The organism is Paenibacillus thalictri (assembly GCF_004307995.1).
GTDB lineage: Bacteria > Bacillota > Bacilli > Paenibacillales > NBRC-103111 > Paenibacillus_AF > Paenibacillus_AF thalictri.
Genome location: NZ_SIRE01000024.1, coordinates 1 through 57,671, shown reverse-complemented (window position 1 = coordinate 57,671; position 57,671 = coordinate 1). Strand labels below are relative to the sequence as shown.

General features: G+C 51.8%; 48 protein-coding genes (1 of these 48 running past the window's edge). 13 read left to right on the top strand and 35 right to left on the bottom strand.

Annotation, left to right across the window (positions count from 1 at the left end):
* From EYB31_RS29010 to EYB31_RS29000, 3 genes are all read right to left on the bottom strand, one after another.
* Positions 1-514 carry the 5' portion of an ABC transporter permease gene (locus EYB31_RS29010; RefSeq protein WP_131017062.1) on the bottom strand. 344 nt of this gene lie to the left of the window's left edge, so only the first 514 of its 858 coding nucleotides appear in the window; it begins with the start codon at positions 512-514; its stop codon lies off the left edge, out of view.
* Between the two features lie 496 nt (positions 515-1,010).
* Positions 1,011-2,129 carry a Gfo/Idh/MocA family protein gene (locus tag EYB31_RS29005; RefSeq protein ID WP_131016981.1) on the bottom strand — a complete coding sequence of 373 codons (1,119 nt, stop codon included), beginning with the start codon at positions 2,127-2,129 and terminating at the stop codon, positions 1,011-1,013.
* A gap of 107 nt (positions 2,130-2,236) precedes the next feature.
* On the bottom strand, positions 2,237-3,067 hold the full coding sequence (locus tag EYB31_RS29000; protein ID WP_131016980.1) for an AraC family transcriptional regulator: 831 nt from the start codon (positions 3,065-3,067) through the stop codon (positions 2,237-2,239).
* A gap of 236 nt (positions 3,068-3,303) precedes the next feature.
* On the opposite strand from EYB31_RS29000, the gene EYB31_RS28995 reads away from it, so the two are divergent.
* Complete coding sequence (locus EYB31_RS28995) at positions 3,304-4,299, top strand: zinc-dependent alcohol dehydrogenase (protein ID WP_165452675.1); 996 nt, start codon at positions 3,304-3,306, stop codon at positions 4,297-4,299.
* 13 nt (positions 4,300-4,312) lie between these two features.
* A complete protein-coding gene (locus EYB31_RS28990) occupies positions 4,313-5,305 on the top strand; it encodes an MDR/zinc-dependent alcohol dehydrogenase-like family protein (RefSeq protein ID WP_131016978.1) in 993 nt (330 codons plus the stop codon).
* A gap of 217 nt (positions 5,306-5,522) precedes the next feature.
* Here EYB31_RS28990 and EYB31_RS28985 read toward each other — a convergent pair whose 3' ends face one another.
* The 5 genes from EYB31_RS28985 to EYB31_RS28965 all read right to left on the bottom strand — a co-directional run bounded on the left by EYB31_RS28985 (position 5,523) and on the right by EYB31_RS28965 (position 10,426).
* Positions 5,523-6,422 (bottom strand): sugar phosphate isomerase/epimerase family protein, encoded by a 900-nt coding sequence (locus EYB31_RS28985; protein WP_131016977.1) that lies wholly within the window; start codon positions 6,420-6,422, stop codon positions 5,523-5,525.
* Positions 6,423-6,426: 4 nt separating this feature from the next.
* A complete protein-coding gene (locus EYB31_RS28980; RefSeq protein ID WP_131016976.1) occupies positions 6,427-7,116 on the bottom strand; it encodes an orotidine 5'-phosphate decarboxylase / HUMPS family protein in 690 nt (229 codons plus the stop codon).
* Positions 7,117-7,164: 48 nt separating this feature from the next.
* Positions 7,165-7,944 carry an SDR family NAD(P)-dependent oxidoreductase gene (locus EYB31_RS28975; protein WP_131016975.1) on the bottom strand — a complete coding sequence of 260 codons (780 nt, stop codon included), beginning with the start codon at positions 7,942-7,944 and terminating at the stop codon, positions 7,165-7,167.
* A gap of 140 nt (positions 7,945-8,084) precedes the next feature.
* Positions 8,085-9,101: a LacI family DNA-binding transcriptional regulator gene (locus tag EYB31_RS28970; RefSeq protein ID WP_131016974.1), complete on the bottom strand. Its 1,017-nt coding sequence runs from the start codon at positions 9,099-9,101 to the stop codon at positions 8,085-8,087.
* A gap of 413 nt (positions 9,102-9,514) precedes the next feature.
* Positions 9,515-10,426, bottom strand: a complete 912-nt coding sequence (locus EYB31_RS28965; protein ID WP_165452674.1) for a helix-turn-helix domain-containing protein — start codon at positions 10,424-10,426, stop codon at positions 9,515-9,517.
* A 334-nt stretch (positions 10,427-10,760) separates the two neighbouring features.
* Between EYB31_RS28965 and EYB31_RS28960 the strand changes: the two genes are divergently transcribed.
* On the top strand, positions 10,761-12,032 hold the full coding sequence (locus EYB31_RS28960) for a TolB-like translocation protein (protein WP_131016972.1): 1,272 nt from the start codon (positions 10,761-10,763) through the stop codon (positions 12,030-12,032).
* Positions 12,033-12,384: 352 nt separating this feature from the next.
* Here the strand turns inward: EYB31_RS28960 and EYB31_RS28955 are convergent, their stop codons facing one another.
* Genes EYB31_RS28955 through EYB31_RS28940 form a run of 4 tightly spaced genes read right to left on the bottom strand, consistent with a single transcriptional unit; the run spans position 12,385 to position 18,103 of the window.
* Positions 12,385-13,920, bottom strand: coding sequence for an extracellular solute-binding protein (locus EYB31_RS28955; RefSeq protein WP_131016971.1), 1,536 nt, complete (start codon positions 13,918-13,920; stop codon positions 12,385-12,387).
* A gap of 42 nt (positions 13,921-13,962) precedes the next feature.
* Positions 13,963-14,835 (bottom strand): carbohydrate ABC transporter permease, encoded by an 873-nt coding sequence (locus EYB31_RS28950; RefSeq protein WP_131016970.1) that lies wholly within the window; start codon positions 14,833-14,835, stop codon positions 13,963-13,965.
* Positions 14,835-15,761, bottom strand: coding sequence for an ABC transporter permease (locus tag EYB31_RS28945; protein WP_420819484.1), 927 nt, complete (start codon positions 15,759-15,761; stop codon positions 14,835-14,837). The genes EYB31_RS28950 and EYB31_RS28945 overlap by 1 nt, the downstream gene beginning before the upstream one ends.
* Positions 15,758-18,103 carry an AraC family transcriptional regulator gene (locus tag EYB31_RS28940; protein WP_131016968.1) on the bottom strand — a complete coding sequence of 782 codons (2,346 nt, stop codon included), beginning with the start codon at positions 18,101-18,103 and terminating at the stop codon, positions 15,758-15,760. The genes EYB31_RS28945 and EYB31_RS28940 overlap by 4 nt, the downstream gene beginning before the upstream one ends.
* Here EYB31_RS28940 and EYB31_RS28935 point away from each other — a divergent pair.
* A complete protein-coding gene (locus EYB31_RS28935) occupies positions 18,102-18,359 on the top strand; it encodes a hypothetical protein (protein WP_131016967.1) in 258 nt (85 codons plus the stop codon). The genes EYB31_RS28940 and EYB31_RS28935 overlap by 2 nt on opposite strands.
* Positions 18,360-18,684: 325 nt before the next feature.
* On the opposite strand, the gene EYB31_RS28930 is transcribed toward EYB31_RS28935, so the two are convergent.
* The 3 genes from EYB31_RS28930 to EYB31_RS28920 all read right to left on the bottom strand — a co-directional run bounded on the left by EYB31_RS28930 (position 18,685) and on the right by EYB31_RS28920 (position 22,250).
* Entirely contained in the window at positions 18,685-20,223 is a 1,539-nt protein-coding gene (locus EYB31_RS28930) for an extracellular solute-binding protein (protein WP_165452673.1), read from the bottom strand.
* A 70-nt stretch (positions 20,224-20,293) separates the two neighbouring features.
* Positions 20,294-21,172 carry a carbohydrate ABC transporter permease gene (locus EYB31_RS28925; RefSeq protein WP_131016965.1) on the bottom strand — a complete coding sequence of 293 codons (879 nt, stop codon included), beginning with the start codon at positions 21,170-21,172 and terminating at the stop codon, positions 20,294-20,296.
* A gap of 124 nt (positions 21,173-21,296) precedes the next feature.
* Positions 21,297-22,250 (bottom strand): ABC transporter permease, encoded by a 954-nt coding sequence (locus EYB31_RS28920; RefSeq protein WP_420819483.1) that lies wholly within the window; start codon positions 22,248-22,250, stop codon positions 21,297-21,299.
* A 420-nt stretch (positions 22,251-22,670) separates the two neighbouring features.
* Here EYB31_RS28920 and EYB31_RS28915 point away from each other — a divergent pair, with 420 nt between their 5' ends.
* Positions 22,671-23,531 (top strand): phosphotransferase, encoded by an 861-nt coding sequence (locus EYB31_RS28915; RefSeq protein ID WP_240762977.1) that lies wholly within the window; start codon positions 22,671-22,673, stop codon positions 23,529-23,531.
* A 145-nt stretch (positions 23,532-23,676) separates the two neighbouring features.
* Here the strand turns inward: EYB31_RS28915 and EYB31_RS28910 are convergent, their stop codons facing one another.
* The 6 genes from EYB31_RS28910 to EYB31_RS28885 all read right to left on the bottom strand — a co-directional run bounded on the left by EYB31_RS28910 (position 23,677) and on the right by EYB31_RS28885 (position 31,539).
* Complete coding sequence (locus tag EYB31_RS28910) at positions 23,677-25,119, bottom strand: sulfatase family protein (protein ID WP_131016963.1); 1,443 nt, start codon at positions 25,117-25,119, stop codon at positions 23,677-23,679.
* A 105-nt stretch (positions 25,120-25,224) separates the two neighbouring features.
* Positions 25,225-26,739, bottom strand: a complete 1,515-nt coding sequence (gene arfA, locus EYB31_RS28905; protein WP_240762975.1) for an arabinosylfuranosidase ArfA — start codon at positions 26,737-26,739, stop codon at positions 25,225-25,227.
* A 42-nt stretch (positions 26,740-26,781) separates the two neighbouring features.
* On the bottom strand, positions 26,782-28,386 hold the full coding sequence (locus EYB31_RS28900) for an extracellular solute-binding protein (RefSeq protein ID WP_131016962.1): 1,605 nt from the start codon (positions 28,384-28,386) through the stop codon (positions 26,782-26,784).
* 74 nt (positions 28,387-28,460) lie between these two features.
* Positions 28,461-29,351 carry a carbohydrate ABC transporter permease gene (locus EYB31_RS28895; RefSeq protein ID WP_131016961.1) on the bottom strand — a complete coding sequence of 297 codons (891 nt, stop codon included), beginning with the start codon at positions 29,349-29,351 and terminating at the stop codon, positions 28,461-28,463.
* 10 nt (positions 29,352-29,361) lie between these two features.
* Positions 29,362-30,321: an ABC transporter permease gene (locus tag EYB31_RS28890; protein WP_131016960.1), complete on the bottom strand. Its 960-nt coding sequence runs from the start codon at positions 30,319-30,321 to the stop codon at positions 29,362-29,364.
* 660 nt (positions 30,322-30,981) lie between these two features.
* On the bottom strand, positions 30,982-31,539 hold the full coding sequence (locus tag EYB31_RS28885) for a DUF420 domain-containing protein (protein WP_131016959.1): 558 nt from the start codon (positions 31,537-31,539) through the stop codon (positions 30,982-30,984).
* A gap of 173 nt (positions 31,540-31,712) precedes the next feature.
* Here EYB31_RS28885 and EYB31_RS40690 point away from each other — a divergent pair, with 173 nt between their 5' ends.
* A complete protein-coding gene (locus EYB31_RS40690) occupies positions 31,713-32,081 on the top strand; it encodes a hypothetical protein (RefSeq protein ID WP_206105507.1) in 369 nt (122 codons plus the stop codon).
* Between the two features lie 74 nt (positions 32,082-32,155).
* Positions 32,156-32,554: a hypothetical protein gene (locus EYB31_RS41025; protein WP_240762993.1), complete on the top strand. Its 399-nt coding sequence runs from the start codon at positions 32,156-32,158 to the stop codon at positions 32,552-32,554.
* Here EYB31_RS41025 and EYB31_RS28870 read toward each other — a convergent pair.
* The 3 genes from EYB31_RS28870 to EYB31_RS28860 all read right to left on the bottom strand — a co-directional run bounded on the left by EYB31_RS28870 (position 32,530) and on the right by EYB31_RS28860 (position 37,862).
* Positions 32,530-34,785 carry a helix-turn-helix domain-containing protein gene (locus EYB31_RS28870; protein WP_131016958.1) on the bottom strand — a complete coding sequence of 752 codons (2,256 nt, stop codon included), beginning with the start codon at positions 34,783-34,785 and terminating at the stop codon, positions 32,530-32,532. The genes EYB31_RS41025 and EYB31_RS28870 overlap by 25 nt on opposite strands.
* An 83-nt stretch (positions 34,786-34,868) precedes the next feature.
* Complete coding sequence (locus EYB31_RS28865) at positions 34,869-36,299, bottom strand: sulfatase-like hydrolase/transferase (RefSeq protein ID WP_131016957.1); 1,431 nt, start codon at positions 36,297-36,299, stop codon at positions 34,869-34,871.
* A 66-nt stretch (positions 36,300-36,365) separates the two neighbouring features.
* On the bottom strand, positions 36,366-37,862 hold the full coding sequence (locus EYB31_RS28860) for a sulfatase-like hydrolase/transferase (protein ID WP_131016956.1): 1,497 nt from the start codon (positions 37,860-37,862) through the stop codon (positions 36,366-36,368).
* 115 nt (positions 37,863-37,977) lie between these two features.
* Between EYB31_RS28860 and EYB31_RS40400 the strand changes: the two genes are divergently transcribed.
* Positions 37,978-38,220 carry a hypothetical protein gene (locus EYB31_RS40400; protein WP_165452672.1) on the top strand — a complete coding sequence of 81 codons (243 nt, stop codon included), beginning with the start codon at positions 37,978-37,980 and terminating at the stop codon, positions 38,218-38,220.
* A 217-nt stretch (positions 38,221-38,437) separates the two neighbouring features.
* Here the strand turns inward: EYB31_RS40400 and EYB31_RS28855 are convergent, their stop codons facing one another.
* The 3 genes from EYB31_RS28855 to EYB31_RS28845 all read right to left on the bottom strand — a co-directional run bounded on the left by EYB31_RS28855 (position 38,438) and on the right by EYB31_RS28845 (position 44,369).
* Positions 38,438-39,910, bottom strand: coding sequence for a sulfatase family protein (locus tag EYB31_RS28855; RefSeq protein ID WP_165452671.1), 1,473 nt, complete (start codon positions 39,908-39,910; stop codon positions 38,438-38,440).
* 1,210 nt (positions 39,911-41,120) lie between these two features.
* Entirely contained in the window at positions 41,121-43,373 is a 2,253-nt protein-coding gene (locus EYB31_RS28850; RefSeq protein ID WP_165452670.1) for a helix-turn-helix domain-containing protein, read from the bottom strand.
* 171 nt (positions 43,374-43,544) lie between these two features.
* Positions 43,545-44,369 (bottom strand): sugar phosphate isomerase/epimerase family protein, encoded by an 825-nt coding sequence (locus EYB31_RS28845; protein ID WP_240762973.1) that lies wholly within the window; start codon positions 44,367-44,369, stop codon positions 43,545-43,547.
* A 182-nt stretch (positions 44,370-44,551) separates the two neighbouring features.
* Between EYB31_RS28845 and EYB31_RS28840 the strand changes: the two genes are divergently transcribed.
* On the top strand, positions 44,552-45,631 hold the full coding sequence (locus tag EYB31_RS28840) for a Gfo/Idh/MocA family protein (RefSeq protein WP_131016953.1): 1,080 nt from the start codon (positions 44,552-44,554) through the stop codon (positions 45,629-45,631).
* Between the two features lie 195 nt (positions 45,632-45,826).
* Here EYB31_RS28840 and EYB31_RS28835 read toward each other — a convergent pair whose 3' ends face one another.
* Entirely contained in the window at positions 45,827-46,897 is a 1,071-nt protein-coding gene (locus EYB31_RS28835; protein ID WP_131016952.1) for a Gfo/Idh/MocA family protein, read from the bottom strand.
* A gap of 154 nt (positions 46,898-47,051) precedes the next feature.
* Here EYB31_RS28835 and EYB31_RS28830 point away from each other — a divergent pair, with 154 nt between their 5' ends.
* On the top strand, positions 47,052-47,918 hold the full coding sequence (locus EYB31_RS28830; protein ID WP_165452669.1) for an AraC family transcriptional regulator: 867 nt from the start codon (positions 47,052-47,054) through the stop codon (positions 47,916-47,918).
* A gap of 32 nt (positions 47,919-47,950) precedes the next feature.
* Here the strand turns inward: EYB31_RS28830 and EYB31_RS28825 are convergent, their stop codons facing one another.
* Positions 47,951-48,781 (bottom strand): sugar phosphate isomerase/epimerase family protein, encoded by an 831-nt coding sequence (locus tag EYB31_RS28825; protein ID WP_131016950.1) that lies wholly within the window; start codon positions 48,779-48,781, stop codon positions 47,951-47,953.
* A 198-nt stretch (positions 48,782-48,979) separates the two neighbouring features.
* On the opposite strand from EYB31_RS28825, the gene EYB31_RS28820 reads away from it, so the two are divergent.
* Positions 48,980-49,429: a flavodoxin gene (locus EYB31_RS28820; RefSeq protein WP_131016949.1), complete on the top strand. Its 450-nt coding sequence runs from the start codon at positions 48,980-48,982 to the stop codon at positions 49,427-49,429.
* Positions 49,430-49,449: 20 nt separating this feature from the next.
* Positions 49,450-50,163 (top strand): hypothetical protein, encoded by a 714-nt coding sequence (locus EYB31_RS28815; RefSeq protein WP_131016948.1) that lies wholly within the window; start codon positions 49,450-49,452, stop codon positions 50,161-50,163.
* Between the two features lie 55 nt (positions 50,164-50,218).
* Here EYB31_RS28815 and EYB31_RS28810 read toward each other — a convergent pair whose 3' ends face one another.
* From EYB31_RS28810 to EYB31_RS28790, 5 genes are read right to left on the bottom strand one after another with little or no spacing between them, the layout of a single operon-like run.
* Positions 50,219-51,745: an extracellular solute-binding protein gene (locus tag EYB31_RS28810; protein WP_131016947.1), complete on the bottom strand. Its 1,527-nt coding sequence runs from the start codon at positions 51,743-51,745 to the stop codon at positions 50,219-50,221.
* A gap of 25 nt (positions 51,746-51,770) precedes the next feature.
* The gene (locus EYB31_RS28805; protein WP_131016946.1) at positions 51,771-52,649 is read right to left on the bottom strand and encodes a carbohydrate ABC transporter permease; all 879 of its coding nucleotides are present in this window, start codon (positions 52,647-52,649) and stop codon (positions 51,771-51,773) included.
* Between the two features lie 9 nt (positions 52,650-52,658).
* On the bottom strand, positions 52,659-53,561 hold the full coding sequence (locus EYB31_RS28800; RefSeq protein WP_240762971.1) for an ABC transporter permease: 903 nt from the start codon (positions 53,559-53,561) through the stop codon (positions 52,659-52,661).
* A 36-nt stretch (positions 53,562-53,597) separates the two neighbouring features.
* Positions 53,598-53,969: a Rieske (2Fe-2S) protein gene (locus EYB31_RS28795; RefSeq protein ID WP_131016944.1), complete on the bottom strand. Its 372-nt coding sequence runs from the start codon at positions 53,967-53,969 to the stop codon at positions 53,598-53,600.
* Complete coding sequence (locus EYB31_RS28790; RefSeq protein ID WP_165452668.1) at positions 53,966-55,069, bottom strand: amidohydrolase family protein; 1,104 nt, start codon at positions 55,067-55,069, stop codon at positions 53,966-53,968. Before EYB31_RS28790 ends, EYB31_RS28795 begins: the two co-directional genes overlap by 4 nt.
* Before the next feature lie 245 nt (positions 55,070-55,314).
* Between EYB31_RS28790 and EYB31_RS28785 the strand changes: the two genes are divergently transcribed.
* Positions 55,315-56,100, top strand: a complete 786-nt coding sequence (locus EYB31_RS28785) for a helix-turn-helix domain-containing protein (RefSeq protein WP_131016942.1) — start codon at positions 55,315-55,317, stop codon at positions 56,098-56,100.
* Between the two features lie 319 nt (positions 56,101-56,419).
* Here EYB31_RS28785 and EYB31_RS28780 read toward each other — a convergent pair whose 3' ends face one another.
* Positions 56,420-57,478, bottom strand: a complete 1,059-nt coding sequence (locus EYB31_RS28780) for an amidohydrolase family protein (RefSeq protein ID WP_131016941.1) — start codon at positions 57,476-57,478, stop codon at positions 56,420-56,422.
* Positions 57,479-57,671 lie beyond the last annotated feature (193 nt).

Here is a 57,671-nt window from a genome sequence, read left to right as displayed (position 1 = left end):
CTCCGGCAAGCGCTGCCAAAAAGATGATCGTGCCGTAACCCGTTTCCTTCCATATAACCTGCAGCGTAACCATCGGCCGGAACCAATCGGGTTCGGTCAAAAAGTTGATTTTTTCCGCGCCCAGTCCGCTGACCGCTTCGTTGACGATGCCGCCTTCGGTCGTAAACATGACGTAAGTGATCCCAACAACTACGACAATCGAGAAAAAGTGCGGGATATAGATAAACGTTTGTACGGTGCGTTTGAACCATTGCACGCGCAGTTCGTTAAGCAGCAGCGCAACGATGATCGGCAGCGGGAAAAACAGCACAATATTGTAAATCGCAAGAATCGCTGTATTGCGGAACAGCTGCCAGAACACCGGGTCCGAGAAAAACCTTTCGAAATGCTCCAGCCCGACCCAGCGGCTGCCCCAGAAGCCAAGCGCCGGCTGATAATCTTTGAACGCGATCAGCAAATCCCACATCGGCAAATATTTAAATAACACAAAAAACAGCAGCCCGGGCAACATCATCACGTACAGCCACCCGTCTTTGCCGAACGATTTTCTGAAAGTAAGACGTACTCCGCTTGCCCGCACCGATTTCGCCTGACTTTCGATATGCTTCACCTCCCTTGTGCCTGATGATGAGCCCATCATATTCCGCCGACCGTTGTTCAGTCTATAATCTTGAACCGACCAGATACTGAGTGCTGCCTGTTCGGAACGACTCCAAGCGATAATCATTAGCTGATGTGATGCTCATTAGCTGATATTCCGGTGACTACACAGAGTATCAGGGGTCAATCTGGAGAAGAAAGGGGACGAGAAACGGGAAACCTAGCTGAATCCAGCGGATCCGGTCTAGGTCCAGATCCGGTCTAGGTTCGCTCAGCCTTCAACCCGAAATACGTCTCAGCTTGCAATATCACAATGGTACGATCTCGCTAAACAAAAAAAGCGGAGGCATGGACCAGGCTTCCGCCGATCTATGCCGCCACTTGCAAATTGTTGTCGGGTTAAAACGTAATTACACATATTCGCCTTTCGTATCGTACCAAGCCGCATCCGGCTTGCTCCACGGCTCAAATGTCGTAGTTAGCTCGTACCTCTGCCCGCTTTCCGCCGAACGGTAAGCGCCAAACATGATTTCATGCACATGAAGCTGGGCCCGTCCGTGCTGCTTCGGCTGTTCTCCGGCGCGCAAGCAGTGGATGAAATGGCTCATGATATCGCGCTCCGAATCTGCCGAATCGTTCAGCTTCGGGGCATAACAGCTATCGTACCCGCGCCATAATACGGGCTCGGCGCCTTCGATCGGCACATGCGGGGAATGGATCACCAGCGGGAAACCGCTGTCATTGATCGCCACCGTTCCTTTACGGCCGTATATCAGCGTATTGTTTTGCTTAAACGAAGTGCCCCACAACGTGCGAATGACGGCATATTGCCCTCCGGCGAACTCGACGATCAGCGTAACGTTGTCGTCGACGTCGCTGTCGATGTCGATGCGTTTGCCTTCGCCGACGATCCGCTGCGGAATCAGCGTGTTCACCTCGGCCATTACGCTTTTGGCCGGACCAAGCAGCGCAATCAAGCGGCTGACCGGGTACACAAGGCAATCCAAGATGGCTCCGCCATGCGATATGTCCCGTTTGTAATACCAGTTGTCCCTTGGCGGACCGGGGATGTTCAACTGCGCTTCCGCTCCCGTGAATTTGCCGATGACCTCTTCGCGGATATATTCCATTGCCGTCATCATACCCGGGTTCAAATCGTAAGGCAGATTCATCAGGATGACGCCTTGGCGTTCGGCTAACTCAACCATTTGCTGACAGTCTTCAAAACTTGTCGCCATCGGTTTTTCGTTCAGCACATGCAGTCCCCGCTGCAAAGCGGCCAGCACCACCTCCGCATGTACCGAATGCGGCGTTGTGACGACAACTCCGTCCAACTGTTCACTTTCCATCATTTTTATGTAATCGTCGTACCAACGGGGCACCTGATATTTCATCGCTTTCGCTTCCGCGTTCGACATCCGTCTCGCGCATGTAGCCGCAAACGTCACATCTTCCAGCTTGAACGCCTGCTCGAAATATCGGTTGCTGATATTGCCGCTGCCCACCATACCTAATCTAATCGGTTTCATGATGAATCCCCCCTAAAAAAATGAAATGTCCACATAGAGCCAAGCCACGACGCAGCAACGCCTATCGATTGCACCCAAATACGCCGAGTTGAAGCCTTATGCCTCGGTTATCCTTTCGTACGCGCCGCCAATGCCGTTTTTTTCCGCCAATCGGACGGACTTACGCCAAACTTTTTTTTAAACGACTGGCTGAAATAATGAATGCTGGGGTAACCGCACTGCTCCGCCACATGGTTGATGCTCATATCCGTTGCGGCCAAAAAAGACGTTGCCGCATTCATTCGCAGCATCTGCAAATATTGAATCGGGGTGGAGCCGGTATGTTTTTTAAAATCCCGGATCAGGTATGAGGGGTTCAGATGAACAAAATCGGCCAGCGTTTTTAATGTGATCGGCTGACTGTAACGCGACTCCATAAACCGCATCAAAGCCACTGTCGTGTCGCCGCCTCCGTTTCGGTCAAACGACAGCGCAGCGGAGTCCCGTTCCAAATACGCGCGAATGAGCAGCAGCAATTTTTGGATATCCAGCAGGCACAGCCGTTTCGCGTATTCGGAGACGCTTATTTTTTCCGAGCAAATCGCCTCGGTCACCAGCTCCAGCGTCATTTCGAACACCGGATCCAAGACAGGCCGCGACTCGGGAGCGCACTGCAATTCATTCCACGTGATGTTGTGATCCATGCCTGGAAATAATTCATCGCCCTCCAAATCAAGCTCCGCGTACCAAATATCCGCTTCTTTGGACAAAGCAATCACTTGATGAGGCGTATCGGAAGGCAGCAGCAGAAGCGCCCGGGGGCCGGCGGTATAACTAACTCCCATCCAAGTGATCTGCACCTTGCCCGTTAGGACATAAAGCAGCTCGGGATACGGGTGAATGCCTCCCCTTGTCTCATCAGGCCGCAAGCGGCAGCGGCTGTAATCTCGCACCATCATGGCGACAGCTCCCCTGCATTTTAGTGAAAAAAGTCAATATATCATAAATTATATCTAAAGCATACAGATATGATCAATGCCAAAAGACGTGCCGTCTCGGCAAAAGATCAATATATATTGGAAATACAAAGCGGTAAAATGCAGGTAAGATGTTGGTAAAACCGATTCCCTTCGAAAGGAAGCTGAGCTCATTGGACCACACAAATCAATTGAATCAATCCCCCCAATCCAGTATTATGCACGAACCGCTTCAAAACCGGCAAATGAAAGCATTGCAAATAATAAGCGCAGAAAAAGCGGAAACCGTATCTTTGCCGATCCCCGAGCCGGGACCCGGCTGCGTGCTTGTCAAGGTAACGGCGGTTACTACCTGTCCCCAGTGGGATTTGCACATCTATTATGGCAGGCCGATGTTTACACATCAAACTCATGTTCCTTTTCCTTATCCCCCTGGCCAACCGGGGCATGAGATGACCGGTACGGTAGCGAAGCTTGGGGAAGGCTGCCAGGAGTTTACAGTCGGCCAGACCGTCTCGGCCTGGAAGGATCCCGGGCACATGAATCCCGGGTGTTATGCAGAATACGTCGTCTTGGAGGAAAAACATTTGATCGCCGTTCCGGCTGACCTCCATTACACCCAGCTTGCCTCGCTGGAGTTAGCGATGTGTGTGGCCTCAAGCATCCTTAAGCTAAAAGCGGTCGCGGGCATTGCCGGCAAAACGTGCGCCGTAAACGGCCTTGGCCCGGCGGGCTTGATCGCGCTGCAAATGCTGGCCGCAGAAGGCGCCGCCCAAGTCGTCGGGCTCGACCCGAATCCTCGGCGCAGAGCAACTGCGGAGCAGCTCGGCCTGTCGCGGTCGCTGCCTTCCGGCACGGATGAGCTGCCTTTAAGACGCACCGATGGAGCCATCGAAGTAGCTGTCGATTGTGTCGGTTATCCCGATGCGGTGCGGTATCTCATGGATCATACGACGGAAGCGGTGGCGCTGTTTGCCGTGCAGAGAGACGATTATACGCTGCATCATCCGGGTCTGACCGTCATCGGTTATCCCGGCCATTACCGGGAAGCCGCTGAATATGCGCTGCAGCTTATTATCGCAGGCAAGCTGCAGTTGAAGCCTCTGGTCTCTGCCGAAATGTCGTTTGAACAGTATGCGGAAGCCGTCGAACTGCTGAGAAGCCAGGAAGCGATCAAGGTATGTTTTGTTCCGGCTTTAAGCCGTCCAAACTGAGGAGGGAAACGGATTGAAAGGAAAAGCGGTCATTTTTACAAACAAACTGCAGGTGGAATGGATGGAGGTAGATATCCCCGATCCCGGCGAAACGGATGTTGTGATTGACGTCAAACATTCGTGGATCAGCATCGGTACGGAGTCGTCTTATTTGCGCGGTGAGCGTATTAAAGGCGAAGTGCCTTACAGAGAAGGTGACCCGTGGCCGTTTCCGATTGCAGCCGGTTATCAGAAGACGGGCATTGTCAGAGCTGTCGGCAGCGCCGTACGGCATATCAAAGAAGGAGATTGGGTATTCGCTTCGGCCAGCCGCGTATCGGGGATGTTTACGCCTTCGGGCGGACATATCAACCCTGCCGTTATCGACAGCAGCCAAGTATGGAAGCTGCCTGAGGGCGCGTCCGCTGTCGCTTATTCCGGCCTCGTGTTAACCCAGGTCGGCTACAACTGCGGCAGCAGGCCGGCGCTTGCGGAAGGCCAGACGGCGGTTGTCATCGGCGACGGACTTGTCGGCCAATGGGCGGCGCAAACGCTGCTGCACCGGGGGGCTAACGTTGTCGTATTGGGCAGGCATCGAACGAGGTTGAGCAGGCTTGACCCGCATATTCACGGATTTAATACACATGAACAAGCGTTGTCCGACATCTTGGATTCATGTGATCCCATCTCCGTAGTTGTCGACACTGTAGGTTCGATGGCTACGGTGAAAGCCATCGAACCGGCAATGACCCGGGACAGCCATTGGGTATCGGCGGGATTTCTCGGAACAACCGGCATCGTGGATATTCAAAAACTGCGGGATAAAGAGATGACACTCCACACTCCGTCAGGCTGGATAAAACCCCGCATGGATCAGACTCTGTTGGGCATTCATGAAGGTTGGCTGCTCACCGAACCGCTCATTTCTCACCGGTTCCCTGCAGAACAGGCGGCCGAAGCTTGGCGGACAATCTTGGAAGACAAAGGGCAATGCCTAGGCGTCGTGTTGGACTGGTGTCTTTTCTAGGCCGAAACCTTGGGAACTTTGCTCTAGGTGGGCCCTTCAGCGGAAGCTTCGGCACAGGATACACTCTAAGCAGATGCTTCAGCGGGAGCTTCGGCATGAGATACATTGCTCTAGACGGGCACTTCGGCATGGGGCACATTGCTCTAGGCGAGTACTTCTGCGGGAGCTTTGGCATACAGCCGGAGCTCCCGTATTCGGCTGCCTGCCCGGCGGGCCATCACATAAGATATTCCCGCACTTTAGCTTTCAAAAACTGGGCGGATTCGCGCAGTTCGTCAAGCCCGTTTACCCCGTCTTCAATCGAAATCCAGTTCGTGAAACGAATAGACCGCAATATGCCGAAAATCGTATCGTAATCGTTTAAGCCTTTGCCGATCACGCCATGCGCCAAAGCTTGCGAATACCCTTGCAGCGAATAATTTTCCAAATCTTTCAGCGTATAACCTTCCTTCAAATAACGGTCGCTTGCATGCATCGTGATCACCCTATGCTTCACTTCCTCAAGCAGACGGATCGGGTCTTCCCCGGCAAAAATCGCGTTGGACGGGTCATAGTTGACGCCAAACCATGGGGAAGAGATTTGACCCACGATCTCCAAATAAATATCGGACGGTTGGGCAAATTCGGGATAAATCCAAAATCCGTCCTTGTAATGGTTTTCCATGACAAGATGAACTTTTTTCTGCTCTGCGTACGGCAGCAGCCGGGAGATGCATTCCACAGTCCAGTGTATCCCGTCGGCACGCTCTAGGCCTGGCCGGTTTTGTCCCGATAGCACCCTGCAGCTGCGAAAATCTTCAGGGCCGAGGAATTGCATGACGTCGATCATTTTTTTCATCTTCTCGACCTCTTGGTCCCGATAAGCCTCATCGGGATGGGTGAAATCCGGGGAAGAACACATCATCGGAATCTGCATGCCCAACTGTTCGGCTACCTGCTTTACTTTACTTAAATAAGCTTCGCTTGTCTCTTGCAAAAAAGTCGGATACATCTCCAAGCCATCGACGCCAAGCGTTCCGGCCATCTCAATCCATTCGAATACCGTCATGCTTCCGTCTGTCAGCTGCTCCATATATCCTTTTGGAAATACGGCGATCCGTGCCGTTTGTGTGGACATGAGCTCATTCCCCCTTGCTCGCGCTGCCTTTGACTTTGGCTACCAGCTCTTGCAGAATCCTCGTCAATTCAGTGTTGTCGGCGCTTGGCTTGAACTCTTGCTTGTCGATAACCAGAGGAGCTCCTACGACAACTAGCGGAGCGCCGTGCTTCGGCATTTCCGCAGCCTGTTGAATGGAAAGTCCGCCGACCGCCTGTACAGGAATCGATACGGCATTCACGACTTTTTCCAGATGGTCAAACGGCGTGCGCTCCGGATCCTCGCCTCTTTCGTCAAAACCGGTGTGCACTATGATGTAATCGACGCCGTTTTGCTCCATCATCTTTGCACAGGCAGCCGCGTCCGCCGCACCGAGAATATCGCCCATCACCTTGATGTTGTAATCGCGCGCCGCTCTGACGACGGCACGGATTGTAGCAGGATGAGCAACTCCCATGACGACGACATGGGTTGCGCCGGCTTTGGCCATCATTTCCGCTTCCAGATATCCCCCGTCCATCGTTTTCAAATCGGCGACAATCGGATGGTGCGGAAACGCTTTGCGGAGCGCCGCTACCGCGTGCAAACCTTCTCCCAGCAGCAGCGGTGTGCCCGCCTCGATCCAATCAATACCGGCCGCTACGGCAACTTCCGCCATAGCCAGCGCATCCTCAATATTTGTTACGTCCAGCGAAATCTGCACGATAGGCTCCATTATCTTTTCTCCTCGTATAATAAATTAACAATCAGCCGCAACCACCCGCTAGTGGCAGATGACCGTTTCCCCGGTTAAATAATCGGCCAGCGGGCTGGCCAGGAACAGGACGATTTTGGCCATATCATCAGGCTGGGCGATTTGCTGCAGCCGGGAAAGACCCTCCTGGCTCTCAACCGTTCTTGTCGCCAAAAATCGGCCCGTATAGGTAGCCGCCGGCGCGATGCAGTTGACGTTTACGCTTGCGGAACGCAGCTCTTCGGCCAAGCAGCGGGTATAATGCGAAATGCCCGCTTTGGCGGCGGCATAAATAATGCCTACCGTCGCCGGCATATGTCCGGCGGCCGAACCGACGTTGACGATTTTCCCGCTGCGGCGTTCCCGCATATGGCTGCCTACGAATTTGCACATGCACATTGTGTTAAGCAGGTTCAAATTCAGCACCTTTTGAATGTCCTCGACATTAATGTCGATTGCGTTGTTCGGATCCGGTCTCGGGGTATTGGCGCCAATGTCGCCCCCTGCATTGTTGACGAGGATATCGATATGTCCGAATTGGCCGATCGCATTGCTCACGAAAGACTCGATCTGAGATGGGTCTGTCAAATCACAAGTCAAAAATGCGGACCTGCGCCCAAGCGCGCGGATTTCTTCAGCCACCGCTTCACCCGATGCGGCCTCGCCGAACTGCGCCGCCGCTGTAGCGTTTACATCATGAATAATGACATCCGCCCCCGCACGTGCAAAGGTTAATGCATAGTGCCGTCCCAATCCCCGGCTGGAGCCGGTAATCAGCGCGATCTTGCCTGTCAAATCGGTTGTAGTCATTTTTTTATCCTCCCGGGAATGAAATGTTGAACCCGCCTCGCACATGAAACGTTTCATCAGAAACGCCAGATCCATGCAGTCCTGCGGAATAGCTGCAAATCCTATGTATATGAGCAACAACTGCATTAAACAACCATTGATTATAATCCGCTTTCTAACAATCCGGCGGAAGAATCCCCCACTTTCAGCTGCGGAGTAAACAAGATATGGGATACCTCCCGAAGCTTATTGCTCAGCCGATTCAGCACAAGTTCTGCGGCTTTGTGACCGATCATCAGCGGAGATTGGCTTACGTAAGTAACCGACGGCGTGATCAAATTCCAGTTATACTCCAGCTCCCCGAACGAAACGACGGAGACGTCTTTGGGGATACCGATTCCGCTGTCGCGGCATCCCCGAATAATGCCTGCGGTCATATTGTTATTGGCCGACAGCAGCGCTGTAGGCGGCTCTTTCATGCCAAAGAAATAGCGGGTTGCCCCGATGCCTCCTTCATAAGTGAATTGTCCGGCATATTGGAGCTCTTGCGGAAGATCGATCCCGAAGTGGTCGCAAGCTTTGAGCACGCCTTCGTACCGGCTTTTGCCGTGAACGGTATTTAAATCGCCGTAGACGACACCGATCCGCCGATGCCCCAGCTCGTACAAATGGCCGACCAGCAGCTCCATGCCGTACAGGTTGTCATCCGAAACGATATCGACGGGCAATGAGAATACCGGGCGGTCCACAAGCACGATCGGAATGTGGCTGGCAAGCGCTTTAATTTCATCATTCGCTTGCCCCGTCGTACAGACGATAATGCCTTCCACCCTGTTTTCATATAACATGTTCAAGTTGCGCTTCTCGATGTCGGCATTTTCCTTGGTGGAGCTGATTAGCAGCTGGTAACCGTGCTGAACCGTCACCTCTTCGATTCCTTTGGCAAGCGTCATTTGAAACGGGTTGGTGATATCCGCCAAAAGCACAGCTATCGTCTTCGTATTGGCTGATTTGAGGCTTCTTGCCACCGCATTCGGGCGGTAATTCAACTGCTTAATCGCATTCCATACTCTCATCTGCAAATCCGGACGTACGTTACCTTCCCTGTTAAGCACTTTGGAAGCGGTTCCAATGGAAACTTCAGCTAATTTGGCAACATCTTTGATTGTCGGTTTCACTTCAGAACAACTCCCGCATGATCAATAATCAAAATGAAACGTTTCATAATCCAAATATATCCATGTCTTTCTGTGATGTCAACTGCTAATTTACGTTAATGTAAAATAACCCCTTTGCATTCTGTAATCAATTCCCGCGAAGCGAAGGATCATTACAGTCGGGGCAAGATTGTAAAAGCGGACGCTGCACTTCTTCACCCCATACTCGTCCCTTTGTTCAGCTAACCGCTAACTTCCATCTCAAAGAATTTGCCGTTAATGCATTGCTGTCTGGGGTTCGACTGTCACCATGCTATGCCGCGACAACCTGCCTCTCTCGGGACTGTTTACGATGTCCAACCGTAACCAAGCATTAGCCTACTCTTGGAAAAAATCGACCATCCTCACTTCTCCCTTAAAAGGGACTAACTGCTTCAACGATCAAACAACACGTCCTTGCGGATGCCGTCATGTTCCCGAAGCTTCCACTCGCCCGGATTGATGCCTTCGGTTTCCTTAAACACCCTGCTGAAATGGTGCACCGTTTTGAAGCCGACCTCTTCGGAAATTTGCTTGAGGCTTAAGCCCGAATAAACGATCAATTCTTTTGCCCGTTCAATCCGGATATTCCGCAAATAACGGGTGAACGTGCTGCCGTAATGCGCTTTAAAGCTGTGGCTCAAATAATTTTTGCTGTAGCTCAGCAGCTCGGCGATCGCTTCGAGCGACAGCTCTTCCGCATAGTGCTCGCGGATATACCGCTCCAGCCGGTGCACCGCTTCCAGCGGCTCGTCACGCGACGCGAGAGCCTCGCCAGAGGCAGACGGGTGTGAGGATTGACCGGAGTAACGGGACGGTGCGGGCTGCACATCCCTCTCCTTAACACCGGCTTGACTGTCGTGCCGCACAAGTGCATATAACAACTGAATTAAGGCCGCCTCGGCCAGCTCCTTATAAAACAACGGCTTGTACATGCCTTCACGGCGGATTTTTTCCAGACAAGCTTTCATTTCCGACAAATCTCCGGTTTGGTATGCCTGCACCTCGGAGGTTGCGGCCCGCAGCTCGCTATCAGCAATCTCGAACTTCAGATCCAGCGTTTTGACCTTGGTATTGCCGTATGTAATAAAGCCGTGCCTGACGCACGGACGGATGAAAAAAAGCGTGCCGGGAGCCAGAGGGTATGCAGCGCCGCCGCAGTAAAACTCCCCTTTGCCGTCGATAAAATAAATGATTTGGTAAAAATCATGCTCGTGGACATTCAGCTTCCCGCCCCGTTCGTAGTCGTATCTGGACGTCCAGCGGATGCCAACTCCGTATTTCCCTGCATGAATTGCTTGCGTCATAAGCCCACCCCGTATTTGCCTGCTTACATTGCTTGCGTCATAGACCATCGCATTTGCCGGCTTAAATGACTTGAATCTTTGACCCGCCCCGTTTGCCGGCTTTGATCGATATCAATTTCCCCGCTATGCGTGCGGTATGCCACTTTAGGTTCAACATCTCCTGCTCTCTGTAATATTACCGTAATCTGCTGATTCACGAAAGCGCAGTTATTCTGCAACGCCTGCACGGACAAAAGCGTTTACAGACAAAAACACCGTTCCCTTAGATAAACAATGAAGCATAAAGCGCAGCTACAATATATAAAAGACACCATTTCTAAAGGAGAGAACATCTGTGATTATCCATGAACAGTTTCCCCGTTACACCGAATATAACCCGCTTGTCCCCGTCTGGTGCCTGACCCCGGAAAACGGCGGCGCGATACACCGCTTTTTCGACACGTCTCCGGTGAGTCCTTCCGGGCGGTATGTCGCCGTGCTGCGCATGCCGCAGGAGGAACGTCTGCCGCAGCCAGGCGAAACCGCCGAAGTCGTGCTGATCGACCTGCATACGGCCGAAGAGCGGGTTGTCGCCGACACACGCGGCTGGGAGCCGCAGCTTGGGGCCAATATTAACTGGGGGCCGGACGATACGAAGCTTTATTTTAACGACGTGGATACAGAAGTGTGGGAGCCGATTTGCATCGAGCTGAATCCCCTTACCGGGACAAAAAGGCGGCTGGAAGGCGGCATATACCGCATATCGCCGGACGGCAAAAACATCATCTCGGCGTGCATGAAACGGATGCGCCGCACTCAATACGGTTACGGCGTTATGGTGCCGGACAAGCATGTACCGCGCAACTTCGGCTTCCGCGACGACGACGGCTTATACATCACGGACACGGAAACCGGCAAACGCAAGCTGCTTGTTTCCATCCGCGATGTGTTCGACCGCGCTCAACCTGCCATCGATAAAAAGCTGTACGAGCACGGCGAATGTTACGGCTTCCACTGCAAATTTAATCCGCAAGGGGACCGTCTGCTGTTTACGATGAGATGGTTTGATACGGGCGAAGCTCAGCCTTGGAACAAACTGACGGAATATCCGCTGAAATTTTGGGTCGTTACGATGAAACCGGACGGCAGCGATATTCATGTAGCGGTTGGCCCGGAGCAATGGGACAAAGGCGGGCACCATATCAACTGGTACCCCGACGGGCGCAAGCTGTCGATGAATTTGTGCCTGGACGGCGACAAGCAGCTGTGGCTGGTGAAAGCCAATCCGGACGGCACCGAATTGCAAAAAATTATCGAAGGCATCCCCGGTTCCGGTCATCCTACCGTGCTGCCCAACGGCCGCCACATACTGACCGACGCTTACGAAAAAGAAAAAGTCACCTTCGGTGACGGCACGGTTCCGCTGCGGCTAATCGATCTGACCACGCAAACCGAAACAACGCTGGTGCGGATCAACGTCGCCAATCCCGGCACCAAGCTCACTTCCACGCTTCGTGTGGACCCGCATCCGGCTTGGGCACCGGACAACCGCCATGTCGTCTTTAACGGTTATACGGGCGGAACGCGGCGTGTATTTATCGCCGATTTGGGCGCTTTTTTGGAATAATGAAGTAAATCATATCACGAGTAAGAACGAGACCTAGCGAAAATCGCTAGGTCTTTGCGATGCCAGTGAAAGTCCCTGGTATGAGGTGATACTCCGCGAAACGGCACGTGACAGCCCGCTGCAAAGCAAAAATAGACACCCAGGCTAGGGATGAAGCCACCGAAAAAGTGAACGCTGCATGAGCAAATCATACTTCCGATCGCCAATTGTCTCCGAGTTCCTTGAATGGTACCTGCTTACGGCAGGTGAAATTCGGGGACAAAAGCAAACGCTGGTGCTTCTCCAGCATGATTTCGCTCACTTAAGCTGCTTCTTCAGTGGCCTCTCTAAGCCTGGATGTCTGCGTGCCGTTTTATTTTTTTACCGCTTGGTAAGCCTGGTTCATCTCATCAATCGACTTCATATACGTGGCGTCCGCTTTTAACTTGGCCACCATGCTGTCCCAAGAATCGATCGGTTCCTGGCCCATGATGATTTTTGTTTTCAGGTCGTTGATTTTTTTCGTAAAATCGGGACCCGCTTTCAGCCACGTTTCGGATATCAAACCAACGCTCGGATCGGAAACCGTGTACTGCGAACGTTCATCAACGATTTTCTTGTTGCGCTCGAACAGCTCCTTCGGCATGCCCGTCCGGTACGCCCACAAATATTTGTCATAACGTTCGAAAATTTTACCAAACGAGCTTTGCGATACGCTGTCTTTAAACGCCTGGTCCGTCGCCATCTTGAAGCCGTCTTTGTCGGTCGTAAAGTGAACGTTTGGCAAACCGTAACATGCAAGCTCAAAACCTTCCTCGGAAGCGCCGTAATCCATCAGGGAAAGAATTTTCTTCATCTTGCTCTCCGGAACCGACTTCGGAATCATATAGACGCCGCTGAAGCCCGGAGTGGATGGCGCATATTTGCCTGCCGGCGAACTTACGTAGCTGAGCGGCAAAAAGTTGGCGGCCGGATTCGTTTTGATCAGCTCGGCCTGCACACGCCAGATCGCTTCGATCGTATTCGGATAAATGCCAACCGTACCGGTTTTGGCAAGATCCTCCGACTGCGTTTCCTTCATTAATGCATAATCGGCGGGCATGAATCCTTCTTTGAAAATTTTGTTCAGCCACAGCAGTGCTTCGCGTGTGCCCGGCTCAAACGTCGTATCGATCAGCTTGCCGTCCTGCTCTTTCCACTTGCCGTTGGCGTGATTGAGCACGCCTTCCACCCAACTGAGATCGTTACGCGGAAGAAGCGGAATCGTATCTTTTTTGCCGTTGCCGTCGGGGTCCTGCTCGGCGAACGCCTTCATCACATTGTACAGATCGTCCAGCGTTTCCGGCACCTTCAGGTTCAGTTTATCGAGCCAATCCTTGCGGATGATCGGCAGCCCCGGACCGCCATGCAGCGGACGTACGGACGGGATCAGGAAGTTTTTGCCGTTGATTTTCGTTTTATCCCATACTTCCTTCGGGTATTCCATCAAATGAGGGTAATCTTTTAAGTACGGCGTCAAATCCCAAAAAGCACCCTGCTGAATCATCTGCCGCATCAGCGAGTTGTTAAAATCAAGTACCTTGACCAAATCCGGCATTTCCCCGGAAGCGAGCACCAGATTGATTTTATCCCCATAGCTGTTTGGCGAGGTCCACATGATATTCAGCTTTGTATTTGTTCTTTTCTCGAATTCCTTCAGTACCGGGTTATCCGGACCCGGCGCTTCCGGCGTGTTAAACTCGGTGATGATGCTGATTGTCTCCGTTTTTTCAGCAGCCTTGCCGCCGTCCGCACTTTTCGGAGGTGCCGATGTTGTCACTCCGCCGCCTGAACAAGCGGTCAGTACGGCTGTTGCCAGCAGCGTTACCGCCGTTGTTGCTGCAATTGATTTGGATTTTTTTGTAACCATAGTTGGAATGCTCCCCTTTACTGAATGAGTTATTTTTCCTGCCTATTCCTTAATCGACCCCAGCATAACCCCTTTGGCAAAATGCTTCTGCAACAACGGATACACGAGCAAGATCGGCACGGTAGCGACAACGACCGCCGCCATCTTCAGCGTCTGCGCCGGAAGCTGCTGCTCGTTCATGATTTCCGCGGCCCCGGAGCCTTGCGACGAAGTCGAAGAGTCGATCAGTATATTTTGCAGCAATATTTGCAGCGGCCACTTTGTGGAATCGTTGATGTACAGCACCGCCGTAAAATACGTGTTCCAATATCCTACCGCATAAAACAATCCAAACGCCGCCATCGCCGGCAAAGAAAGCGGAAGGATGATGCGGAAGAAGATGCCGACGTCGTTGTAACCATCCATCATAGCCGCCTCTTCCAAGCTTGGCGGGATACTGTCGAAAAAGCTTTTCATCAAAAACACATACCAGCCGCTGCTGAGCGCAGGAATGATGAGCGACCATAAGCTGTTGATGAGTCCCAAATCTCTGACCAATATGTAATGCGGGATGATGCCCGGGCTGAACAAGATCGTAAACAAAATCATCAGCATCAGCGGCCGTCGGATTTTCAGCCTTTTGCGGGATAAACCGTAAGCAAGTGAAGCCGTCACTATCAAACTCAGCGCCGTGCCCACAACGGCCAAATACACACTGACTCCCGTGGCGTTCAAATACGCCGAAGTCGACAAGATGTACTTGTAAGAAAGCAGCGACCATTTTTCAGGAAACAACACGAAACCTTGTTTGCTGATATATTCCGCGGGATCGGTAAACGACACGACAAACACGTAATACAGCGGAAACAACGTCAAAATACCAACAATCCCGAGCAGAACTCCGTTTACGGCGCCAAACAACCGGCTTTCTTTCATCAGATCAACCCCTCCTCGCCGTACCGTTTGGCCAGCTTGTTGGCGATAATGACAAGCGCCAGTCCGATCACCGATTTAAACAGGCCGACAGCCGTGCTGTAGCTGAATTGCCCCTGCTGGATCCCGTTGCGGTAGACGTAAGTTTCGAACACATCGGCTACTTCAGACACCGCGCTGTTCATCATTAGGAACACTTGTTCGAATCCGACGTCCATGATGTGACCCAATCTTAAAATAAACAACGTCACGATAATATGGCGGATACCCGGCAAGGTCACGTGCCAGATTTGCCGAAACCGTCCGGCGCCGTCCATTTTGGCCGCTTCATACAGCTGCGGGTCAACACCCGCCATCGCCGCCAAATAAATAATCGTGCCCCAGCCGGTCTCCTTCCAGATGCTTTGCGTGGTCAGCAGCCACCAGAAGGCATCGGGATTGGTCAAGAAATTAAACGGCTTCAAGCCAAGTAGTGGAAGTATTTTATTCATAATGCCCCCGCTCTGGGACAACATCAGGAACGTAATGCCGGATATGATGACCCAGGATAAAAAATGCGGCAAATACACGACCGACTGGATCACCCGCTTATATAAAGCGGACCGCAGTTCATTAAGCATCAAAGCAATTAATATCGGCATCGGAAAATAAAACACAATGCTCATCGCGCTGATTACCATCGTATTTCGGAACAGCAGCATAAAGTCGGGATTGCCGAACAGATGGATAAAATGCTCGAAGCCAACCCACGGGCTTTTCCACACGCCTATGTAAGGGGAATACTCCTGAAACGAAATAACGATCCCCCACATCGGCACATATTTAAAAATGATAAAATACAGCGTTCCCGGAAATATCAGCAAATAAAGAAACAAATCTTTTCTTATTCCGGATAAAAGCTTCATGCGGGCGCTCCTTCCCAAACTCAATTTCTGTCGGCATATTTCTCGCGGTACTGGCCCGGCGTCATCTCTTCGCGTTTCTTAAAGATCCGATTGTAATAGGTCGGCTGATAACCTACCTGCTCGGCAATATCGTTGATTTTCATATCGGTGCTGAGCAGCAGCTCCTTCGATTTCTCCAGCCGCAAATTCGTCAAATAATCGATAAAATTAACCCCTGCCGTCTGCCGGAAGCTCGCGCTTAATTTCTGAGGATACGTGCCGAACCGCTCGGCACACGCCTCCAGCGAAATGTCGGTCATATAGTTTTCCTGCAGCAAAGCGATCACCTTGTCGACGATTTGCTTGGTCTGCAAATCTTTGATCGACTGCATCTCGGCAATAAACGGATCGATCAGCTTGTACTTAAACCACTCCAGCATAGCGGCCGGCTCGCGGATTTGCAGCAGTTGCTCGAACATATTGGCATCCCTGTACGTAATTTGCGGACTGCAGCCGATTTGCAGCATTGCAAACTGAACGTTGCCAAGCAATTGCAGCATACCCTGCTGGATGAAAAACTCCTTGCTCGATTTCGCCTGCAGCGCTGCCAGAAACTCTTCGGCATGCCGCATCGACTGCTCCCGCAGCCCCATCTGCATGGATTGCACAAGCATTTTTTCTTCGATAAACGGATAATGCGGGGAATGCTCGCCTCTCATCACGATGTCCTCCGAATCCATGATGGCGTGCTCCATCTCGATGTCCCGATATCTGACCGCCTGGCGCGTATCCTCCAAAATAACCGGAATATGCTTCAGCGATGCGGCAATCCGGCTGATGCCGATGACCACCTGCAGCTTCAAATAATCTTGCAGCGGTTCGATCAGCATCCGGGCGAATTCGAACAATTCCGATTTTACCTGCTCTTTGGTCATCTCCGTCGGTGAGAAAAACAATACGCCGATCGTCAAATCCTGAAAGTTGATGACTTGAACTTGCCTGGACAGCTGTCCGGCCAATTCACCGGCGATATTTGCGGCGGCAAATGTAATTAACTGTTCATCCCCTTGAGAAAAGTTATGATACGAATGACTAAACCCATGCAGCTGCACGACCAGCATCGCATATTGCCGGTTGCCGCTTTCGATATGGAATTGCTCCAGCTCTTCGCGGATCCGGTATTCCGGAAGCGAATTCAAGTGGCCTTGAACCAGTTGCAGCAGAAAGCCCTCCCGCAGCGCCGGCTCCGCCCGCTCCATTCTAAATTGCAGATCGGTTCGTTCGCGGTTCAAATAATTCCACCTGTTCTCAATGTAATCCACTTCGCTCCGGGCGTTTTCCTTCAAGTTCCTTGCGTCCGCCCCCGAGCCGAATACACGCATCAAATGCTGAAGCGGCCGATACAGCTGTTTGGAGGCAAACCAGGATAAAAGAACCGATACAAGCAGCCCGAGCGCGCTTGCCGCCAGCGGCAGTCTGGAAATCATCTCAACCGGTTTGGTCAGATGGGATAAAGGAGTTGCCGACACGTACATCCATCCGGTATTTTTCAGCTTGCCGTAAGAAACCACATACGTCTCCCGCTCCGCCGAATAAAAAAACGAACCGCTCTCGTTGCCGTTCTTGACCACCTCACCCCGGATCAGCTCATCCAACGCCGATACGCCGACGCCGCTCTTCATCGTTTGCCGGCTGCCATTCACCAAATAAGTCCCGTTTCCATTCAGCAGAAAACCGGTCCCTTGTCCCTCCGGATTGAGCTGCTGCAGCAAACCCTTCAGCTCGTCCTGGTTCAAATCGACGATAAGCACCCCGGCAGCTGGTTCTGCCGCTTCAATCGGCACCTTTTGAATCAGCGATACGGAAAGCGCCTTTTTTTCACTGCGGCTATGCGGCAAAGCGTCGTTCCAAAATATAAACGACGGCTTCTGAAGCAAGGAAGCGTACGGCTCCAGCTCGCTTCGGTCACGGATCGTGCGGGTGCCGTTTTCTCCGTCAATCAGCAGGTTCCCCTCCTGATTGAGAAATAAGGAAACTTGGTTAATGAGCGGATTCGAGCTTTTCATCACGATCAGTTGGTTATACAAATCCAGCGTAAACCGCACATCCTGCGTAAGCTTGTGCGATTTCAGTTCCTTAAACACCGGATTGTACGCCCACTGATTAACCGTAAATTTGAGATGTACCAGCTGCGCGTCCATCCTTTCCGATACTTGCTCGAATTGAAGCTTCTGCGTCCGGCCGACCTCCCTTTCAATTTCGCGAACTCCGATGTAATAGGTGAGCACAGTCAGCAGCGCCAGTGGAATGCTGGAAATGAGCAGGGTGATGATTAAGCTTTTGTGGAAGAAGCTGACGTTTTTTTGCGGTCTAGCGTTTTTTTTCATGTACCGTAACCCTTTCTTCCAGCTGCTTACGGCAACTATAATGCAACTGCCGGTTGCCTACAACTGGACATTTTTCGTTGGCGCCGATTTTGCCATTGCACATTTTTCGCGCGATGGATTGCACTTTTTTACTGCCGGAAAATGCCGGTGTGACGGGCTTCTTCGCGAAAACGACTGGATGTGTGCAAACATATTTGCGGCTTATCTGGAACTTTCCTTATCGGCAAAAAGCTTCATTCGCACTCCATCGCTTTAAAGTAAAGAGCTAAACTATCTTTATTTCTAAACGTATAAGCTCCATTATGTTAACGAAAAAAAGCTGCACAGGGCAGCTTTTTTTATTATGCTTATGCAAGGCTTTTTTCCGCGGCCCAACGTACGCTGTTGAGCACAAGCCGCCTGACGGCTTCCGGTTTCAATGAATCGGCGTTATGTCCCGGCTGCAAATAGATGACGTGGCTCACCACGGCAGCGCGCTGCCCGTATCGGCTTCGATATACAGCGGCTGCTCGTACGTTTCCTCTTTGCGCTCGGCGATCCGCTGCAAAATGTTGGCTGCCTCCTGTTCCGGCGTCCCCATATTACTTGCCGTTTTTGGCGTATTGCGCGCTGAATTCCTCGATCACTTTATCGCCGCCCGCGTTTCTCCACTGCTCGATCGTTTGCTTCCAGCCCGCTTCGTCCATCTTGCCCAAAATAAATTTCGTGCGGGCGTCGTCGATCAGCTGCTTTAATTCGCTGCCTTTAGTCGTTTGCGTTTCGGAAACAAGCGGGTTCGTCGGATTGTTCACGGCAATCGCTTCGTTGTCTCTGATCATCTTGTTGTATTTTTCCATCAGCGGTGTTTCTTTGCCCGTCGTCTTGGCCGTATATTTTGCTACCTGCAGCTGCAAATAGTTGGAGCCAACCTCGGTGTCCTGCAGCTTCTGATCGATAAATACCGGCTTGCCGTCTTCCATCTTGTAATGCCGGCCTTCAATCCCCCAGCCAAGTAAATCAAGCATCGACTGATCGGATAACTTGTCATAGAACGCTAAAATTTGTTTCAGCTCAGCTTCGGATTTTACACTCGATTTTGGGAACATAAATACGCTGTTGTAGCCGAGACCGCCCGGAGAGCGTTCGCCTTTTGGCCCGTTGATACGGCTCACGACGTCCACATCGGCGTCCGGGAACGTCTTTGTAATCGTCGCCTGGTACGTCGCCGCGTCGATCATGTTGGAAATGACCGCGCCTGCCTTGCCTTGGTTGATGTCGTCTCTTTTTTGCTGGTTGTTCAGCACAGGAAAGTCCTGTTTGATCAGCTTTTCATCGTACAGCTTTTTGTAAAACTTCATCGCTTCAAAATATTCCGGAGCCAAGAAATCCGGGCTCAGCTTGCCGTCTTTTACTTCCCAGCCGTTTGGCGCTCCCATGAAGGAAGCGATGACGCCAAAGCCGTCCATCGTTTTTTCTTCCGTCAAGCCGACCGTGTCCTGCTTCCCGTTTTTATCCGGATCGTTCAGCGCAAACGCTTTAAACATATTGTACAGATCGTCCACCGTTTTCGGTTCGCTGAGGCCGAGATTTTTCAGCCAGTCGCTGCGGTAAATGATGCCGTACGTGGACAGATCGCGGGCGCGGTACAGTCCGTATATTTTACCATCAACCTTGATGTTGTCGAACACGCTTTTGTTCATCTTGGCCAAGTTCGGGTAATCGTTCAAATACGGGCCGATCTCCCAGAACACGCCGGCGCGGACAGCACTTAATATGTTGGAATCTTTATTGTTTTGCACAAGCAGCGCTTTGGGCATTTCGCCGGAGGCGATTGTGACGTTGACTTTATCCTTGTAGGAGGAAGTGGGAACCCAGGCAATGTCCAGCTTCGTATTGGTGTAAGCTTCGATTTTCTTCTGCACGTCGCTGTCCGCTTTCGGCGGCTCCGCGTACATCAAACTCATGATGCTTAAGTTCAGCGGCCCTTTGTTTTCCGCTGCCGTATTGCCTCCGGCTCCTGCCGCCGCAGGGGTTTGCCCTGCGCCGCCGTTGTTTCCGCAGCCTGCCAGCAATGCGGATGCGCCTACGACGATGCCCATGGTCATCAGGCCTGCTTTTTTCATTTGGTTTCGTTTGTTCATTGCGGTATTGCCTCCCCTAATGTTCATTGTATGTGAACGATTCTCCGCGTACAAGCCCCCGGAGACCGTCTCAACCTTTTACCGAGCCAAGCAGTACCCCTTTGGCAAAATGCTTTTGCAGGAAAGGATACACCAGCAAAATCGGCACCGTCGATACGACGATAACGGCCATCTTAATAATTTGCGGCGGAGGCGCCACAAAGTTCTGATCAAACTGCGTCGAGTCGCCGATCCCGCCTTGGGACAAAATGACGATTTGCCGCAGCCACACCTGAATCGGCCACATTTTGGCGTCGTTGATGTACAAGATCGCACTGAAAAACGTGTTCCAATGCCCCACCGCGTAAAACAAAGCAAAAGTCGCGAGCACCGGAGCCGATAACGGCAGCACGATGCGGAAGAGCAAGCCGAGATCGTTGCAGCCGTCGATTTTGGCCGCTTCCTCCAGCCCTTCCGGCAGCTGCCGGAAAAAGCTGACCACCACAATCAAGTTAAACGCGCTGATCGCATTGGGCAGCAGCAGCGACCAGTAACTGTTCAGCAGCCCCAGCGACTTGACGACCAGAAAAGTCGGCAATATGCCACCGTTAAACAGCATCGTAAACACAACAAGCATCATGCATACTCTTTTACCGTCAAAGTCCTGCCGTGACAGCGGATAAGCGAGCAGCGAAGTAAACAGCAAATTGACCACAGTACCCGCCAAGGTAATGCCAATCGTCACAAACAAGCTGTGCACAATCGTGATGGTAGAGAAAATATATTTGTACCCTTCCAGCGAATAGGTCGTCGGAACAAGGATAAACCCCCGCCGCAGCACCTCTTCCGGTTCGGCAAACGACACCGCTACGATGTAAATAAACGGAATGATCGTCACCAGCGCGATCAAGGTCAAGAAACTGTAGTTCAAGCCGTCAAAAATGCGGCTGCCGATTCCTCTATGGACCATCTTCAACTTATTCCTCCTACGAGCTTTACTTCGTAAAGCTCACTTCGTAAGCAGTTGCTGAGCTTTACGAAGTAAAGCTGCTTCGTAAGCATTGTCTTCATACAAGCGTTCATCCACGCTCGTCTTAATATAAGCCGCTTTCGCCAAATTTTTTGGCCATCCGGTTTGCACCGACAACAAGCACCAGCCCGATAAGCGACTTGAATAAGCCAACGGCCGTACTGTAGCTGAATTGCCCCTGCTGAATACCGACGTTATACACATAGGTATCGAACACTTCGCCGACATCGCGGTTCATCGAGTTCAGCATCAGAAACACTTGTTCAAAGCCCGTGTCCAAGAAGGAGCCTAGTCTCAAAATAAACAAGATCACGATGACGCTGCGGATCGCCGGAAGCGTGATGTGCCACAGCTGGCGGAAGCGTCCCGCCCCATCGATTCTCGCGGCCTCATACAGCTGCGGGTCAACTCCGGCCAACGCGGCAAGGAAAATAATCGTACCCCAGCCGGTTTCCTTCCATATCACCTGTGATACGATCATCGTACGGAACCATTCCGACGAAATCAGAAACTCGATCTTCGGAAAACCCGCGGAAGCCAACATGTCGTTAACAATACCGCCCTCTGTGGTGAAAAAAATGTACGAGATCCCGACCACGACCACCCACGATACGAAGTGGGGAATGTATACGATCGTCTGGATCGTCCGCTTGAACACTTCTTTGCGGACTTCATTAAGCAGCAATGCCAGAACGATCGGCAGCGGGAAAAAAAACACCAGATTGTACACGGCGAGGATCAGTGTGTTTTTGAACAGCATCGCAAACGAAGCGTCGAAGAAAAACCGCTCGAAATGCTTGAACCCGACCCAATTGCTGTGCAGCATGCCAAGCGAAGGCTGATAATCCTGAAAAGCGATCAGCAGTCCCCACATCGGAACATATCTGAAAATAATAAAGTAGAGCATTCCCGGAATTGCCATCAGATACAGCCACCTGTTTTTCATCAGACGTGCTAACCTTCGGCGGGCATTGCTCCTGACGGCCGTGGTTACCGGCGCAGAAGTCATTTCCACCATTTCTCGTCCCCCTTGCTTCAAGTTGAAAGTTGATAGCCACAGCATATCCGCGCTGCAAGTTGCCTTCAATAATCAGCAGCGCTCTACTAGCATCACAGACGGGAAACTACGGGAGAATCTAAAAAAATTACAAGGATAATACGGTTCATTTTAGGGGAGATAATCACTTGCGGCCTTGAGAATAATCATTGAAGACAGAGCGGTAAGAGTGGATTCCGGGGGTGAGAGGCTTATCCTTGGGGTTTATGCCGTTTATGCTCGGGATGGAACGCGAAAGATTATATGAGGAAATAATGGTTCCATTTAAATAGTAATCATTTTGTACCAACGGAGAAGGCGGTTTTGATGTTACCCTTAAGTTAATTATTACTTTAGTTATGGTGGTGAAAAATGGAGATAGATGCACTAATATCCAATCTGTTGTTTGCTGTTGAAAAAATGGGACTGACCGGAATAACTCCTAACGTGCTAAGCCAAGGCGGGAACCTGATTGTTCATCTTGCGCCCCATCCGGTGGTGGCGCGAATGGCCGTGGTTCGTTCGCAAGAGTACCCGTATGAAGCATATAGGATGCTTGATCGGGAAATTCAGGCCGTCAGCCATCTGCATGCCAAAGGTGTCCCTGTACTTTTGCCAACAAACCTTATAGAACCAAAACCACACGATATCGGAGGCATCTGGACAACGTTCTGGACCTACGTCCCCCCAGTGAATTTGCCGTCACCTTCGTCGCCGGAAGCCCTTGGACTTGTATCGGCTCTCTCCGTTGGGATTGCCGATTTCCCTCAAGAGCTTCCCCAACTTGGCGTTTGGGAACAAACGTGCCTTTCGGCAGCGAGACTGCGGCAGCAATCCGATCGACGCGTACAAGCGCTTTTGCAAACGTTCGAGCGGATCGATGAGCAGATGCGTACGGAAACCCGGCAGCTTGTACCGTGCCATGGCGACGCCCACAGAAGAAATTTGCTGCCAAGCCCCGCATGCTGGCTTTGGACCGATTTTGAAGATATGTCGCGAATGCCCGCTTATTGGGATCTCGCTTCCTATGTCGGCAATCTTGTTTTATTAGGCGGAATGGAGGAGCCGACATTCAACTTCGTATGGAATAACGTCGGCAATGAAGCCAAGCGCCATGCTTTTAGTTTTGCCTTGATTGCTCGGACGCTGATGTCCACATTAGGTAACTTGGATTTTGCGCTTGCAGGACGCGGCGATATGGAGTTTGCGGAGCGGCAGTTGGAATTGGCGGGCGGATTTATACGTCAAATGGGAAATGTATGATATTGCCTGCTTTAATGCCTGCTCTACGGACGATGCCAGCGGGTTGCATCACTTACCTTCACTTGCATAGTGTGCATCGGATGACATCATCCGTCGAAACAGGCTTACAAAGCGGCTAATAACGGGTGCAGCCGAAAGAACTATATCACCACTCGGCCAATCTTTCCGGCAGCGGGTCGACGGTCCAGGCCATCCGGTCCGTCAGCTGTTCCAGCAGCTGCGCCTTGATTTCGCTGTAGGACGGATCGCGGTACAAATTGCGGCTTTCTCCCGGGTCCAGCTCCAGATCGTACAACTCGCCGTCCGCTGTCGAATGCACCCGGACCAGCTTGTATCGGCCGTCAAACACCATCGTGCACTGCGGGGGGAGATCGGGATGCCACGGCTGGGCGTTGTAATATTCGCAATACACGCTGTCCCTGTGCATATTCACGTCGGTCCCGCCGATCAGCAGCGGCCAAAGCGAACGGCCCTGAATGCCCGGATACAGAGGCAGACCGGAGGCGGCAAGCAGCGTAGGAGCGATATCCACCAATTCCACCAGTGCTTTGCTGCGCACATCCTGCTTGATTTGGCCCGGCCAAGCAACGATCAGCGGAACACGCACCAGCTCTTCATAGAAATACGGACCCTTCCAATAAATCCCGTGATCGCCCAACATCTCCCCATGATCGGACATAAAAATAACGATCGTATGGTCCAGTTCTCCGGATTGCTCCAGCTCATCCAGCAGCCGCCCGACCTGCGAATCGAGATGCTCCAGCATCGCCCATTGCGAGGCACGGGCAGCTCTGTGTTCAAGCTCGGACATGTCCCGGAAGCGGAACATCGGCACGAAGTTATACGCGCTTTCGCTGTCGATCCGCTGGTATAGCGGTTTATCGTCCAGCTCGCCTTCCGTGTAGTTCGGCAGCGGAATTTGCTCCGACAACGCCATATATTTATCCATCAGCGCTTTGGGCGGATCAAACGGATGGTGCGGATCGTAATAGTTCAGCGAGAAAAACCACGGATTGCCGTGTTTCCGGTTGGCACGGATAAAAGCCAGCGCTTCGTCCGTGCACCAAGTGCCCTGGCGCTCCTCGGGGTCGTTGCCGTAAAACGTCTGCCGCACGCCGGGGATCGGGTCCCGCTTAAGCGCCGATCCCTTTTTGTCGAGCCACATCAAGTATTCGTCCAGCGCCCACGAATGGCCGCCTACGGCATGCGACCAATGAAACGCATGGTAGCCATCGTCGATGCGTTCCTCCACGCCTTTGCAGACGTCCGGATGACACGGCGCCAGATGAAGTTTGCCGGCGAGGCCGCACACATATCCTTGCTCGGCAAACATTTTTGAAATCAGCTTTTCGTCGGCCGGCATCTTCTGGCCGTTCTGCCGTAGCCGCGTCGTCCGCGAATATCTGCCTGTCATAAAACTGGCCCGGCTAGGCGTGCACACCGGACTTTGGCAATAAGCACGTTCGAACAGCGTTCCCATGGAGGCCAGCCGGTCGATATTCGGCGTATGCACCAGCTCGTTGCCGTAGCAGCCCAGCGTATCGGTTCTTTGTTGATCGGTGCAAATCCAAAGCACATTTGGTTTCATTGCCCATCATCCCCTGTTTACATAAATAAATCAGGGAGAAGCGACCACGCGGCTCCCCCTGATGGTTTGACGATATCATTTGAACAAAAAGCGCTTCAGGGAAAACTACCTCGCGGTCCGCCTAACGCGGATCACGTTCCACGACATCGGCTCAAGCGTGGCCGTACATACGTTATTGTCGATCCGCTGCGACGCAAGCTGCTCCGGCACGATGAGATCCGGCTGTGCCGCCGAATTGAACGCGCCGCTGTCCTCGCTGCGCATCACGATCCGCTCGCACACACCATATTCCCCGAAACCCCGGAGTTCAACGGACAGCTCCAGTTCATCCGACACACTGCGGTTGACGGCAAAAATCGTAATATCTCCCGTCTGCTCATCCATCACCGCGACGGAATCCAGCATCGGCGCTTCCGTGAAATCGCGGGTAGTAACGCCCGGCACTTGCGCCATCACGTTCAGCGCCATCCCTCTGCCGAATAGCGATGCGTGCAGATACGGATAATATACCGTTTGCTTCCAGGCAGCACCGCTTGCGTCCGTCATGATCGGGCCAAACACGTTGACGAGCTGAGCCAGACAAGCGATTCTTACGCGGTCGCTGTGCTTGAGCAGCGAAATCAACATATTGCCGAACACTACGGCGGCCGCCATCGAATAATTGCCTTCGCAAAGCGCCGGCGCGAAGATCCACGGCTCGGCGTTGTTTTTTTTCCAGGTACCGGGTACGACGTTCCATTCGTCAAAGGAAAGGTACATTACTTTGTCCGAACGTTTCTTCGCTTTCACATAATCGCAGGTCGCCGTTATCGCTTCAATATAACGGTCCATATGAATGGCCTTCAGCGCGTAATTGTCCAGTTCCTCTTCCTTGTTCTCCAGATACATATGAACGGAGAGGAAATCGGCTACGTCGTAAGTCAGCTCCATCACCGTAGCGTCCCACTGCGGGAATGTCGGCAGATGGATGCTGGAGCTGCCACAAGCGACAAGCTCGATCGAAGGATCGATCCGCTTCATCACCTTGGCGGTCTCTCTGGCCAAAGTGCCGTATTCTTCGGCGGACTTGTTGCAAATTTGCCACGGTCCGTCCATTTCATTGCCTAGACACCATACCTTGTAGCCATAAGGCTCCGAGCGGCCGTGCTGCTTGCGCAGCTCGCTGAAGGCGGTGCCGCCGCGCACGTTGCAGTATTCCAGCAGCTGCGCCGCGGCTTCAACGCCGCGGGTGCCGAGGTTCACCGCCATCATCACCTCCGAGCCGGCGCGGCCCGCCCAACCGTCAAATTCGTCAAGCCCGACCTGATTTGGCTCGATACTTTTCCAAGCGGCATCCATCCGCACCGGGCGCTCTGATTTCGGGCCAACGCTGTCCTCCCAGCGGAAGCCCGATACGAAGTTGCCGCCGGGATAACGGATGATCGGCACTTGCAAATCCTGCACCATGGACAGCACATCCCGCCGGAAGCCGCTCTCATCCGCCTCCGCGTGCTGCGGATCGTAAATGCCGCCGTAGACGCACCGGCCCATGTGCTCGATGAAACCTCCATAGATGCGGGGATCGATTTGGGCTATCGTAACATCTTTATCGATGACTGCTTTTCCCCGTTGTAAAGCCAATGTGACCCCTCCTTTAGCTCCTGTCAGGCAGCTAAGCTGCTTTTACTTTTTTACCAGCGTGTTTAACGCGTCCTGATATTGGGCTTCCAGCTTGTCGATGCCCATCTTCTTTAAAGTGTCCTTGTATTTGTCCCAGGTGTCGAAGGAAGCGTCGCCGATAATAAATTTGGCCTGCATTTCTTTAATGTACGTGTCGATATCGGTGCGCAGCCCGTTGATTTGGTCCTGCTTTTCCTTCGCCAGCAGCGGCATCGAATGATGGTTTTTGGTAATGTAATCCTTCACTGTCTTGAAGTCGTCCGGTCTTGTCGTTCCTTCCATCATCGGACTCAGCTGCTTTTCGGTGTAATATCCGAACTCCATGCCGCCTGGCCAAATCGTCCGTGCGCCAACCTCTACGGCAAACCCTTTTTGGCTGTTCAAAATTTCCGGCTTGTAATGCAACGTGCCGTCGCCGGCTTTGGTGTACGTATCGCCTTCTTGGCCGCCCATATACAGCAAGGTTGCTCCTTCGTCGCCGTAGAAGTAGTCAAGCAAACGCATCGTCGCTTCCGGGTTTTTGTTCGCTTTCGTAATTGCCGCTTTGGCTCCGCCGGTATTCGGGTCTTGGCGCATATTCCACAATTGGTCGCCATCCGGTCCTTTGAGCGGAGTGATGCCCTTATAATCTTTGGCAAATTTGCCGGCGTTCTGAGCGGTCAGCAGCGGAGTGAAGCCGACGCGGTTGGCGGCCAACTTACCGAAGTACAGCTGATCCGTCTGCGTAAATATTTCTTTATCCATCAAACCTTCCGCATACAGCTTGTGCGCGTACTGGAGCAGCTGCTTGTATTTGTCGTCCGTCACCCAAATATGCAGTTTGTTTGCGCTGTCCACATTGGTGTAATAGTCAAGATTGCGCTCCAGGCCAAACATTCCTTCCAGTCCGCGCATCGCCCAATCCAGGTTGTGAGCGGAATACGGGATTTCGTCGGCGCTGCCGCTGCCGTTCGGATCCTTTTCCTTGAACGCTTTCAGCAGCTGATACAGGTCGTCGCTTGTCTTTGGCACCTGCATGCCTACTTTAGTCGTCCAGGTCATGTTCAGCATCGGAAAACGCGGAATGCCGATCAAGTCATAATCGATAATGCGCGGCAATGCGTAAATGTGCCCGTCCGGCGCGGTAATCGCCGCTTTCATCTCCGGCTTTTTGGCGAGCAGCGCTTTCAAATTCGGGGCGTACCCGTCAATCAGCTTCTCCAGCGGGATCAGAATGCCCTGGGAACCGTATTTGATCACATCATCCTGCGGAATAACACCCTTGATGAAGAAGTCCGGCAAATCGCCGCTGGCAATGGCCAAGTTCACTTTCTCCGTTGCATCCTGCAGGGCCGGCGTCGTCCAATCGACATGAATATTCGTCTTCTCTTCCACTTGCTTCCACAAAGCCATTTGCGCGTAGTCCCCCAGCTGCGCATCTTTGCGGGCAAACCCTTTCAGCGTAACTTTGTCTTTGACGATAGGAAAAGCGGACGGATCAACCTTGTTGGCGTTGGCCGCCGGCTTCGCCTCCGGAGCCGCCTCTTTGGAACAACCCAACACGCCTGCCGACAGCAGGACGACGGTGGATAATGCCAAAACCTGCTTCTGTTGCAACTTTAACTTCATCCTTTTGACCTCCCATAATGTTTATATGTTATATGTTCCAGGCTGCTGACAAGCTGCGTTTCTCCTGCGCCGGCTCAGCCTTTAACGGACCCTACTAATGCGCCTTTCACAAAGTACCGCTGCAAAAACGGATATAAAACAAGCATCGGCAAGCTGGCTACGACAATCATAGCATACTTGATGCCTTCCGCCTGAAACAGCCGGTCGGTGAACCCATTGTCCAGCGTGGCGAAATCGTCCACCTTCGAAGAGATCAAGATGTCCCGCAGCACAAGCTGCAGCGGATACCTTTTGGCATCGGACAAATAAATCAGCGCCTGGAAAAAATCGTTCCAATGATGGACCGAATAATACAACGCGATGACCGCAAGGATCGGCTTGCACACCGGAAGTACGATGCTCCACAAATACCGCACGTTGGTGCAGCCGTCGATAAAAGCCGATTCCTGCAGCTCCTTTGGCAGCGTGCTCATAAAATACGTGCGCATGACGATCAGGTTAAACGTGTTGATCGCACCCGGCAGCACCATAGCCCAGACCGTGTTGACCATGCCGAGCTGCTTGACGACCAGGTACGTCGGAATGATGCCGCCTTGGAAATACATCGTAAAAATAAGCAGCCCCAGAATCGCCTTGCCGCCGCGTAAATCCGAACGGGACAGCGGGTATGCCGCCAGCACGGTCAAAATCACGTTAATCGACGTGCCCAGCGCCGTATACAGCAGCGTATTGCGGTAGCCGATCCACACGCTGGCGTTTTCGAACACCTTGCCATAGGATTGCAGTGTCAATGCCTGCGGCCAAAACCAGATGTGCCCTTGCGCTACCAGATAAGGGCTGCTGAACGAGCTGCTCAGCACATTCAGCAGCGGGAGCAGCACAAACAGCGTGATACATGTGATTAAAATATAAAGGACAATGGAGAACCAGAAATCAGCGTTTGCCCATTTGCTTCGTTCCGTCACGTCAACCCTCCTACCATAGACTGTTGTTTGTCAGACGTTTGATTACCGTATTGGCGATAACAAGCAACGTGACGTTGATTAGCGTGTTGAACAGTCCAACGGCCGTCGACAAGCTGTAGTTGCCCTGCAAAATACCGGTGCGGTATACGTAAGTGGAAATTACGTCGCTCGCCTCCAAATTTAGCGGATTTTGCAGCAGCAATATTTTTTGAAAGCCGACGTCAAGCAAGCTGCCGATTTGCAGTATAAATAACACCACAATCGTTGAGAAAATGCCCGGAATGGAAACGTAGATAATCTTTTTCCACCGGCTGGCTCCATCCATCGTTGCCGCTTCGTACAACTCCGGGTTGATGCCGGCCAGCGCCGCGATATAAATGATCGCAGACCACCCGGTATGCTGCCATACATTCGATATAACGTAAATCGTCTTGAAGTAATCTGGATTGGTCAGCAGACTGGCTTTCTCCCCACCAAACCACGACATTATCGTTGTTACGAAGCCGTCAGGCGATGTAAAAACATTAATCATGCCGGCCACGACGATGACGGATACGAAATGCGGAAAATACGTAACGTTCTGGACAAACTTTTTGAGCTTCATCAATTGAATCTCGTTTAACAGCAAAGCCAGCATAATCGGCATCGGAAAACCGACGGCCAGTGCGTATAAGCTGATTTCGATCGTATTGCCGATCAGCCTGCCGAAATAATAAGACGAGAAGAATCGCTCGAAGTGGGTAAAACCCGCCCACGGACTGTCCCATATGCCAAGCGAAGCGGAAAAATCTTTAAACGCAATCTGAAGCCCGTAGATCGGCTGCAGCTGAAAAATAATATAATAGATCAGCACCGGAACGAGCATCAAATACAAATCGTAGTTGCGTGTAAACGACTTCCAGTCGATCCCGCGCCGGGTCCTCCGGCTTGCCGGACGCTCCGGCAATGTGTTCAAAGTCGAGTTGCTCATAAGTCAAAATTCACCTCCTTGCGAGTTTCCCGATTCTTGGCGGCCTGATTCCTGATTGTATTATGCTGAATTGGCGGGGTTTACGTAAATATGCGAAAGAACACTCCATATGTAAGCGATTTCAATTCTGGTGGCAACAGCCATTACCGCTGTTGTGATGGCGTATCGGTGTCTGATGAAAATAAAGTTTTCTTAGTCAACCAACTAGCGATGGATAATAATTTTCTTCACATCAGAATAAAGAGTGATCCGAATTCAGAGTTTTTTTTTATAAAGGGTTCGGGGCGATCGTTATAGAAGAATTCCCTTCGACTGTGAGACCTGATATGAAACTCCCAGTGAGTTTGTATCTTAAGCAGGCTTAACGGGCCGTTTAGTTTGAATTGGCGTAGAAATTAACTTAAAAAATACGCAAAGGCTGCCGAATCTACCGGCAGCCTTTGATAAATCCATAGTGAATAAATCATCATCAATACCTTGTTGTAAATTTGGCATGTTGACTTATTCCATGTATTCGACGATCAACATTGGAAGTGGAGAAGCAATATTAGAAACATCCTTGTCGTTAGGTGGCGGATCTGCCCAAGAAGATAAGCAATAACGTCTCCTAACAATAGCACCCCATGCGGAGTTGCCTTCTATTTCAGTTCTCGATTCCCCTTAATAATAAGGTTCCATCATTAGGAACACGACAACCCCGGTTAAGCTGACATATAGCCAGATCGGCATCGTCCAACGGGCGATTCTACGATGTTTATGCAACTGGTTAGTCCATCCCCATACGAGAGTGAACAAGGCGAGCGGCACGATGATGGCCGCCAGAATACTGTGAGAGAGCAGAAGGAAGAAATAAATCGGTCGGATAATGCCCTCACCACCGAACCTCGCCGTCTCCGAAGACATGTAATGGAACGTTAAGTAGATGACAAGGAACAACAGTGTAGAAGAGAAGGCGGCGAGAATGAACCCTTTGTGAAGCTTTACGTTCTTCCGTAAGATCGCGATCAACGCGGCTAGCAGGAAGATGAAGGTGAAGCTGTTCAACACCCCATTGATTCTTGGGAAGATGGTAAGGTCGAAATCGATCTCTCCCTTGTAGCCAATTGGTGAGAAGAACAAAAGTAATATAACGATATTTACGATCAATGAAATGGTGACGATGGCAGCCGTATAATTTTTGTTGCTGGCTTGCCGCGGTGCATGGTGGTTTTCGCTCATTTAAACCGAAGATCTCCTTTCCTACCTCATGGTTATGACTACATTATAAGCGGGTTATGTTGAACAGCAATCAGACTTTGATGTCAAAATAGAGAACTCTTATTGACGATTTATAGTCTTCAAAAGGTTTTCCGTTACGCTTATGAAGAGACGTATCTGACTTCGAATCCCTCTTGAAAATTGAGGAGCCGAAACTAGATAAGCGCATTCCTAAGTTTTTGATTGAAGAAAAAGTTTGCAAAAACTATCATGCACGAAGATCACTTTTGACGTATCAAATTGATTTTCCACGGGAAACCGTTTTTTATGTATGTCCGGTTATTGATAAGACGGGAACGTCCAAAGAAAACTGGTATTTGGATGAAAAGAAAATAGGGTATGTAATGAATGAGCTTGAAAAAGTAGGGAAGTATTTCAACCAGAGGGGTGGGGAAGATTGGGATCTCTGCGAGGATCATGGCGTGAATTTAACGAGCGGAGCTTGGAAAGCGCAAGGAATAACCTTGGAAATGTACTGTCAATTGAAGATTATCACAAAGTAAAATCTTTAATCGAAGACATTTCCAAAGCGGAAGGAAAATACCTACTGCACGGAGATACCGGTGTCCATAATTTTGTGTTTGACAATAACGAATTAGTTGGTGTCATTGACCCATCCCCGATGATCGGCCCTGTTACTTATGATTTTACTTATGCATTCTGCTCGTCTCCAGATGATTTAAACCTAGAAACATTGTTGTCCTCCTTCGACCTACTGAATGATAATACTTCAGAAAGATCGAGGATTATCCATGAAGTATTGTTTCAACTATATTGTCGCATCGGTATCTGTGTCAAAGTTCATCCACACGATTTGAACGATTATTTAAAAAGCGTGGGATTACTGGAAACTTTTTCTTACATAGCTGCGCTAACGCGTCCGAGCTTGCGGCAGCAGCATAGGCCGGGTATATTGCATTTCCCCAACCCTTTTAAGCGTAAAAAGCTTACTCACCCCATGTGCAGCTTGCGATAATCGCCCGGCGTCATGCCTTCGGCTTGCTTGAACATCCGCGAGAAGCTGGGTACATCCCAATAGCCGATTTCCACGACCAGTTGCTTGATGCTTTTATCCGATTCCACGAGCCCTCGCTTGAACTCGCTGAGCCGCAGCTGCTTCAAATATTCGGTGAACGTCAGGTTGGTCTCCTGTTTGAATATTTTGCTTAAATACGAGGTGGTCATACCGAAATGCTCCGCCACCGCCTCCAAAGACAACGCGCTGTCGCAAAAGCGTTCCTGAATATACAGCGTGATTTCCGAAATGACCGATTCGTTTTTCCGGGTTTTGGCCTGGAGCGCATGCTCGCACAGCTTTCCGCATAACGCCAGCAGCCGGGTTTCCAGCTGCTCTACGGTCTGGAATTGCAGCAGCTTCTGAATATCTTCCCGGACGTTGTCGGCATGAAGCTGGTTAGCTGTTTTGATCACCATATTCATGATGTCGTAGTAAATGCAGCGGATCATTTCAAGAGATTGATCCATAATCGCGACTTTGGCAAATAACCGGCGGATCGATTCTTCAGCCAGCGACGCGTCGCCGTGCAGCAGGCATTGCGATAAGCGCACCTGCTCTTCGAGCGGATACCAGAACTGTTCTGGCGACAAAGTGAAATATTCATCAAAATAAACTGCCCGCGCGCTGTCCTGATGGGGAAAATATTGAATAACCCCCTTCGCTTCGATAAACGAGCGGTGAATATCCAGCAGTCGGTCGTAAATGCCGCCAATGCCAACGATGGGCTGCACCGAAAAACGTGAGTTTGCCAGCTCGCTCAGCTCAAGCAGCTTCTGGGCCAATACCCGCTTGCCGTCGATCACATTTTCCAGACTTATGATCCATGAAACGGCATCGTCCTGATGCAATTCGACACCAACGCCCTGCCCGCCGGCAAAAACAAGCGTCTCATACATGGAGGAAAGCGCTTCCTTTGCCCCCGGCTCCAGCTCGCTGCGCCCTCTAAGATGCACGTAAGCAGCAACAAACTTGCTTCCTTTCCAGCCGGACAGTATCTTCAGCTCCTGAATTTCCTCTTCCTCCAAAGGTGTCCCATCCAGCAGCCGCGAATACCACAGCTGTCTGATCAAAGGCCCCTGCTCGTGCAGCTTGGAAGCCATCTGCCGATTCGCTTCGATAGTCCGGCTAACCGTGTGCTGAATCACGTCCCATTCCCCGCTGAGCGACGGTTCCTCCGTCTCTCCGGGACGAGCCAGCGCCGATGTGACATGGTTGAGCAGCTTCCGCACCGGCGCGTAGTTACGCCGGCTTAAAATAATTGCACTTGCAACCGCAGCAAGAGCGACCACGGCAAGAATGGCGATCATAAAATAACGCAAATGGTTCACGCTGCGAAACAGTTCGTTTTTGGGCACGATGGAGATGAGACTCCAATGTGTTTTCTCCGAACGGGTAACCAGGTAGGAATACGGCGTACCGCGATATTCGAAATCGTATATGCCGGGAGACTGATGCTCATGAATCAGCTTGCTAAGCTGTTCCTGAGAAATTTGAATGCCCCGGTTGTCTACGGATAAAAACTTGCCCGCCGCATCCAAAATGAATGTATCGCTATCCGAGTTGCCGACAACCTGCTGCACCGTGCCCGTCAACATCGAGCCTTCCAGCGCGATGGCCACAACGCCGGTTGGGGTCGATGAATACAGCGGAATGGGGATAAACATCGCCATCGTATTATTGCCGTCAAAAACGCCATGTCCATCGTCCGACATGGAACCCTCGATCCGCTGCGAATCGGCGGCATTCAGCTGATCGATGAAATACGGCTTATTCCAGCCGAAGTCGTTAAACATGTATTCCTTGAACGAATCCGTAGAAAAGCTCCCTGAAGACGTATGCAGCATGTCGGAATTGCGGTAATACAAAAAAATTTCCCGAATGAGCGGGTTGCCTTCCTTATATTTCTTAATTTGCGCCGTCGTTTCGATGGCTCGGTATCCTTCGGTGATCCAATAAGGAGACAGCTTGCTGTCCATTGAGATTTGCAGCGCTACCTTCTGCAGCGAAGAGATGCCGTTGTCCATATTGAGCTGGGCCTGATTCATCTTGCTAATATGAAAGCTGGCGATTTCCTTCTGAAACTGGCTGACCGAATTGCCATACAATACACAACCGAGCACAATAACGGGAATGGAGCCGATAAGCAGATAGGAAAGCAAATATTTGTAGAAGATGCTTCGCCTTTTCATGATGTTCACTCCATTTCTGGTCTAATGTGCTTGTTTCTATTGCGATTCGGCTCACTCAGCCGTTTGTTCAGAAGATCCGCCCGTCAGGCGAGCAGCTTCTTCATAAATAAATTCGTCAGCTGTTTCCTCAGCTCTGCGACAACAGCCGCATGCTCCGGAGCATCTATCACATTATAAAATTCCTGAGGGTCGCTTTGCAGATCAAAAAGCTCGTAAAACTCCCGGCCCATCTTCACCGCATGGACATATTTCCAGCGGCCGTCGCAGACCGAAGCAAAACCTTCGCCTTCACTGAACGTGTAAGGGTAACCGCCGCAAGCGATGCTTTCCTTGAAATCGCGGCCGTCCGTCTCAGGCGGATTCGCGCCTGCCGTTTTCAAGCAAGTAGCCATAATATCGGTCAGCATCACCGGCGCATCTGTGCAGCTCGCGTGCTGCTCGCCCGGATACCGCACAAGCAGCGGAACGTTAAGCACATCCTCGTAAGCGCAATCGCCTTTGCCCCACATGCCGTGGTTGCCCAGCATTTCCCCGTGATCGGCCGTAAAAATGACCAGCACGTTGCCGCCAAAACGCTTCTCGGCGGCTTCTAGTATACGACCAATTTGATCGTCGATCAATGCCATATTTGCGTAGTAGCTTGTGCGAAGCTCGTGCCAATAATCGGCGTCATAGTTGGCGCAAGCATATCCCGGCGCCACACCCGCGCCGTCCACTACTCCGCGGCCGTTGCCATAGTAGCTGCGGTGGTGGATGCGGCTGGGATCGCTGAATTCGCCTTCCAGCACACTGCACGGCTTATCCTTGCTCATATCGACCCGGCTGAAATACGACTCCGGCGGATCAAACGGATAATGCGGACCGCTGAACGATACCCACGTGAAGTTTGGTTTATCGGGATCGCAGTCTTCCAAATACTCGACCGCCTTCTGTCCGACCCAACTGTCCGGATGCCACTCGTCGGGTCCGGGGAACGGAAACACTTTACGGTTGCCTTCTACGTTCCAAGTAGCGTCGCGGTAAGCTTTGAGATATCCGGCTTCATCAAGCTCCTTGGCGTAATCGTCATAAAACCAGACTGAAACCTGCTTGTCATCCTGCAAATCCAGATGATCGATGCCAAGACTCATATAATAGTCGCGGAACGGCTCGTACGAAAGCGTCAAATCCGGTCGCGTTTGATCGTAAGGCACGGGAACAAAGTGACATTTGCCGTGAACGCTTGTTTTATAGCCGCTTTTTTTCAGCTCGGTAAACAGGTTGGGGATGTTCTTATCCAGCTCAAGCGGCCGAAAATTGCTGTAAGCCCCGGTGTTATGGGGAAGCCGGCCCGTCACGATCGCGCAGCGCGAAGGAAAACACCACGGGCTGACGCTGTATGCCTTGTCAAAGCGGATACCGCTTTGGGCGAAACGGTCCAGATAAGGGGTCTGCACAGCTTCGTTACCGTATAAACTTAAGGTGTCCTTGCGCAATTCGTCGGTTGTGATGAGTAAAATGTGTGGTGCTGGCATGCCGGTCAGCCGCCTCTCTATGTGTGTATGCTGCAAATTTTTAAGTTTAATCCCATATGTCCGCGCTCATGCCATGAGTCTTTGCTCCAGCAGCTGCGCCAAAAACGGACTGCTGCCCTGCAGCTCTTCATACAACAAGCTGCGCATCTGCTGGAGCTGCCCGCCCTGCTCCGGCCTTCCAGCCGCGTTGTCGTTTTCGTATGGATCCGCCTTCACATCGTACAGTTCCTCTATATCCCGGTAGCGGAAAATATATTTCCAATCATCCGTCCGAATCGACAGGTTGACGCTGTCCGTATCGGGATTAAAACCGGTGAGCGGCGTATATTCGCCTTTGCCGCTTTCCTCCCCGTTCCATTTGAACGTTTCGGACGTGACGTAATCGCGGTGTCTGGTGACCTGTCCTTGCACGACGTCGGCAAAGGAGCGGCCGTCGATGCCCTCCGCTTGCATCGGTACACCGGTGAGCTCAGCCAAAGTCGGGATCAGGTCGTTCAGCTGCACAAGCGCATCCGAGCTGCTTCCCGCCATTCCCGCGCCCGCAATAATCAGCGGTACACGCAGCGCTTCGTCGTAATGGAGATAGAACCCTTTTTCCACCAAACCATGAGCGCCCATCATATCTCCGTGATCGGAAACAAACACAACAATCGTATTTTCATAAAGACCGGTTTGCTTCAAATAATCGACAATGACACCGACCTGATCGTCGATGAGTGCGCAAAAGCCCAAATAATGGGCGATAAACCGTCTCCACTCGCTTTCGTCGCAGTGCTCCAGGTGCTTGTAATATCTCGATTCCAGCACCTCTGCCGGCTTTCCGTCCGTACCCGTCAAGAAATTCGGCGGCAGCACGATATCTTCAGGATTAATCAGCGTATCATAAGGCGCTGGAACGACCATCGGAAAATGCGGCGCATTATACGAGCAGACGGCGAAGAAAGGCCGGTCCTGCTCGCGGCGGTCCATCGACGCCAGAAACTGCCTTGTCTGCCACACCTCAAGATAATGCTCCAGCGCGATTTCCGCCCTTCCGCACGGCGCTTTCCCCGGCTGCTTCAACAGTTCCGCATCGGCGGCGGTTAAATTTTCAATGTTGTTCGGAAGTAGCACATATCCTTGAGCTTCGGCATATTCGCGGTACGGCAGGATGAACCTGCCGCGGTCAATGCCTTTTGGCGCGGCAGGAATAGCGGCCAGATCGGAAAAGCCAAACCGATTGGGCGACGTGCCGGGTACATGCCATTTACCCGTATACATCGTATGGTATCCCGCGTCCCGGAACCGGTTCACCAAACCGTCATCTGCAATTTCCGGCCTTACATGCCGCCAATTGCCCATTACATGATGATCGTGCGGCATTCTTCCGCTCCACAGGCTGGCCCGCGCCGGACAGCATAAAGGGTATGGCGTGTAACATTTATCCATCGAGATGCCGTCTTTCGCAAGCGCATCCAGATGCGGTGTAATCGCAGCGGTGTTTCCGTGGAAACGGAGTGTGTCCCAGCTCTGCTCGTCGCTCATGATGACAACGATATTCGGTTGGTTTGGTTTGACTGTCATGGCTGGTACCCCCTTCTCAAGTTGTTAGTGTGGATACATGCAAAGCGTATTTTATGCCGATGAAGAAACGATAGCGGATTGGAACGATAGGTATTGAGCGTTATTTTCCTTCCACATGGCGTCACCACTGAATGCCGCACGTTTTGTCTTTCAACAGCTTGATATTACCACGCAAACAGTTGGTTATATTGTAATAAAAGGACTGTTGAGGTTATATATGCGAAATATGCTTTGCGATGAAAGCGATTTCAATAAAAAGAAATTCAGGCACAGCTCGCCTGAGGAGAGGATTTTAACCGCTGTCTGGCCCGTCATTCCAGCGCAATACATTTTTGTTACTGCCGGGTGCTGCACTTGATTGCAGTTGCCGCGGTTGACGGGTGTTGCACTTGATTGCAATTCCCGCGGTTGGCGGTGCTGTACATGAATGCAATTGCCGGGGTTGGCGGGCGCTGCACTTGATTACAGGCACAGCGCTCAACCCGGCTGCTGCAGCCGGACGCACCATAATGGCCATTGCTGCGCCGTCAGGTGCGCCGCTTGTCGTAATAGATCTTTTTTGCGGACGAGGTGCTTTAGAGCGCCGTTTTTTCCTCAATCCTCTGGGCCATTTCGCTTAACCGGCGTTCATTGTCTTCTCCGCTCATTCCTAGCGTATGCGGAGCGATACGACGGGCAACCGGGCCGCCGCCTCCGGTTACTTCCGTCAAATATTCAATGTCCGACAAATTGGCGCGCCAGGAGAGTAGCGCTTCTAACAGTTCGTTTTTGATATCCATGTATTGGATGCTGCCAAATAGATCGGTTCGTTCCGAAGGGTCATTCAGGCGATCGTACAACCTTCCTTCTCTCTCTTCAAAATAATACTCCAGCTTCCAGCGTTTTGTAGCAACAGCCGCCGAACGGTACAGCGTACCCACCGCGCAGTGGCGCGGTGACCGTTCTCCCCGACAGAGCGGGTGAAACAAATCGTGGCCATGGACGTACCTGCTGTGAATGCCGGCAGCGCCCAATATCGTAGCGGTAATATCCGTCCACACGGCAAAATCCCGCGTTTCCCCCATCGGCAGCGTTCCCGGCATGCTCATAATCATCGGCACACGCCAAGTCGCGTCGTAATAATTGTGCTTGTCGCTGAAGCCGTGATCGTACAACTGCTCCCCATGGTCGGAGGTGAAGATGACAAGCGTCGACTCACGCAAACCGCTGGCATCGAGATAATCGAGAAGCCGCCCGATTTGCGCATCAGTGAATGCGGCTAAGCCGTAATATAAGCGCCGTTCTTCATCGATTTTTTGTTGCATCTCAGGCGATTGAAGGGCGGCTTCCGCTTCGGCCTCGCCTCCCAAAAAACCAAGCAGGCGTTTGGTTTGAACCGGCAATGCGGCGATATCCCCAGGACGGTAGTCGATCGGAGGCAGCGGCTTGCCGCGGTAAAGATGCGCCCAATCTCCCGGTGGATCCAGCGGCGAATGTGGGCTTAACAAGGAGCAATAACTGAAGAAAGGACCGTCTCCCGTTTGCCGGAAACGCTCCAACTCCTCGATAGTCCGGTCAATCAGAAAAGCTTCCATATGCAGCTCTTCTGGCCTTGATTGCGGCCCGTGACTTCCTCGTGGCACCCCGTGCGGCTGCAAAAATTGCGCGTAGCTGTCGGATGCCGCATCGGCGCTTTTCTCCCCGGAAACTTCGTGGACAATATCAAACGACTCCGGCACGGGGCCAAAGTGGGTTTTTCCAATCATCATATTTGTGTAGCCCTGCAATTTAAGCAAATCGGGCAACGTTTGGAACGATTCCTTGCGTTTGATGCCGTTCTCGATACATCCATGCACCGGCGTGTGAAGTCCCGTGATCAAACTGCTTCGCGCCGGCGAACATACCGGCGACGCGGTATAGGCCTCTTCGAACAATACGCCTTCCGCCGCAAGCCGGTCAAGATGCGGGGACACCGCATAAGGGCTGCCCATGCAGCCCAGCGTATCGCAACGCTGCGTATCTGTGGTGATCAGAATAATATTCGGTTTGGAACCGATTTGCTGATTCAAGCTCACCCCTCCTCTCTCTTCCAGAACAGTATAAGGAATTTCAACATGGCAAGCATATATGCGAATTATTTTTTTCCATGTAAACGGTTTCATTGAGTGAAAAGAAGAATCAGGCACAAATGCTTGGCAAACATGTGCCTGATTCTGTAAGACGAGTTGCTTTTTACGCGGGATAGAGAGAGGGATGCCACTGTTGTCAGGATAAGAAGTCGATGAACCAAGAGTATTGTCACGGGAATCGTCACAGGAATGATTTAGCTTCTTTGATGCGTCGCGACCCGTTCTGAACATAGAACCCCTTCGGCTGGATAACGGACTGAATGAGAGCCGCACGATTCATTGTGCAACACCTGGCCGTTGTGCATCACCCAACGGAGAAGCCCCCTCTCTAACGGACATGCGCGCCGCAATATAAACCAAATCTGAGGTTGGCTGCATGTAACGGACACCGGCGCACTTATTCGGCCTACCATCGCGGTTTCTCCGGCTTTTTTGGGCAAATAACAGCGTACCTGTCCGTTAAAAAGGCAAACCCCGATTTTTCTGTCAAATAAAGTCGCTCCTGTCCGTTAACGTTGGAGCATGACGCTCGCATACATAAGGCTAACCATAGTGATGAGGATCTCCGTTACAGGCAGCTAACCAAAGATCAACTTTCATCAAGTTGAATCGAAATCGCTCCAAAATCGCTCCATTTGCTGCGATCAAACATGTTATGGTTCCGGTTTACTCCATGAACCCGATATGATTGCGCTAATGCAGTCAATACGAGATCTGAATACCAACCATTTATCGCTGACCTGAGAACATTGAGATGTATGTGCTCCAACCTTTCCCCTGAAAAGCGCCTGCTTCACCGCGCAAGGAAATTTTTTTCGCCGGAGCCGCCAAATTTCAAAGGTGCTGGCACATGCACACAGGCCATGCACCGCCCGCCCGATTCACGCCATGTGGTGCTGGCACGTGCACACACGCCTGTACGCTTCACTCCATGTCATGCTGGCACGTGCACACAGGCCTTGCACGCCTGCTCGCTTCACGCCATGTGGTGCTGGCACGTGCACACACGCCTGTACGCTTCACTCCATGTGGTGCTGACACATGCACACAGGCCTTGCACGCCTGCTCGCTTCACTCCATGTGATGCTGGCGGGCTCACACAGGCCATCCACGCCTGCTCGCATCCACGCAATTCATGCACACGTTCACATCAAGCCCGCTGCTGCTCCCTGTATTGCCCCGGCGTCATCCCCTCCAGCTTGCGGAACTGGCGGATGAAATTTTGCGCGTTGGTGTACTGCAGTTTTTCTGCAATTTCGGTAATTTTCATATCGCTTCCGCTGAGCCAGCTCTTAGCCATATCATGGCGGTAGCCGGCCAAATAATCGCTGAAATTCATCCCGGTTTCCTTGCGGAATATGCGGCGGATGTAATGCGTGCTGTAGTTCAGCCGCTGCGCGCACTGCTCCAGCGTCAAGTCGCTGTCGTAATGCTCGTGGATCAAGTCCATGACGGAACGCGAAATGCTTTTGCCGGATGATTCATGACGCTTGCGGGCCAGATCCATCATCGGATAGATGATCTGATGCTTAAACCAGATTTCGATTTGCTGCGGCGTTTTTAAGCTGAGCAGCTGCTCGTATTCGTTGCCGTGATCGCGGATAAACATCTCGCCGGTATCCCCGGCATCGTAGATGACCCGGGCCAGATCGGTCAGCAGCATAGCAAAAGACATCCGGTACAAGTTCGGATCCGTCTCCACGCGCAGCACTTCCTGAATGAACTGCCGAAGCAGCTCGTCAGCTTTATCCCGGTCCAGAAAAGCAATGGCTTGCGTAAGCTCCGACACCAGGTGATGCGGATAATAATGGCCCGAAGCTTGCCTTGGCTTCAGATCGTCGAGATGCAAAATCGCCTTTTCCCCGAGACGTATCCGGTACTGCAGCGCTTCCTTCGCTTCGAGAAACGCCTGCGGCGTGGCATACATCTGCTCGAACGGACGGCTGATTCCGACGCTCACTTTCAGCCCCAAATATTGATCCACCGACCGCTGCGCGGACTCCGCAAGACTGCTGAACTCACCCAGCAGCTCCATATGATGTTCCGCGTCGCTGCCGACAAGCGACACCTGGTAATTGCCGATGGGCATTGCGTGAAGGCGTCTAGGGGGTTCGATCAGCTCGGAGGCGATGTTGTTGATGGCAAACAACAGCAAATCCTGCTCGCTCGCCTGGTACCGCGTCTGATCGAGCGTATCGATCTGCAGCACCAGCACCGCATAATGGCGCCATACAGGCAGCTGGTAACGCGACGTTTTTTCCTCCAGCTCGCTGCGGTGCAACTCGCCTTGAAACAACTTGAGCATAAAATAATCGAAGAGCTGGCCCGACTGCATCTTCATCTGCCCTTCCAGCTGTTCTTTGGACTGGTGCAAGGAGGTGAACTGGGTGCCGATCCACTGCAGCTCGTCTTTGGCCGCTGTGCTTCCGCCGGTCGGCTTGCTGTGGCGCATCGTCACTTCCATCAGGCTGCGCACCGGGAAATACATCCGTTTGGAGCCCCAATATGACAATAAGGCGGTAAACAACAACAGCAGCACACAAGCGGTTAACGTCGCCCAGCCGATGGAAGCCGACTCCTTCCTCGCTTCCTCCAGCGGTATAACCGACACATAAGTCCAATTATTGTAACGCGAATGCATGTAAATTACGCTGTACGGCTTGCCCAGCAACGTGCTGCTGAAGTAACCATGGGTTTCCGGCGTATTCCGCAGCGGCTCCAACCATGGCTCTCCGGCGATACTTCCACCGATTCTCTCCGCGTTGCTGTGAACGATGACGTTCAGCTGGTCGTCGATAATCATCGTTTCCCGGCTGGAGAAACCGCCCGTAAGCAGTTTGGCCAGCTCCGTATTGGAGACGCGGACGGACAAATACCCCTTGGGTTCGGCAGCTTGCGCCGGAATCGTTTTGAGCAGCTTAATTCCTTGAAAAGCCCCGTCTTGCTCCGGAACCCAACGCGAATTGTACGCCGTATTCAACAAGATCGGCTTTTTCGTCAAATCGGGACCGAAATAAAAACCGCCGTCTTTGATGTACCATCCTTGCTGCAAGCTGTGCAGTTCCGTGTCCTTTACGCCAAGTTCGTACGTTTGTACGCCTAGCAGCCCCTTCACCAACTGGTCGATATTTTGAAAATCGCCGATTTCCAGCCGCTGTGAGACAGAATTCACGACAAGCGGGCTTTCCGCATAACGGCCGGTTACTTGGTCGATGACCTTCAAAATTTGCTCCACCCGGCTTTGCGACTGCTGCAAAATGAAAACGTTTGCTTCATTCACTTTAGTTTGCACCGCAGAAGTCGATTGGAAGAAAGAATATATGCCTAGAAACAGCAGCGGCAGCGTGCCGATCAGCGTGCTAAATATCATCAAGCGGATAAAAAAGGTCGTTCTCGGGGGCATGATTTCCTCCAAGCGAAGATTTGGCGTTTTCCCATTGTACCACATGTCCCGATACTTGAGGATACGCTTTTTGCAGGTTCCTTTGGCGTAATTGCAGCAGCCCAAAAGGCGTACAAATGAAGATCTCATCTGTACGCCCCGGTCCGGTAAATATGTAATGATGCTCTGACGTTACTTTTCCAAATTTCTCATATACTGCACGTAATGAGGGAACACGATTTCAGCATCTTGCAAATAAGGATGCCACTTTTTCTCCCATTCCAGCGTAAAATAGCCGTCGTAGCCGTTTTGTCTCAACAGCGCGACCGTTTGCTCAAGGGGAACATCGCCTTCGCCGCATAAGCAATATTGAAACTCGTTCGCCGCAGCGTTCGTGATCCGCGAATCCTTCACATGGGTGTATTCGATCCACGGCTTCAACTCGTTCCATGTATGTTCAGGCTGCTCGCCCAGCATCCGGTAAGGATGGTGCAAATCCCACAGCACTCCCGCGCCTTCATTGTTCGTCCGTTCCATCACCGTCTTGACGTCGCCGCAAGCAATCCAGTCGTCGTGTGTTTCCAGCAAAATTTTCGCACCATGCTCCCGAGCCGCATCGGCCAACTCGCCAAAATGCTTCACCATAACGTCTACCGCCGCCTCGCGGTCCATTTCTCCGATCCTGCCGCCAAAAACCCGGATATACTTGGCGCCGAAAAACGCGCAAAGCTTCGCATACTGCCGCACTTCTTCCAAGTTGTGGGCGAATTTCTCCACGGAGACCAGATTCACGGAGCTGGAAAAACAAGAAACATGAAGCCCTGCGGCTTCAATACGGCTTTTCGTATCTGCGATGTTCACAGTAAATTCCGGCATGTTGTAAATGTCCAGTTCACCCTGCAGTCCCCGGAAATCGATCGCGTCAAAGCCGTATTCCGCGGCATTGTCGATGATTTTTTGCAAAGGCCAATCCGGACAACCTAGCGTGGTAAAAGAAAGTTTCATTTGGGCTGACATTTCGCTTACCCTCCCCACATTTCCTTCGATTGTTGCTTCACTTCTTTCTTCATCTTATTAAAGTTGACAGGCGAATGCAATGACTCGTTTATCGTCGAACGTTTCGCGAGGGAGCAAAGACCACTTCGCTACTTTTTCAGTGGACTCATGGAATGGTATATTATTATCAGGGAGGTGTCCACATGGCGTTATCGGATACAAAAATCAGCTTTGGCATTGTCGGCGGAGGCTGGCGGACGGAGTTTTATTTGCGGGTGGCCGCTGCGCTGCCTGCACTCTTTGAAGCAAGCGGCATCGTCGTACGGGATGCGAGTAAAGGCAGCGAACTGGAGCGGCGGTTCGGTGTGGCGACCTTCCGGTCGCTTGAGGAGATGCTGGAGTTGACGAAACCGTCTTTTGTCGTCGTCTCCGTACCTTGGGCCGTTTGTCCGGTCATCATCCGGCAGCTCGCGGAACGGGGTATTCCTGTGCTGTCGGAAACGCCTCCGGCTCCGGATCTTGAAGGATTATTGGCGCTTCAGGATTGCAGCGGCGTCCAAGTAGCGGAGCAATACCCGTTTCAACCGCGGCATCAGGCGATCGACGAGATTATCCGTTCGGGTCGGCTTGGCGAGGTATCCCACGTTCAGGTCAGTGTCGCTCACGGCTATCACGGCATCGCCTTAATCCGCAGATGGCTTGGCGTTGGGTTCGATGCGGCGCAAATGACCGCCAAACGCTTCAGCTCCCCCATTACTGCCGGTCCGAACCGGGCAGGCAAACCGCAGCGGTACGAAAAAACCGTTTCCCAGCAAACGATCGCTTGGTTTGAGTTTAACGGGAAACAGGCGGTGTTTGATTTTACAGGCGATCAGTATTTTTCCTGGATTCGTTCTTCCCGTATCCTGATACGCGGTGATCAGGGCGAATTAGCGAACGACACCTTGCGTTATCTCGCCGATTTCGAAACGCCGGTGCAGCTTGATCTGAAACGTGTCTCTGCCGGTGAAAACGGAAACCTGGAGGGACAATACTTAAAGGGCATTCTCTGCGGGGAACAATGGGTGTATACGAATCCTTTTGCCCCTGCCCGCCTGACTGACGACGAGTTGGCCGTTGCCGAGACGCTGCAGAAAATGAGCGAGTATGTGCGAGGTGGTCCCAGCTTTTACCCGCTCGCTGAAGCTTCACAGGATCATTATTTAAACCTGCTGCTGAATCAGGCGATTGAAACGGGAGAAACGGTAACTTCCGCCGTCCAGCCTTGGGCAACCCGTACGTAACGCAGTCATCCCCGCCATGCGGGGCGAGGGCTGAGGCAACTGTTCAGCCTTTTGCAAGGTCCCATTTGAACCATAAACCGGCAAAGCCGAAAGCCTCCGGCTCGGGAGCATCGTATAGCTCCTTAAGCGGAAGGACTTTCGGCTTTTACTTTTCGCTGATTCTATCCATCATAAACTGCGCTTGCGCGCAACCGATTAAATATCCCAATTCAGCTTGACTTCGTTACCGGTTCGGGACGATTCGTAAATCGCATCCAACACCAGATTGTTCGTAAATCCGGTCAGCGCCGAGCTGATCGGCTGTTTGCCCTCACGGACGCATTCGAGGAAATGGCGGCTTAAGCGTTGTCTTTCGCCTTCGTCGTTGTCGGGCTTACGCAGCTCGGTTTCGATCGGACGATCGAACTTTTCGGTCAGCAGCTTGCCCTGCGGTCCGCGGTAGCTGGCCCCGCCTTCGGTCCCCATCAAATCGATAAATGGCACATTATCGGTATCTTTATGCACCGCCCAGCTGACTTCCAGCGACAAGGTGCTGCCGTCTTCCATCTTGATCAGCGCGGTAGCCAAATCCTCGACATCGTAAATGCCGCTCCAGTCCGGCTTGCCCCACGTGCCGATCCCCTTGCGGTGCGGACCAAATTCGGCATAAGTCGCTCCGTATACCGATACCGGCTTCGGATTGCCCATTAAATATAAAGCCAAATCCAGCATATGAACGCCGATATCGATCAAAGGACCGCCGCCCGATTGATCCATGCGGGTAAACCACGTGCCCCAGCCGGGAATGCCTTTGCGCCGGAACCAGCCTGTCTTCGCCGTATAGATACGTCCAAGCTCGCCGCGCTCAATCTGTGTTTTGATCTGCATCGGAACCGATTCCCAACGCATTTGGTGGGATACCATCAACGTTTTGTTCGTTGCACGGCTGGCCAGCAGGATTTCGCGGGCCGCCGCCGAACTGATCGCCATTGGTTTCTCCAGCAGCACGTGTTTGTTTGCTTGCAATGCCTGTATCGCCAGCGGAGCGTGGAATTGGTTAGGAACGCCGATAATGACGGCATCGACTTCGCTGCTTTGAATCAACTCTTCCGGAGAAGCCGCTACATGGGCGATTCCATATTCACGCGCCCGCGATTCGGCAAGCGGCAAATATGTATCGGTCACCGTCGTAATGACGCATTCTTCCGCTAGTTTGGAAAATTCCCTCATGTGTACACCGCCGATATTGCCGGCGCCGATAATCCCAATTCTGATTTTGTCGCTCATCTCAAGTTCCTCTTCCCTTCGGAATTTTTGCCGGGAGCCTGCCGGCTCCCGAGCTCGTCTATTCGCACATCATTTATGTTAGAATAAAGTGGAGAAAAATGCGTTCCGTTATTTTCGGAAAATGTCCCAATTTTTCGGAGGAGTACAGATACCCATGACTTATTTTCCGCTCGTCCTGAAAACGTATCCAAATATGAACAGCTCGTTCCCGCTCCATCTCAGCATGAACCGGCTCAAAAAAGGCTTCCCGGCGCATCGCCACGATTTTCTTGAATTTTCTTATGTCATCGAAGGAAGCGGTTCGGAAACGATCAACGGAGTCAAACACACGATGCAGCCGGGCACCTTCACCTTTGTGCTGCCCTACCAAGTGCATGAGCTGTTTACCGATCCGGGGAGCACGCTGGTGCTTTACAACTGCATGTTCAGTATGGACCTGCTGATGGAACAAGGGCTGGACGGCGATTTTTCGGCGCTGCTGGACGATCTGGACCGGTTAACTTCCTACGCGCAATTTACGGGCGAAGATGCCACCGTGCTCGGCAGGCTGACCGCTGAAATGTTCGTTGAATATACAAGCAAGGAACGGTGGAGACGCACCATGCTGCAGGTCAAATTAAAGGAAATCCTTGTCCACTTCGACCGTCACCGCCGGGAACATAGCGCCGCCGCCCGCGAGGAGCAATCCCCTTCCAGAACGGCAAGCTCCGTGTGGCCGATCATTCATTACATTCACAGCAACTATCGTGAAGAATTGACTTTGACGTCGCTATCCCATCAATTTCCGTTAAGCGTCTCCCGCATCAGCGAGCGGATTAAAGAAACGACCGGCCAAACCTTCGTGCAGTTTCTCCACGATGTCCGCATCCGCCATGCGTGCGGCCTGCTTGCCTCTACGGACATGAGCGTCTCCGAAATCGCTTTGGAAGTCGGCTACGGGTCGTATAAGACGTTTTCCCGCATTTTTCGCGAAAACAAAGGTATCGTGCCGACCGATTACCGTAAATCGGCCGGCAGCTGAAAAGAAGCCGGCACAAGAATCGGCGGCCCGTGTTATGCCGTATATCTGTCGATGATGCTGCGAACTCTTTCAATGCCCTCCCACATATCGCCGGGGCCGTCGTAAATTATCGAGATCGGCCCGGCATAATGAGAGGCATGAAGCGCCTCCAGGCAGCGGACCAATTCCGCCTCGTTTGGGATACCGTTTTCGTCGTATTGCGGTTTGGCGTGAATCGATACGGCATACGGCGCCATTTGCCGGATGGCGTCATATTTTTCAACCGGACGCATATTGCCAAAATCGATAATCGTCTCAAGATCACCGCTGAATGCTTGCAGCAAACTCAAGCAATTCGACAACGTCGAGGTCAGCGGCTTGAAATTTTCCATAATGACGCCGACCCCGCGCTCATGACCATATTGAAGCAGCTCGCGGTATGTACTTAAGGACAACTGCAGCGACTCAAGATCTTCCGGACCCGCCTCTCCGGCAATAACCCGGATACGCTCCGCCCCGCTCATCGCGGCAATGTCGATCCATTGCTTGATAAAAGCCAGATCGGCGCTGCGCCTCGTTTCATCCGCGCTCGTAATATCCCCATAATCCAGCAGCAGCGTGCGAAATACCGAACCGGCCTCGGTAAATGCGGTTTTTAATGTTTGCAAATAGGTCGGATCAAGCGACGGAAAATGAAAATGGCATATTTCCAAATACCGGTAACCAAGCTGGCCCGCAGCGGCAGGAAGCTCGGTCAGCTCCATCAATTGGGGCTGAAACTGCTCTGCGACGATATGCGTTTTCGTTTCCTCGTCCCATTGGGTCCAACGAAGCGGGCCCAAATTGCGATGCAAACTCCACGTGCTCAAAGCCGGATGCCACATGTGATTGAATCCTCCCAATGAATAAAATAAATAAACGTTTTTATATGCTCCATTCTACTCCTAACCTCCGTCCCTGTCATGTAAATCCTCGTCGGAACATCATGATTATCATTTTAATTGACATTGATAATCATTATCACTTATGATGGGATACGAGAAAACGTACATGGAGAACAAATCACCCAGGGAGTGGAACTTATGAAGAAAATTATTATTGTTTATGCAAGCATGACGGGAAATACCGAAGAGATGGCCGAAGAAATCGCAGCAGGCATTCGTGCAGCAGGCATTGAACCCGATCTTAAGTCTGTGCTTGATGCAAGTGCGGTTGATTTGCTCAAATACGACGGGATCTTGCTCGGCGCTTATACATGGGGAGACGGGGACCTGCCCGACGAATTTCTTGACTTCCATGAAGAGATGGATGATGTCGATTTGGATGGGCGCACGGCTGCCGCTTTTGGCTCCGCCGATTCATCGTACCGTTTGTTTGGGGCGGCCGTAGATCAACTCGTTGAAAAATTGCAGGAACGAGGCGCTTATGTCGCATTGGAAGGAATGAAGGTAGAACTTTTCCCGTCTGAAGAAGATAAAGAAGAATGCCGCGGCTTCGGCCGGCGCTTCGCCGAATCTGTATTGCATTCTTAAGAAACGGAGGCGCGGGCAAGATGAAATATACAGAGGGCTATATTCGATCTATCGAGGAATACAAGCTGGAAGCTTTCGTTCGGCAATATCACCGCAAAACATCATCCAGCGGCCTGGATTGGAAACAACTGGTTCAATATGCAGCAAGTCATACGGTCAATCAATATTTCAGCTTGCCCGTCTCCAGAAGAACCCCGGAAGCAATCGCTCATTTCGTTGAGAAATATTGGACCAATCGTGTGAACAAGTTTCAATCTCCGGAACATTTTCGGCTCATCAAGATGAACGTTACGGCGAAGCTGACCCGTTTTCTAGGGCAAGCAAAACATCTGACCCCGATGGTGTTGTTTGAATCGTTTCCGACTTATATCGAAGAGCTGGGTCTGGAAATTGCTTATATCGTTCAAGCGCTTAGCGTAAACGCAGCAGGGATAAACGCTCCTTATACGATACATAAATATGCTGTCGATGTCACAACCGACATGCTTCTGCTGGTCCAGCATCTAACAGTCGTATGCTGCAGCAAAGCGTTTGCGTCGCTTCCCCAATCCATTGTCGTGAATTGTGTAACAAGCGGGTGCAGCTATGTCTGTTATGCCAAGGATATGGATTTGGAGAAGTCGCTTGACTACATCCGTTTAATGGTGAGCGCTATGGCCGAAACGGACAGCATTCAGGACCGCAGCCGGGCTACAGGCTTTCATCCCGCGTTTTTGGATGAAGTATTGTCGTAAAAGGAGGCGCCGGAGCTTCACAGCCCAGGCGCCTCACACATGGAACGGCTTTTATTTACTTTTTAAAATCGGCCTGCTCTTTTTTATAGATCGCCGTCGCCTGCTCGATCCACGCAGTGCCGCCTTCGGCCAAATATTTCTTTTTGAAGTCGTCGTACATCTTGTCGAGGTTGCCGCCTTTGGAGACAATCGCCGTCGTTCTGAACTCGACCTCGAGGTCGTCGAGCACCTTTTTCTTATCCCGCTCAATCTCGGGAACGCCGAAAATATAAGCGTCCGGAATCGGGCTATTGACGGACATTTCAATGCCTTTGCGCGTCTGCTCGTTCATAAGCTGGAACTCCATGCCGTCGAGCCGCTGGCTGATCCCGTTATAAGCGAAACCACCGACGTTTCTCAGCTGCACCGCGTCGTCGAACGGTTTGATCCACTCGAACTTGCCGTCCTTCATCGTATATTGCTGGCCTTCGACTCCGGCCCATGTCAGCCGGTCGCCTTCTTCACTGTTTAAGAAATCAAGCACCTTCATCGCCGCATCCGGATCTTTCGCTTTGCTTGAGATATGCGTCCACGGCCCTTTGTCCTCGCGCACAAACCGGGTATTGCCGCCGATGCCGGTCGGCCCCTTGATGACGGTGTACACAAACGTCGGCTTCGGATTTTCGATGTACCGCGTCAGCCAGTTTTGCGTTGTACCCGGAGGGTTGAATTGAAAAGCGCCCATTTTGCCGTTCCACAGCTTTTCAAACTCCTGCATATTCGGCACGGTCGCAAAATCCGGCTCGATCAGCCCTTCGTTGTACATCATGTTCAGATGTTTTACCGCATCGAGGTAACCCGGCGCCAGCATCCACGGCACGACTTTCCCGTCGACCAGCACGCCGGTTTTCATCGGTACCCCGTAGGCGGCAAACAGGTGGTCAAACGTTTGATCCGCCGCAATCATCAGTCCGAGCGGAATCGTATCTTTTTTGCCGTTGCCGTCCGGGTCGCGGTTCGCAAAAGCGCGCAGCACGTTGTCGTATTCGTCCAGCGTCGTCGGCACCTTCAATCCCAGCTTATCCAGCCAGTCCTGGCGGAATGCCAGCCCGTTGCCCAGCACGTAAGCGGTTGGGATCGCGTAATTTTTGCCGTCGATGAACCCGGCGCCTTTTAAATATTTGCCCTTGTTGTCCATGATGTTTTTGCCGTTTTTGGCGAGCAGATCGTCAAGCGGAAGAATCGCTTTATTATCCGCCAGCTCTTTGATCTTAGCTTTGGAGGCGCTGCGGAAAATATCGGGCGGACTGCTAGACGCAATCATCGTGTTCAGCTTGTTCTCATAATCGGGTGCGTCAACCGCAATAACTTGTACGTTGATGCCGGTCCGTTTGCGGATTTCCTGGATGACCAGATTGTCCTCCGGAAAATTCGTCGCTTTGCTCATCAACACCGTCACCGTCGAAGGTCCTTTCGGTTTGTCGGACTGTCCCGCCGCCGCACCTTCTTTCCCATCCCCGCCGCCACTGCAAGCGCTTAACATAACTCCCGCCAAAATAACGATACCAGCCGGACCCGCCCATGTGCCCATACGCTTTCTCATCAATCTTGTTCCCCCCAATTCATATTCAACCTTTGACAGACCCGATTAAGACGCCTTTCACATAATACTTTTGCAAAAACGGATAAATCAGCAGCATCGGCAGCACGGACGCGATAATCGTCGCCATCTTGACCGATTCCTCGGTCACCATACCGATATTCGTGGCGAAATTGTCCGCCCCCTGCACCTGCTGCAGCGAGCTGCCATTCAGCATCGTGCGCAAAAATACCTGAAGCACCTGCTGTTTTTGCGAGTTGATGTACAAAATCGCATCAAAGTAGGAGTTCCAGTGCGCCACCCCGTAAAACAGCGCGATCGCCGCAATGACCGGCATGGATACGGGCAATATAACGGAAACTAATACACGGGCCGGCGAAGCGCCGTCAATGTTGGCCGATTCTTCCAGTTCGGGAGGAATCGTTTGGAAGTAATTTTTCATAATCAATAAATTCCAAGCGCTGATTGCCGTCGGAATGATAAGCGCCCAGATCGAATCGAGCAGCCCAAGCTGTTTGACGAGCAAATAGCTGGGAATCATGCCCCCGCTGAACAGCATCGTGAAAAAAATAAGCAGCGTAATCACGTTGCGCCCGAGAAACCGGCGCATCGACAGCGGATAAGCGAGCATTGCCGTAAACAGCAAATTGATGAATGTTCCGGCCACAAGCCGGACAAGCGAATTCCAATAAGCGGTGAAAATCCCTTTGCTGCCGAGCAAAATGTCAAACGACGCCAAGGACAGACCCCGCGGTACAAGAAAAATACCGCCGCCCATCGCCAGCTTCGGATCGCTGATCGAATACATCAGCACATGCCAGAACGGATACAACGTGCTGACCGAGATGACCAGCAAAAACAGATTGATAGCCCCATTCGCCAGCTTTTCTCCAAACGTTTCTTTCATTTGGCCCCCCTAGATCAAACCGCTGTCCCGGTCGATTTTTTTGGCGATATAGTTGGTAATAAGCACGAGAACCAAACCGATAATCGACTTGAACACGCCGGTCGCCGTTGACAGGTCGTATTTGGCCTCCTCGAACGCCAGCTTGTAGACAAACGTGTCCAATATTTCTGACACTTCGAACACCTGCGGATTATAAAGCGCATACACTTGATCGAGCCCGGCGTTCAAAATGTTCCCGACGCGGAAAATAAGCAAAATGACGATTGTCGTACGCAAACCCGGCAGCGTAATATGCCAAATTTGCTGCAGCTTTTTGGCCCCGTCTACCTTCGCCGCCTCATACAGCTGCGTGTCGATCGCCGCAATTGTCGCCAAATACAATACCGTGCCGAAACCCGCTTCTTTCCATATATTCGAAATCACAAGCAAACCGCGGAAATACTCTTTGCTGCCCAAAAAATTAATGACAGCGCCTTCATAACCGAACCATTCGGCTGCTTCCTTAATGACTCCCGTGGAAGGAGAAAAAAAGGCATACAAGATGCCTGAAATGACGACCCACGAAACGAAGTGAGGCAAGTAGATAACGGTTTGGACGAATCTTTTGTAAAGCATGTGCCGGACCTCATTCAGCAGAATGGCTAAAATGATCGGGGCCGGAAAAGCGAATACGAGCTGGTAGAAGCTGATGATGATCGTATTTTTCAGCGCCCGCGTAAACCCGCTCATCGCAAACAGCTTCGTAAAGTTGTCCAGCCCGACCCAAGGACTGCCGGCAAAACCCTGATACAGGTTGTATTTCTTGAAAGCGATCAAAATGCCATACAAGGGAACGTAATGAAATACGATGAAAAATAGCACGCCCGGAACCGCCATCATGTATAAAAGCTTATCTTTCCTCAGCAAAGACAACGTGTTTTTAATACTTGCTCACCGCCTGTTCTTCTGTCACATATGAACAAAAATGCATTCCTCGTCGACGGTTACGTTGTATTTTTCGACCGTGACGTCGTATGTCTTCGTCCGTGTCTTCGGATCGACGACCATCTGCCCCGTCTTGATGTCGAATTCCCAGAAATGCCACGGGCAGCGCACAATCTCGCCTTCCATCTCAAAGCAGTATTCTCCGGGCCCCGTCGACGTTACAAACGAGGTGGTAATTCCCGCACATAACGCTGCGCTCTGATGCGGACACAAATTGCGGATCGCGTAATATTGTCCGTTAATGTTGTAGACGCCGACGCTGCGCCCCCCTGCTTCCACGATTTTTTTCGAGCCCGGCGGAAGCTCCGATACGACGCCAACCAAATAACGACTCATGCCAAAGTTCCCTCCGTCTCCGCTTTACGCTGCGGCAAGCCGTACAATTCCGCCGCATTCTGGTAAAAAATCCGCTCCCACATCTTCGCAGGCAGCTTCGGAAAAGCGTGCATCGGCGAATCGAAGTCCCAGTGCGGATAATCGCTGGCGAACATCAGGTTCGTTTCCGCCGAAATTGCTTCCATCATCGGATGGAACATCTCCATTTTCTCCGGCAGCTCGATCGGTTGGGACGTCACTCTGAAGTGCTTGCGGTAATATTCGCTTGGCGGTTCCTTTACCCACGGCGTCTGGTGGCGGAGCGCTTTCCAGTCCTGATCGAGCCTCCAGATCAGCGGAGCGATCCACAGCATCCCGGCTTCCATCATCACCACCTTTAAAGTCGGAAATTTCTCAAACACGCCTTCGAAAATAAAACTTGCCATATGAGCCATCATAATTTGCGCGCGAGCGGCCCGGTATTCAATGTAGCTGGTCACGTGACCCGCGCCGGTCGGCGGATTGTTGATCCCGATGCCTTCCATGCTGACGTGTATCGTAAACGGCAGATTGTGGCGTACGCACGCTTCGTAGATCGGGTGGTAAAACCGCTGGCCGTACGGTTTTTGCGCGCCGTTGGAGACAATCACCTGGATAACGCCCGGATGGTCGCCGATCCGGTCGATTTCCTTCGCCGCCAAAACCGGGTCCTGCTTTGGTATGAGAATCGAACCCCTCAGCCGTGGCTCTCTGGACAAATACCGCTCGATATAATAATCGTTGTGAGCCGAGCACACCGCTGCCGCAAAATCGATGTCGGTTGCGGCATGCACTTCATAGCCGCCTCCCGTCAATATGCCATATTCCACATTGTAGCGGTCCAGGTGATTTTTGCGCAAATGATTCAGATAGCTATCCTCCGTGCCATCGCTCACATGCGCCTCGTCCTGCATGGAGCCGTTGGTGCCGCCGTTGAGGAACATGCCTCCTTGCGCCGGCAGCCGCCAGCCGAAAGTAGCCACTTGCTCGCGGTAAATCCGCGGCATGTATTCCAGCATCCCCTCTCTTGGGGCGCTGCCGTGTATATCGGTATCGATGACTGAACGTTTTTTCGTGCTCATGAAGTTCATCGCTCCTGGTTTTCATATTTGTTTTCGGTTTTCGGGCCAAACCATACATCTTTCCAAATTGCGCGCGCGTTGTCTGTGATCCAGATCACACCTTCATCTTACACTCACAAAGTTTAAATAGAAATACACGGATTTTATATATTTTCTGCACTTTTTTTAAACTTTTGGGGTTATCTCCGCATGAGCCGTTCATGGTAAAATAGAGGAAAGATGCCAAGAAGGAGGCGGATTATCGAATGTACGCTCCGCCCTATGAGTTCAATCAGTACGTATACGCCGGGCCCCAGCCCGGATTTATCAAACCGGAGGAAACGTACAAGCAATACGTCATACTTGGCGTAGAGGCCGGTTCATTTGATTACGCCGTGGGCAGGCACACAGGCAAAGCGTCCTTCGGCGATCTCGTGTTTGTTCCGCCCGGAACTAATTTCAAGCGCAGGTCGCACGGCGAAATCACCTTCCATCTGCTCACCTTCTCTTCGTTGTTTGAGCCGAATCCGGTGTTTGAAACGCTGCCTGTCGGCAAAGTGACGGTCGGCGACGTCAGCCGTCTGTCCTCGACGTATACGTACCTGCGGAAGTTGTGGCAGCAGTTCGGCAGCGAGTCGCACAAAACGAATCTAGCCCACCACATGCTGATCGACCTGCTGCACTTAAGCGAATTGGAGCGGATTTACACGCTGAAGCGCAAAAAGAAAACAGATCCCCAAATGCAGCAGGCCGCTGGCTACATTCATCGGAATCTGTTTGATGAGGTCAATATGAATCAAATTGCGCAGAAGCTTGGCATCCGTCCATCCGAGCTGACCCGCCGGTTCCGCATGGAATACGACGCTTCTCCGGTCGAATATGCGACCCGGCTGCGGTTGGAGGAGGTCAAGCGGCTGCTGCTCGAGACCAACTACACGCTGGAGGCGATCGCCTCCCTCTGCGGCTACGAGAACGGCTCGTACTTAAGCCGCGTGTTCCGTTCGAAGATCGGGATCAACGCCTCGGAGTTTAGGAAGAACAATCAGATATAAGGATGTATGAGCAAAACCTAGTGGAAGTTCGTTAATGTGCTGTGAGCTGCATCGGCGCGTCCGGGAGGGGACGAGTATAGAGTTTCCGCCAATTAACGTTGTGCCCCTTGAATGAATTCAAGAGGTCGGGGCACAACGTTAAAAGCGGGCGCTGACGCTTCTTCACTCTATACTCGTCCCTTTGTTCAGCTGACCGCCAAGTTGCTTAAAACAACACGGTCCACTTCCAAAGGATAACTGCAATTGCTTGTTACTTACGGCTCAACTTCGGACATCGCCAGCTCCCTGCCAGTTGCCACATCTCCCCTCTTACGCATAATCAAATTTTATATAAAGCTTTGGCGTTATCGTAGAAAATCTTTTTTCTGGCGTCGGCTCCGAGCCGCTTTAATATTTCCGTCGGCATATCGTTGTCCCAATGCGGATAATCGCTGGAAAACATCAGAATGTTTTCGGCGTCGATCATATCGAATATCGACATCAGCTGCTGCGGGTTGGCGGGTTCTTCAATGGGCTGAGTGGAAAACATCACATGATCGCGAATATATTCGCTGGGCAGCCGTTTCAGCCACGGCACGGAAGAGCGCAGTCCTTTGTAGTTTTTATCCAGACGCCACATAAGATGAGGCAGCCACGCGATTCCTCCCTCCAGCATGACAAATTTAAGCTTGGGAAATTTCTCGAAAACGCCCTCACAAACCAAGCTGACCAAATGCGCCATATAATTTTGCGACAAACAAGTATGCCACTCCAGATACCGTGTCGGATAACCGGCCGGCGTCGGTGGCGGCGTCCCTCCCCCGCCTTCGCCTCCGGGATGAATCGTAACCGGCAAGTCATGGCGCTGCGCCATTTCGTAGATCGGATGGAACTGCCGCTGACCAAGCGGCGCACGCTGCGCGCTTCCCATAATCACCTGCACCATCAGCGGATGACCGGCCAACCGGTCGATTTCCTGTGCGGCGAGATTTGGGTCCTGCGGCGCTATCGTGATGGAGCCGCGGAACGATTCGTGCTTCGGCAGCCAATCGGCGATGATGTGATCGTTATAAGCCGAGGCGATCGCCGCAGCATAATCCGGATCGTGCATCGTCGATATGTTGGTCATATTCCCCGTTAGAATGACGTACTCCATATGATAAGGCTTGACCAGATCCTCGACCAAATAATCTGGATCGGAAGCCGAAGGGCCGCCCGACGGCGGAATACAATCTTTGCGCATAACGCCGACCGGCGAAGTGTAGCCGTGCCCCGCCATGCCGATTCCCCAGCTCGCCACCCTTGACTTCCAAGGCTCCGGCAAATATGGCAGCAGCTCCTGAGGGCTTTTCAAATCGTTGTGCACATCGACGTCAATAATGTTCAGCTGTGCATCCATGTTATTTCTCCTCTCACGAATGATGAAATTTTACAGGCGTAATACGCGGCTGCTCTTAAACTTTTTCTACGGCTGTCCAATCAACTAACAGGAAATTCCAATACCTCTGTCGAAATAGTTAGCAGCCATTTTGACGGAGGTTTTCTTATGCCCTTACCCAAAAATCGAATTGTTCCTGAGAAAAAAATCTACT

What these genes read in the sequence shown, in the direction of transcription:
- EYB31_RS28980 (WP_131016976.1), bottom strand. Translation starts at nt 7,116, where the DNA reads ATGGAGCCTATCGTGCAGATTTCGCTGGACGTAACAAATATTGAGGAT.
- EYB31_RS28785 (WP_131016942.1), top strand. Translation starts at nt 55,315, where the DNA reads ATGTACGCTCCGCCCTATGAGTTCAATCAGTACGTATACGCCGGGCCC.
- EYB31_RS29000 (WP_131016980.1), bottom strand. Translation starts at nt 3,067, where the DNA reads ATGATGGTGCGAGATTACAGCCGCTGCCGCTTGCGGCCTGATGAGACA.
- EYB31_RS28995 (WP_165452675.1), top strand. Translation starts at nt 3,304, where the DNA reads ATGCACGAACCGCTTCAAAACCGGCAAATGAAAGCATTGCAAATAATA.
- EYB31_RS28940 (WP_131016968.1), bottom strand. Translation starts at nt 18,103, where the DNA reads ATGAAAAAAAACGCTAGACCGCAAAAAAACGTCAGCTTCTTCCACAAA.
- EYB31_RS28840 (WP_131016953.1), top strand. Translation starts at nt 44,552, where the DNA reads ATGGCGTTATCGGATACAAAAATCAGCTTTGGCATTGTCGGCGGAGGC.
- EYB31_RS28930 (WP_165452673.1), bottom strand. Translation starts at nt 20,223, where the DNA reads ATGAACAAACGAAACCAAATGAAAAAAGCAGGCCTGATGACCATGGGC.
- EYB31_RS28865 (WP_131016957.1), bottom strand. Translation starts at nt 36,299, where the DNA reads ATGCCAGCACCACACATTTTACTCATCACAACCGACGAATTGCGCAAG.
- EYB31_RS28805 (WP_131016946.1), bottom strand. Translation starts at nt 52,649, where the DNA reads ATGAAAGAAACGTTTGGAGAAAAGCTGGCGAATGGGGCTATCAATCTG.
- EYB31_RS28820 (WP_131016949.1), top strand. Translation starts at nt 48,980, where the DNA reads ATGAAGAAAATTATTATTGTTTATGCAAGCATGACGGGAAATACCGAA.
- EYB31_RS28955 (WP_131016971.1), bottom strand. Translation starts at nt 13,920, where the DNA reads ATGGTTACAAAAAAATCCAAATCAATTGCAGCAACAACGGCGGTAACG.
- EYB31_RS28860 (WP_131016956.1), bottom strand. Translation starts at nt 37,862, where the DNA reads ATGACAGTCAAACCAAACCAACCGAATATCGTTGTCATCATGAGCGAC.
- EYB31_RS28965 (WP_165452674.1), bottom strand. Translation starts at nt 10,426, where the DNA reads ATGACGCAAGCAATTCATGCAGGGAAATACGGAGTTGGCATCCGCTGG.
- EYB31_RS28890 (WP_131016960.1), bottom strand. Translation starts at nt 30,321, where the DNA reads ATGAGCAACTCGACTTTGAACACATTGCCGGAGCGTCCGGCAAGCCGG.
- EYB31_RS29005 (WP_131016981.1), bottom strand. Translation starts at nt 2,129, where the DNA reads ATGAAACCGATTAGATTAGGTATGGTGGGCAGCGGCAATATCAGCAAC.
- EYB31_RS28975 (WP_131016975.1), bottom strand. Translation starts at nt 7,944, where the DNA reads ATGACTACAACCGATTTGACAGGCAAGATCGCGCTGATTACCGGCTCC.
- EYB31_RS28780 (WP_131016941.1), bottom strand. Translation starts at nt 57,478, where the DNA reads ATGGATGCACAGCTGAACATTATTGACGTCGATGTGCACAACGATTTG.
- EYB31_RS40400 (WP_165452672.1), top strand. Translation starts at nt 37,978, where the DNA reads ATGGCGTCACCACTGAATGCCGCACGTTTTGTCTTTCAACAGCTTGAT.
- EYB31_RS28950 (WP_131016970.1), bottom strand. Translation starts at nt 14,835, where the DNA reads ATGAAAGAAAGCCGGTTGTTTGGCGCCGTAAACGGAGTTCTGCTCGGG.
- EYB31_RS28825 (WP_131016950.1), bottom strand. Translation starts at nt 48,781, where the DNA reads ATGTGGCATCCGGCTTTGAGCACGTGGAGTTTGCATCGCAATTTGGGC.
- EYB31_RS28815 (WP_131016948.1), top strand. Translation starts at nt 49,450, where the DNA reads ATGAAATATACAGAGGGCTATATTCGATCTATCGAGGAATACAAGCTG.
- EYB31_RS28795 (WP_131016944.1), bottom strand. Translation starts at nt 53,969, where the DNA reads ATGAGTCGTTATTTGGTTGGCGTCGTATCGGAGCTTCCGCCGGGCTCG.
- EYB31_RS28925 (WP_131016965.1), bottom strand. Translation starts at nt 21,172, where the DNA reads ATGGTCCATAGAGGAATCGGCAGCCGCATTTTTGACGGCTTGAACTAC.
- EYB31_RS28830 (WP_165452669.1), top strand. Translation starts at nt 47,052, where the DNA reads ATGACTTATTTTCCGCTCGTCCTGAAAACGTATCCAAATATGAACAGC.
- EYB31_RS28985 (WP_131016977.1), bottom strand. Translation starts at nt 6,422, where the DNA reads ATGTCCACACAAACGGCACGGATCGCCGTATTTCCAAAAGGATATATG.
- EYB31_RS28845 (WP_240762973.1), bottom strand. Translation starts at nt 44,369, where the DNA reads ATGTCAGCCCAAATGAAACTTTCTTTTACCACGCTAGGTTGTCCGGAT.
- EYB31_RS28920 (WP_420819483.1), bottom strand. Translation starts at nt 22,250, where the DNA reads ATGGTGGAAATGACTTCTGCGCCGGTAACCACGGCCGTCAGGAGCAAT.
- EYB31_RS28790 (WP_165452668.1), bottom strand. Translation starts at nt 55,069, where the DNA reads ATGAGCACGAAAAAACGTTCAGTCATCGATACCGATATACACGGCAGC.
- EYB31_RS28910 (WP_131016963.1), bottom strand. Translation starts at nt 25,119, where the DNA reads ATGAAACCAAATGTGCTTTGGATTTGCACCGATCAACAAAGAACCGAT.
- EYB31_RS28935 (WP_131016967.1), top strand. Translation starts at nt 18,102, where the DNA reads ATGTACCGTAACCCTTTCTTCCAGCTGCTTACGGCAACTATAATGCAA.
- EYB31_RS28810 (WP_131016947.1), bottom strand. Translation starts at nt 51,745, where the DNA reads ATGAGAAAGCGTATGGGCACATGGGCGGGTCCGGCTGGTATCGTTATT.
- EYB31_RS28835 (WP_131016952.1), bottom strand. Translation starts at nt 46,897, where the DNA reads ATGAGCGACAAAATCAGAATTGGGATTATCGGCGCCGGCAATATCGGC.
- EYB31_RS28850 (WP_165452670.1), bottom strand. Translation starts at nt 43,373, where the DNA reads ATGCCCCCGAGAACGACCTTTTTTATCCGCTTGATGATATTTAGCACG.
- EYB31_RS28870 (WP_131016958.1), bottom strand. Translation starts at nt 34,785, where the DNA reads ATGAAAAGGCGAAGCATCTTCTACAAATATTTGCTTTCCTATCTGCTT.
- EYB31_RS28900 (WP_131016962.1), bottom strand. Translation starts at nt 28,386, where the DNA reads ATGAAGTTAAAGTTGCAACAGAAGCAGGTTTTGGCATTATCCACCGTC.
- EYB31_RS28885 (WP_131016959.1), bottom strand. Translation starts at nt 31,539, where the DNA reads ATGAGCGAAAACCACCATGCACCGCGGCAAGCCAGCAACAAAAATTAT.